The 57,671-nt window shown below is 47.3% G+C and carries 58 protein-coding genes and 1 pseudogene (2 of these 59 only partly in view); 10 read left to right on the forward strand and 49 right to left on the reverse strand.

All coding sequences use genetic code 11. The features are described from left to right. The 5 genes from MKY82_RS23705 to MKY82_RS23725 all read right to left on the reverse strand — a co-directional run. Positions 1 to 1,398, reverse strand: partial view of a glycoside hydrolase family 3 N-terminal domain-containing protein gene (locus MKY82_RS23705; RefSeq protein ID WP_339294508.1) — the 5' portion only. Its footprint begins 894 nt before the window's first position; 1,398 of the gene's 2,292 nt are visible here — the first part of the coding sequence; the start codon lies at positions 1,396 to 1,398; its stop codon lies off the left edge, out of view. Between the two features lie 299 nt (positions 1,399 to 1,697). Beyond that, positions 1,698 to 4,814: a glycoside hydrolase gene (locus tag MKY82_RS23710; RefSeq protein ID WP_339294509.1), complete on the reverse strand. Its 3,117-nt coding sequence runs from the start codon at positions 4,812 to 4,814 to the stop codon at positions 1,698 to 1,700. A 3-nt stretch (positions 4,815 to 4,817) separates the two neighbouring features. Continuing rightward, entirely contained in the window at positions 4,818 to 6,191 is a 1,374-nt protein-coding gene (locus MKY82_RS23715; protein WP_339218692.1) for an alpha-L-fucosidase, read from the reverse strand. A gap of 362 nt (positions 6,192 to 6,553) precedes the next feature. Further along, positions 6,554 to 8,071 (reverse strand): DUF3502 domain-containing protein, encoded by a 1,518-nt coding sequence (locus MKY82_RS23720; RefSeq protein ID WP_194543793.1) that lies wholly within the window; start codon positions 8,069 to 8,071, stop codon positions 6,554 to 6,556. Positions 8,072 to 8,196: 125 nt separating this feature from the next. After that, positions 8,197 to 10,482: a helix-turn-helix domain-containing protein gene (locus tag MKY82_RS23725; protein WP_339294510.1), complete on the reverse strand. Its 2,286-nt coding sequence runs from the start codon at positions 10,480 to 10,482 to the stop codon at positions 8,197 to 8,199. 460 nt (positions 10,483 to 10,942) lie between these two features. On the opposite strand from MKY82_RS23725, the gene MKY82_RS23730 reads away from it, so the two are divergent. From MKY82_RS23730 to MKY82_RS23745, 4 genes are all read left to right on the forward strand, one after another. Beyond that, entirely contained in the window at positions 10,943 to 11,869 is a 927-nt protein-coding gene (locus MKY82_RS23730; protein ID WP_194543795.1) for an ABC transporter permease subunit, read from the forward strand. Positions 11,870 to 11,907: 38 nt separating this feature from the next. Further along, the gene (locus MKY82_RS23735; protein WP_009590031.1) at positions 11,908 to 12,786 is read left to right on the forward strand and encodes a carbohydrate ABC transporter permease; all 879 of its coding nucleotides are present in this window, start codon (positions 11,908 to 11,910) and stop codon (positions 12,784 to 12,786) included. Positions 12,787 to 13,201: 415 nt separating this feature from the next. After that, complete coding sequence (locus MKY82_RS23740) at positions 13,202 to 13,735, forward strand: RNA polymerase sigma factor (protein WP_194543796.1); 534 nt, start codon at positions 13,202 to 13,204, stop codon at positions 13,733 to 13,735. Next, positions 13,716 to 14,756, forward strand: a complete 1,041-nt coding sequence (locus tag MKY82_RS23745; RefSeq protein WP_339294511.1) for a hypothetical protein — start codon at positions 13,716 to 13,718, stop codon at positions 14,754 to 14,756. The genes MKY82_RS23740 and MKY82_RS23745 overlap by 20 nt, the downstream gene beginning before the upstream one ends. Before the next feature lie 482 nt (positions 14,757 to 15,238). Here the strand turns inward: MKY82_RS23745 and MKY82_RS23750 are convergent, their stop codons facing one another. Together MKY82_RS23750 and MKY82_RS23755 are read right to left on the reverse strand one after the other, a co-directional pair. Further along, a complete protein-coding gene (locus tag MKY82_RS23750) occupies positions 15,239 to 16,288 on the reverse strand; it encodes a hypothetical protein (RefSeq protein WP_220684407.1) in 1,050 nt (349 codons plus the stop codon). Between the two features lie 214 nt (positions 16,289 to 16,502). Beyond that, positions 16,503 to 17,078 carry a hypothetical protein gene (locus MKY82_RS23755; protein ID WP_220684406.1) on the reverse strand — a complete coding sequence of 192 codons (576 nt, stop codon included), beginning with the start codon at positions 17,076 to 17,078 and terminating at the stop codon, positions 16,503 to 16,505. Positions 17,079 to 17,319: 241 nt separating this feature from the next. Between MKY82_RS23755 and MKY82_RS23760 the strand changes: the two genes are divergently transcribed. Continuing rightward, a complete protein-coding gene (locus MKY82_RS23760) occupies positions 17,320 to 19,650 on the forward strand; it encodes a helix-turn-helix domain-containing protein (protein ID WP_339294512.1) in 2,331 nt (776 codons plus the stop codon). Positions 19,651 to 19,699: 49 nt separating this feature from the next. On the opposite strand, the gene MKY82_RS23765 is transcribed toward MKY82_RS23760, so the two are convergent. The 8 genes from MKY82_RS23765 to MKY82_RS23800 form a co-directional block, all read right to left on the reverse strand. Continuing rightward, positions 19,700 to 20,725 carry a glycosidase gene (locus MKY82_RS23765; RefSeq protein ID WP_339294513.1) on the reverse strand — a complete coding sequence of 342 codons (1,026 nt, stop codon included), beginning with the start codon at positions 20,723 to 20,725 and terminating at the stop codon, positions 19,700 to 19,702. A gap of 171 nt (positions 20,726 to 20,896) precedes the next feature. Then, on the reverse strand, positions 20,897 to 22,513 hold the full coding sequence (locus MKY82_RS23770) for an extracellular solute-binding protein (protein WP_194543802.1): 1,617 nt from the start codon (positions 22,511 to 22,513) through the stop codon (positions 20,897 to 20,899). A gap of 52 nt (positions 22,514 to 22,565) precedes the next feature. After that, complete coding sequence (locus MKY82_RS23775) at positions 22,566 to 23,477, reverse strand: carbohydrate ABC transporter permease (RefSeq protein WP_194543803.1); 912 nt, start codon at positions 23,475 to 23,477, stop codon at positions 22,566 to 22,568. Between the two features lie 16 nt (positions 23,478 to 23,493). Beyond that, positions 23,494 to 24,483, reverse strand: coding sequence for an ABC transporter permease subunit (locus MKY82_RS23780; protein WP_339294514.1), 990 nt, complete (start codon positions 24,481 to 24,483; stop codon positions 23,494 to 23,496). Between the two features lie 536 nt (positions 24,484 to 25,019). Further along, the gene (locus tag MKY82_RS23785; RefSeq protein WP_071219829.1) at positions 25,020 to 25,328 is read right to left on the reverse strand and encodes a hypothetical protein; all 309 of its coding nucleotides are present in this window, start codon (positions 25,326 to 25,328) and stop codon (positions 25,020 to 25,022) included. Between the two features lie 75 nt (positions 25,329 to 25,403). Then, positions 25,404 to 26,354 (reverse strand): LacI family DNA-binding transcriptional regulator, encoded by a 951-nt coding sequence (locus MKY82_RS23790; protein ID WP_339294515.1) that lies wholly within the window; start codon positions 26,352 to 26,354, stop codon positions 25,404 to 25,406. A gap of 354 nt (positions 26,355 to 26,708) precedes the next feature. Further along, positions 26,709 to 28,469 carry a dihydroxyacetone kinase subunit DhaK gene (gene dhaK, locus MKY82_RS23795; protein WP_339294516.1) on the reverse strand — a complete coding sequence of 587 codons (1,761 nt, stop codon included), beginning with the start codon at positions 28,467 to 28,469 and terminating at the stop codon, positions 26,709 to 26,711. A gap of 1 nt (position 28,470) precedes the next feature. Further along, positions 28,471 to 29,607 carry a glycerol dehydrogenase gene (locus tag MKY82_RS23800; protein ID WP_071221806.1) on the reverse strand — a complete coding sequence of 379 codons (1,137 nt, stop codon included), beginning with the start codon at positions 29,605 to 29,607 and terminating at the stop codon, positions 28,471 to 28,473. Positions 29,608 to 29,811: 204 nt separating this feature from the next. Between MKY82_RS23800 and MKY82_RS23805 the strand changes: the two genes are divergently transcribed. Beyond that, entirely contained in the window at positions 29,812 to 30,858 is a 1,047-nt protein-coding gene (locus MKY82_RS23805) for a PocR ligand-binding domain-containing protein (protein WP_194543808.1), read from the forward strand. A gap of 86 nt (positions 30,859 to 30,944) precedes the next feature. On the opposite strand, the gene MKY82_RS23810 is transcribed toward MKY82_RS23805, so the two are convergent. The 10 genes and pseudogenes from MKY82_RS23810 to MKY82_RS23855 form a co-directional block, all read right to left on the reverse strand. Then, on the reverse strand, positions 30,945 to 31,523 hold the full coding sequence (locus MKY82_RS23810) for a GNAT family N-acetyltransferase (RefSeq protein ID WP_071221808.1): 579 nt from the start codon (positions 31,521 to 31,523) through the stop codon (positions 30,945 to 30,947). Position 31,524: 1 nt separating this feature from the next. Further along, entirely contained in the window at positions 31,525 to 32,079 is a 555-nt protein-coding gene (locus tag MKY82_RS23815; protein WP_259445687.1) for a nucleoside-triphosphatase, read from the reverse strand. Further along, positions 32,077 to 32,538 (reverse strand): annotated as a pseudogene (locus MKY82_RS23820) (NUDIX hydrolase); the annotation flags it as partial. The gene MKY82_RS23815 and the pseudogene MKY82_RS23820, both read right to left, overlap by 3 nt. Before the next feature lie 140 nt (positions 32,539 to 32,678). Continuing rightward, positions 32,679 to 33,437 (reverse strand): ABC transporter ATP-binding protein, encoded by a 759-nt coding sequence (locus MKY82_RS23825; RefSeq protein WP_339294517.1) that lies wholly within the window; start codon positions 33,435 to 33,437, stop codon positions 32,679 to 32,681. A 4-nt stretch (positions 33,438 to 33,441) separates the two neighbouring features. Then, positions 33,442 to 35,760, reverse strand: coding sequence for an ABC transporter permease (locus MKY82_RS23830; protein WP_339294518.1), 2,319 nt, complete (start codon positions 35,758 to 35,760; stop codon positions 33,442 to 33,444). Beyond that, positions 35,735 to 35,911, reverse strand: coding sequence for a hypothetical protein (locus tag MKY82_RS23835; RefSeq protein ID WP_220684397.1), 177 nt, complete (start codon positions 35,909 to 35,911; stop codon positions 35,735 to 35,737). Before MKY82_RS23835 ends, MKY82_RS23830 begins: the two co-directional genes overlap by 26 nt. Then, a complete protein-coding gene (locus tag MKY82_RS23840) occupies positions 35,904 to 36,551 on the reverse strand; it encodes a TetR/AcrR family transcriptional regulator (RefSeq protein WP_220684396.1) in 648 nt (215 codons plus the stop codon). Before MKY82_RS23840 ends, MKY82_RS23835 begins: the two co-directional genes overlap by 8 nt. Positions 36,552 to 36,655: 104 nt before the next feature. Then, positions 36,656 to 37,210, reverse strand: coding sequence for a GNAT family N-acetyltransferase (locus MKY82_RS23845; protein WP_194543815.1), 555 nt, complete (start codon positions 37,208 to 37,210; stop codon positions 36,656 to 36,658). Then, positions 37,207 to 38,316 (reverse strand): HAMP domain-containing sensor histidine kinase, encoded by a 1,110-nt coding sequence (locus MKY82_RS23850; protein WP_194543816.1) that lies wholly within the window; start codon positions 38,314 to 38,316, stop codon positions 37,207 to 37,209. The genes MKY82_RS23845 and MKY82_RS23850 overlap by 4 nt, the downstream gene beginning before the upstream one ends. Then, positions 38,307 to 39,026 carry a response regulator transcription factor gene (locus MKY82_RS23855; protein WP_339294519.1) on the reverse strand — a complete coding sequence of 240 codons (720 nt, stop codon included), beginning with the start codon at positions 39,024 to 39,026 and terminating at the stop codon, positions 38,307 to 38,309. Before MKY82_RS23855 ends, MKY82_RS23850 begins: the two co-directional genes overlap by 10 nt. Before the next feature lie 178 nt (positions 39,027 to 39,204). Here MKY82_RS23855 and MKY82_RS23860 point away from each other — a divergent pair, with 178 nt between their 5' ends. From MKY82_RS23860 to MKY82_RS23870, 3 genes are read left to right on the forward strand one after another with little or no spacing between them, the layout of a single operon-like run. Further along, positions 39,205 to 39,936, forward strand: coding sequence for an ABC transporter ATP-binding protein (locus tag MKY82_RS23860; RefSeq protein ID WP_339294520.1), 732 nt, complete (start codon positions 39,205 to 39,207; stop codon positions 39,934 to 39,936). Further along, positions 39,929 to 40,627 carry an ABC transporter permease gene (locus MKY82_RS23865; RefSeq protein WP_339294521.1) on the forward strand — a complete coding sequence of 233 codons (699 nt, stop codon included), beginning with the start codon at positions 39,929 to 39,931 and terminating at the stop codon, positions 40,625 to 40,627. The genes MKY82_RS23860 and MKY82_RS23865 overlap by 8 nt, the downstream gene beginning before the upstream one ends. Before the next feature lie 33 nt (positions 40,628 to 40,660). Continuing rightward, positions 40,661 to 41,527 (forward strand): DUF4097 family beta strand repeat-containing protein, encoded by an 867-nt coding sequence (locus tag MKY82_RS23870; RefSeq protein ID WP_339294522.1) that lies wholly within the window; start codon positions 40,661 to 40,663, stop codon positions 41,525 to 41,527. Positions 41,528 to 41,668: 141 nt separating this feature from the next. Here MKY82_RS23870 and MKY82_RS23875 read toward each other — a convergent pair whose 3' ends face one another. The 6 genes from MKY82_RS23875 to MKY82_RS23900 all read right to left on the reverse strand — a co-directional run bounded on the left by MKY82_RS23875 (position 41,669) and on the right by MKY82_RS23900 (position 45,460). Beyond that, on the reverse strand, positions 41,669 to 42,421 hold the full coding sequence (locus MKY82_RS23875; protein WP_339294523.1) for a hypothetical protein: 753 nt from the start codon (positions 42,419 to 42,421) through the stop codon (positions 41,669 to 41,671). Between the two features lie 100 nt (positions 42,422 to 42,521). Beyond that, on the reverse strand, positions 42,522 to 42,752 hold the full coding sequence (locus MKY82_RS23880; protein WP_194543822.1) for a hypothetical protein: 231 nt from the start codon (positions 42,750 to 42,752) through the stop codon (positions 42,522 to 42,524). Continuing rightward, a complete protein-coding gene (locus tag MKY82_RS23885) occupies positions 42,745 to 43,284 on the reverse strand; it encodes a DinB family protein (protein ID WP_339294524.1) in 540 nt (179 codons plus the stop codon). The genes MKY82_RS23880 and MKY82_RS23885 overlap by 8 nt, the downstream gene beginning before the upstream one ends. Before the next feature lie 44 nt (positions 43,285 to 43,328). Further along, on the reverse strand, positions 43,329 to 44,021 hold the full coding sequence (locus MKY82_RS23890) for a DinB family protein (protein WP_339294525.1): 693 nt from the start codon (positions 44,019 to 44,021) through the stop codon (positions 43,329 to 43,331). Between the two features lie 16 nt (positions 44,022 to 44,037). Further along, entirely contained in the window at positions 44,038 to 44,586 is a 549-nt protein-coding gene (locus tag MKY82_RS23895; protein WP_339294526.1) for an HAD-IIIA family hydrolase, read from the reverse strand. Between the two features lie 247 nt (positions 44,587 to 44,833). Further along, entirely contained in the window at positions 44,834 to 45,460 is a 627-nt protein-coding gene (locus MKY82_RS23900) for a C39 family peptidase (protein ID WP_339218734.1), read from the reverse strand. A gap of 74 nt (positions 45,461 to 45,534) precedes the next feature. Here MKY82_RS23900 and MKY82_RS23905 point away from each other — a divergent pair, with 74 nt between their 5' ends. Further along, positions 45,535 to 45,597 carry a hypothetical protein gene (locus MKY82_RS23905; protein ID WP_339224565.1) on the forward strand — a complete coding sequence of 21 codons (63 nt, stop codon included), beginning with the start codon at positions 45,535 to 45,537 and terminating at the stop codon, positions 45,595 to 45,597. A 41-nt stretch (positions 45,598 to 45,638) separates the two neighbouring features. Here MKY82_RS23905 and MKY82_RS23910 read toward each other — a convergent pair whose 3' ends face one another. From MKY82_RS23910 to MKY82_RS23995, 18 genes are all read right to left on the reverse strand, one after another. After that, on the reverse strand, positions 45,639 to 46,163 hold the full coding sequence (locus MKY82_RS23910) for a GNAT family N-acetyltransferase (protein WP_339218736.1): 525 nt from the start codon (positions 46,161 to 46,163) through the stop codon (positions 45,639 to 45,641). A 96-nt stretch (positions 46,164 to 46,259) separates the two neighbouring features. Next, positions 46,260 to 46,907, reverse strand: coding sequence for a FusB/FusC family EF-G-binding protein (locus MKY82_RS23915; protein ID WP_194543827.1), 648 nt, complete (start codon positions 46,905 to 46,907; stop codon positions 46,260 to 46,262). A gap of 277 nt (positions 46,908 to 47,184) precedes the next feature. After that, positions 47,185 to 47,643 (reverse strand): GyrI-like domain-containing protein, encoded by a 459-nt coding sequence (locus MKY82_RS23920; protein WP_220684385.1) that lies wholly within the window; start codon positions 47,641 to 47,643, stop codon positions 47,185 to 47,187. Positions 47,644 to 47,751: 108 nt separating this feature from the next. Continuing rightward, complete coding sequence (locus MKY82_RS23925) at positions 47,752 to 48,159, reverse strand: NUDIX domain-containing protein (protein ID WP_339218740.1); 408 nt, start codon at positions 48,157 to 48,159, stop codon at positions 47,752 to 47,754. A 43-nt stretch (positions 48,160 to 48,202) separates the two neighbouring features. Beyond that, positions 48,203 to 48,673, reverse strand: a complete 471-nt coding sequence (locus MKY82_RS23930) for a GNAT family N-acetyltransferase (protein WP_339294527.1) — start codon at positions 48,671 to 48,673, stop codon at positions 48,203 to 48,205. A 62-nt stretch (positions 48,674 to 48,735) separates the two neighbouring features. Then, complete coding sequence (locus MKY82_RS23935; RefSeq protein ID WP_339294528.1) at positions 48,736 to 49,194, reverse strand: hypothetical protein; 459 nt, start codon at positions 49,192 to 49,194, stop codon at positions 48,736 to 48,738. A 54-nt stretch (positions 49,195 to 49,248) separates the two neighbouring features. Beyond that, positions 49,249 to 49,737: a GNAT family N-acetyltransferase gene (locus MKY82_RS23940; protein WP_339294529.1), complete on the reverse strand. Its 489-nt coding sequence runs from the start codon at positions 49,735 to 49,737 to the stop codon at positions 49,249 to 49,251. A 51-nt stretch (positions 49,738 to 49,788) separates the two neighbouring features. Next, complete coding sequence (locus tag MKY82_RS23945) at positions 49,789 to 50,334, reverse strand: GrpB family protein (RefSeq protein ID WP_194543833.1); 546 nt, start codon at positions 50,332 to 50,334, stop codon at positions 49,789 to 49,791. 172 nt (positions 50,335 to 50,506) lie between these two features. Beyond that, positions 50,507 to 51,217: an alpha/beta hydrolase gene (locus tag MKY82_RS23950; protein WP_339294530.1), complete on the reverse strand. Its 711-nt coding sequence runs from the start codon at positions 51,215 to 51,217 to the stop codon at positions 50,507 to 50,509. 68 nt (positions 51,218 to 51,285) lie between these two features. Continuing rightward, positions 51,286 to 52,101 (reverse strand): GNAT family N-acetyltransferase, encoded by an 816-nt coding sequence (locus MKY82_RS23955; RefSeq protein ID WP_339294531.1) that lies wholly within the window; start codon positions 52,099 to 52,101, stop codon positions 51,286 to 51,288. Between the two features lie 42 nt (positions 52,102 to 52,143). Beyond that, positions 52,144 to 52,548: a GNAT family N-acetyltransferase gene (locus MKY82_RS23960; RefSeq protein WP_339294532.1), complete on the reverse strand. Its 405-nt coding sequence runs from the start codon at positions 52,546 to 52,548 to the stop codon at positions 52,144 to 52,146. A gap of 60 nt (positions 52,549 to 52,608) precedes the next feature. Then, positions 52,609 to 53,502, reverse strand: a complete 894-nt coding sequence (locus MKY82_RS23965) for a carbon-nitrogen hydrolase family protein (RefSeq protein WP_339294533.1) — start codon at positions 53,500 to 53,502, stop codon at positions 52,609 to 52,611. A 16-nt stretch (positions 53,503 to 53,518) separates the two neighbouring features. After that, positions 53,519 to 54,040 (reverse strand): GNAT family N-acetyltransferase, encoded by a 522-nt coding sequence (locus MKY82_RS23970; RefSeq protein WP_339294534.1) that lies wholly within the window; start codon positions 54,038 to 54,040, stop codon positions 53,519 to 53,521. Positions 54,041 to 54,124: 84 nt separating this feature from the next. Continuing rightward, positions 54,125 to 54,727, reverse strand: a complete 603-nt coding sequence (locus tag MKY82_RS23975) for a hypothetical protein (RefSeq protein WP_339296712.1) — start codon at positions 54,725 to 54,727, stop codon at positions 54,125 to 54,127. A gap of 258 nt (positions 54,728 to 54,985) precedes the next feature. Next, the gene (locus MKY82_RS23980) at positions 54,986 to 56,170 is read right to left on the reverse strand and encodes a DHHA1 domain-containing protein (protein WP_339294535.1); all 1,185 of its coding nucleotides are present in this window, start codon (positions 56,168 to 56,170) and stop codon (positions 54,986 to 54,988) included. 281 nt (positions 56,171 to 56,451) lie between these two features. Continuing rightward, complete coding sequence (locus tag MKY82_RS23985; RefSeq protein ID WP_194543838.1) at positions 56,452 to 56,922, reverse strand: hypothetical protein; 471 nt, start codon at positions 56,920 to 56,922, stop codon at positions 56,452 to 56,454. A gap of 53 nt (positions 56,923 to 56,975) precedes the next feature. After that, entirely contained in the window at positions 56,976 to 57,428 is a 453-nt protein-coding gene (locus MKY82_RS23990) for a DUF4275 family protein (RefSeq protein WP_233355030.1), read from the reverse strand. A gap of 16 nt (positions 57,429 to 57,444) precedes the next feature. Then, positions 57,445 to 57,671, reverse strand: the 3' end of a protein-coding gene (locus tag MKY82_RS23995; RefSeq protein WP_194543839.1) for an HAD-IA family hydrolase. The gene runs 403 nt beyond the window's last position; the window shows 227 of its 630 coding nt (coding positions 404–630); its start codon lies beyond the right edge, outside the window; its stop codon occupies positions 57,445 to 57,447.

The raw sequence follows: 57,671 nt of genomic DNA on the forward strand, positions 1-57,671 counted from the left end.
ACGGCAGCCCGGGGCATATAGAACGCGGCTGTCTCCCAGCCGTCGGCGGATGCCGTCCAGCACCGTTACGATCTGCCCCGGCTGCTGGGGGGAGGTGTAATCGCCAAGCTGATGGTACGGCGCATGGGCGTTGGGGCCAATGACGGCAATGGTTCCGCTGCTCGAATCCAGAGGCAGCAGGCCCCCCTTGTTCTTCAGGAGCACGATGCCTTCAGCCGCTGCATGGTAGGCTAGTGCGGTATGCTCGTTGCAGCCTATGACCTGCTCTGCCCAGGCTGGATCTACATAAGGCCGATCAAAGAGCCCCAGACGAAACTTCAGCTCCAACACGCGTCCGGCTGCCATATTCAGATCGTCTTCAGTGATCAGCCCTTGCTCCAGCGCTTGGTGAAGATGTGCCCGGAACATGGTCCCTGACATCTCCATGTCGACACCGGCCTTCAGCGCCTGGGCCGCCGCCTCCACGCCCGATCCGGCCGTATTGTGACCGCATGCTAACATATGGATCGCGCCGCAATCGGTAATGACGAAGCCGTCAAAGCCCCACGCCTCGCGAAGTACATCTTGCAGCAGGTACCGGCTGGACGTGCAGGGGACTCCGTCGATTTCATTATAGGCCGTCATGACCGACAAGGCACCCGCTTCAACGGCTTTGCGGAACGGCAGCAGATCGACTTCGTGAAGCTCCCGTTGGCCTATGTGGACGGGGGCCCCGTTGCGTCCCCCTTCGGAAGCGCCGTAGCCTGCGAAATGCTTCAGCGTAGCCAGCAGGCTGATATGTGAATCCAGGCGCTCGCCTTGCAGTCCCTGCACGGCGGCAACCGCGAATTCGGCCACCAAATGGGGGTCCTCGCCGAAGGTTTCTTCGGTACGCCCCCACCGGGGATCCCGTACCACGTCCAGCACCGGCGAATAGGTGGCCGCTCCCCCCTGAGCTCTTGTCTCGGCGGCAACGGCGCGGCTTATGCTGCGGAACAGCTCCGTGTTCCAGGTGCTTCCGATCGTGAGCGGTACGGGGAACACCGTCGCCCCGATTGCCATATGTCCGTGGGAGCATTCTTCCCCGAACAAAATCGGAATCCCAAGCCGCGAGTGCTCCATCGCATAACGCTGAATCGCATTAACCGCTTCCGCACCTTCCCGCGGGGACAGTCCGTTCGTCAGCGTCACTCCGGTCCAGGGATCGGCCCGCAGCGTACCATACAAGGAACCGATTCCTCCCTCCGCAAGCTGCGACTTGAACTCCTCGGTTAGTTTGATCGTACCGTCGTCGTTCCTTATGTAAGCTTTCCAGCCGAACGGCTGAATCAGCTGTCCGATTTTCTCTTCGACCGTCATCCGCTCCAGCAAGTCCTCGACCCGCCGCGAAACCGGCCATGCAGCGTCCTTATAGTCCATGGCGCACACCCTTTCTTTTCCTGTTTAATTCGTTCTTACTGATTACATGCAAACGTTCGATGAATGTTCCCGCATCCTATTAGGGTTCGGATTTAAGGCGATTTCCTATCGTCTTCAACGCCAATATCGCCAAAGCAGCAGCCCTTCCAAAATTTCCGATTGAAGAAAAAGGCTCTCCGACACGATCCGATCGGCCGGAGAACCTCCCTCTATCTGTATCATGCAGAGGCTTCTCCGCGCGGGACGATCCAGGTCAACAGCAAGAACCCTCGTCCAACCTTTTCATGAGCGAACACGCTTCAACTTGGTTGACTCTGCCGGATGCTAACCTCCTCCGGCCGGTAAACCGTCTGCACTTGTCCCCCGGCATCGGTCGTAAACATCACGGTCCGCTCCCGTTCCAACTCGAAAGCGTAGACCATTCCGGTTGCCGGGTCCTTTACCTCGACCCCTGCGCTTGCCCCCTGCTCAGAGACGAAGACGTACAAACTTCCTTGTCCGAACGCCAGCTTGCGGCCGTAGATGCCCGGAAGCTCGCCTCCCTTCAGCCATTCCAGCTCAGCCGAAACGGCTGCGGAGAGGATAGCTTCCGCATACAGCGCCTGGATCGGCTCCCAGCGCTCGTTCATCTCGACCGGGAGCGGGCACCAGATGAACCGTCCCGATTCCAAGCTCACCGTGACGGGTGCTAGCGTCCCATCCAACCGGCCCGCCGGACGATCTACCGCCAGCGCGTTAATCTTCCGCTCGCCGAACGAAACGGCGAAATGCTCTCCCGCCAGCTCCAGCGTTTCTTCTCGAAGAACGTTGGCATGGACGGTTTCACCGATCTCCTGCTGCAGGCGATGCGGCGCCTGCCCCCAATATGCATCGGTGCGAAGCGGACCTGTCCACAAGACCGTGCTCCCTTCCCTTGCCAAGTCGAGGAGCTGGGCAAACGCGGCATCGTCGAAATTATGCGCGCTCGGCACGATGATCAGCTTGGCCGGATAGCGCTTCAGGTCCTCCAGCTGATATTCGCCGATGCCCCGCGGATGGACGTTCATGCCGAATGTCAATGCGCGCATGGCCCTCGTCGTCGCTTCGTAAGCCAGCTTGCGGCTGGAAAAATCATTCGAATACGGGTAAACGACGGCGATATCCTCCAGCTGACGTTCATCGTCGAACAGGCCGGCTGCTTCCTTCATGAAGCGCCCGAAGTCATAGGACACATCGGCTTCGGGCTTCTGCGTTCCGTCCGCTCGAAGCGCCCCGATGTTGGATTCGTTGGCATTATCCATGAAGTAGTTAATATTCCATATCCACTGTACGGCACCCGCGCCCCCGGTCGAAAACGAATACGCGTACTTCCGCTCCAGGATGCTGCGAAGCTCTTCCTCCGTCCGCTTGGCGATGCCGTCCGGACGCTGCACGTGCATGATGCCGGTCTCCTGAATCAGATTCGGCTTGTCCGGCGTTTTCGTAAATATGCCGTCCCAAGCCAGGTGATCGTTCTGCCACCAGGAGTGGACCGTCGTGTAATCGACGGCGGGACCGTAGAACGAAGGCGACGGGCGCTGGGAGCAGATGCCCTCATCCTGCCCGACCGTCACCAGCTGGCGGGGATCGGAGCGGCGAATGGTGCCGATGAGCTCGGACGCCCACCGATTATGCATGTCCATGGTGAACAACGTGAAGTCGATCCACGGTCCCCACTTCTTCGGCTGCAGCACGCTGTTGAACAGCTTGTCGTCCGGACTCGGCGCAGGCGCCGACTCGAATGAAGGCAGCTCGCCCGGCGTCATGTTCCAGCACTCCTGAAGCAGCGCAAGATCATCCCCGTGGCGCTGCCGCAGCCACTCGGACCAGACCTTGCGCTCGAACCGATCTCCGATCGATACAGGCCCCTCGAAGATTCGCTTCGGATCGAACAGCGAAGGCTCGTTGATCAGGTCCCAATGCACGTTGGTCGTGCCCCTGTGACGTCCGACGATGGAGGCGATAAAGCGCTTTTGCGCCTCCACCGATCTCGGATCCAAATAGGGGTTCACGCCTTCCCAGGCTTCGGGCGCAAACGAGAAGAACGTAAACGTCACTTCCAGCTCATGCCGCTTGGCTGTCAGGATAAAGGCATCGATCGCCCGCATGACGTCCTCGGCCGCATGGCCATCGGCAAACATGATCATCCGGTATCCCGTCCATATGCCCGTCCGGATCAGGTTGATTCCTGCCCGCTTCATCTCCGCCATATCCGCATCCCAACGCTGCACGTTCGGCAGATGAAGGAATTTGCGCGCGACGTCGGAGGTCATGTACGTCATGCCAACGATCGGAACCGTCCGCCCGCCGCGGCGGAAGTAATCACGCCCGCATTCCAGCCGTTCTCCTGCCTGCAGTAGCGGACGATCGACGCCCCATACCGCCTGAGTCAGGGTGCGGCGCTCCCCGGACTCGGACTCGGCTTCGCAAACGATCCGGTACAAGCCCGCTTCCAGCCGTACGGGTACGAACAAACGAAGCTGCTGAAGATCCCGCTGCTGCATGCCGGCTTCCGACTTCTCGTTTCCGGTCCAGACGGTCTCGCCGTTGTCTTCCTTGATAACACTCACTGCAAAATGCCAGGTCTGCGCCGGGGCGGACGTCCGGGACAGCGTCTGGAGCTGGATCGTCAACCGCATCTGCTCGCCCGGCTCGTAGGAGGCATAGTTCGGCTTCAACCAAAGCTCCGTCACGCCTGTTCCCGCGTATTCGGCCAGATCCTTCAGAACGTCCATCCCTTTAGACTCCCAGAACGATGCCCTCAGCTGCTGGTTGATCAGAATCCAGCGCCCCCCGGCATAATCGCCCTTATGCTGCTCCAGCATGACGACCGGTGCGGACCGCTCGCGTCGATCACGGTCCACGCCGATCAGGAGCGGTGAGATGACGGCGTCCATCGGACCGCATGCCCCCATCTCGGCCGGAATGTCGCTCGCTTTGGTCGGGTGCAGCGTCAAGCCCCAGGTCGGCTCCATGCCGAACAGCTCCTCGCGCCCCTGCAGGATCGGAAATTCGGCGGAGGCCTTCAGCTCCCGGACGCGCGATACGTCAACCGCCAGCGCATCATGGATATCCATTCGCTGATGATAAGCCAGCTGCTCGCGTTCGGCATGCCAGCTTCCGTTCAGCTCTCGAACCGGCCTGCGGAAAGGCACGCCCCCGGCATGAACCAGACCGCCGCCTGCCTTCAGGTGGCCTTCGATGGCTGCCCAAGCCGCTTTCGGGAAGTACGACCCGTGCAGATGAATCAGTGTGTCCCAGCCGCCTTCCGTCAGCCGCTCAGCCACATCCGCGGCACCGGCGACCACCGCCCATTCCCGCAATCGCTCCAGTGCCTCTGCGGACGGACGTTCGCCTTCGTAAGGAAAATGCTCGTCGTAAAATACCAGCGTTCTCATCGCTTACTCCTTTCTCGTCCGCGGCTTGCCGTCGACGTATACGGATGTTCCGCGCGTTCGAGCCCAGTCGGCAATCCGGGAAGGGTCGCCGGTCCAGAGGCGGTTCACTCCCCATTCATTGGTCTGCGGCCGCTCCTCGCATTCGATGCGGATGACCGGGAACAGCTCGGTCGGACGTTCCCGCGGCAGCCCTTCGATCCACAGCACGTCGCCCTCCTGTCGGAACGACAGCTCCTGTCCCGTTGTCAGCAGCGTCACCCGTAATACCGGCGTCACCAGATCCGCCAGCCTCAGCACCGGCCTCCCATCCCAGAAGCGGATGATGAGATACAGCTTGTTGTCTTTCATTGTCTGCCGCCCATAGGTGATGAACTCGGTGAGGTTCCCTCCGTCGGAGCCGTAGATGGCCTCGCCGTGAACGTCCAGCCACTCCCCGATCTTCAGCGCCCGCTCTACGAAGGCCGGCGGAAGCTGTCCGTCGGGCTGCGGTCCGACGTTAAGCAGCAGATTGCCGCCCACGGTACCCCCTTTTTCCGCGCACTCGCACAGCATGTCGAGCAGAACGTCGGCCGGACGCCAACGTTCGCCATTCGTGTATCCCCACAGCCTCCACGTGGTAACCTGGCTGGATTCCCACAGCCGCTTCTGATCCGGGACGATGACATGCTCCGGCGAGCCGAAGTCGCCCAGCACCTCAGAATCGCCCGAACCGCCGCCGCCGTCCGCATGCAGCTTCTCCTCCTCGGACAGTCCAAGACGGTTGTTGACCAGGATGTCCGGCTGAATCGACTTCATCCGCTCCACCAGCTTGATGCTGTCCAGGTCCTCCGCGGTTCGCGGCCAGACCCCGTCAAAAAAGAAATGATCGATGCGCCCGTATTTCGTCACCAGCTCTTCCACCTGATCATGCAAATACTGCTTCATTGTCTCCCAGCCCTCGGGATCCTTCTCCGGTCCGTCGAAGTAAGCCGGGATCCGCCAATCGATCCAGGAATAATATAAGCCGACCCGAAGTCCCTGGGCCCGGAACGCATCGGTAAATTCGCGCACCAGATCCCGGCCGGGCGCCTGCTTCGCGCTGGAATAATCCGTCGTGGCCGTATCCCACAGGCAATACCCGTCATGATGCCGCGTCGTTAAGCAGGCATATCTCATCCCCGCCTTGCGCGCGGTGTATGCCCATAGCTCGGCGTCAAAAAACACCGGATTCCACTCGCAGGCCTTCCGCGCGTATTCGGCCTGGTCCAAATGCTCCCGGAACAGTACCTGCTCGCCGCGCCCGTATTGGGCATATGGCCCGAAATGAATAAACATGCCATACCGGCTTTCCGTAAACCACTGCCAGCCTTCCCGGATGGCTTGAGCTTGCTTGATCATGAACAACGTCCTCCTTATTCTGCACGGCTCTTGCCGTGAGGTCAGCCTTGATGGATATTACGCTTCTGGCTCTTTGAGCAGTCTCAAGGCTTCTTATGACCTATACTCTAGCCCGAGAATCCCTGTCTTGAACACTTTACTTTTGAGAGAAAACTTTGATTTTGGCCAATATCGGAGAATTGAAGTCCTAAACGGTAACATTGATCACTTTCGAATCCGCTAGGAATCTCCATGGAATTCCTTCGGTACTCTTAACAGAACGCTCCATGGCGGTGCACAAAAAAAAGCAATCCCTCCCCGGTTATTAAACCGGGTAAAGGATTGCCCTATTCCATTATTTCTTAGTGTTCGTGTGCCTGAACTTACGACTGACCGGCTCTCCATTCATCGAATTGCCGTTTGTATTCATCAACGACCTCATCGATTCCAGCGGACTTCATGGCGGCCAGCATTTTATCGTAGGCGTCCTCGTATTTCACGACCCCGTGCATGACCGGATATACGCTGGTCTTCAGCTCGGCGATGCAGTTGGCGTACTGCGAAGCAACGTTGGTCGGATCGAAGGTGAAGCCGATCGTGATGCTGTTCACGGCGTCGTCCGATACCGTTGTGCGGCGCTCCAGACGCGCTGGGTCCGTATTCGTTGGATAACGGTTCATCTCGACGTGGCCAAGCAGCCAGTACGGAAGCTCATAAGCCGGGGAACCGTTCTCGTTCTTTGCCAGATAGTCCTTGGTATTCTTGCCGGTATCCTTCCAATGCACATCCTTCACGCCGCTTTGAACGAGATCCATGTTCTCTTGGCTGCTGTATACCCAGTTCAAAAATTGAATGCCGGCCTCCGGGTGCGGAGACGTGGCCGAGATCCCGTTGGAATTGCGGATCGCGTAGGATCTGAATTTCGGCTGGTCGGCCAAATAATAAATATCCAGCTTCGCATCCGGGAACGTTTGAAGAATGGCATCGCTCAAGCCGACGTCGCCCGGACGGTACAGATAACGTCCTGCCAGCTCCTCTTGGTTGATAACCTCTGTCGGCGTCGTAAGCAGATCGCTCATGATCAACCCTCGCTTATAAGCCTCGTTCATGAACAAAACGTCTTTTTTGAACTCCTCGGTTTCGAACCAAGACTTCACGTTCCCCTGCTGGTCGATATAAATCATGTTGTCGGCCACGGTAAACGGATAGGTGTCGTAGGTTGTATGCAGGAAGTAGGCTGGCTCCTCCAGCATCTTGATATATACGTTCTTGTTGTCCTGCGGCCAGTTCTTCTGCAGCGTCTCGGCTGCATCGAGCAGCTCTTCCGGCGATGTCGGCGGCTTCAGGCCGTTTTTCTCTAGCAGATCGGTGCGGATCGTGAACATGCCATCGTTATAAGCGGTATCCGCCCAGAAGTTCGGCACGTACGTGGTCTTGCCGTTGATTTTCGACGACTCCCAGATCCAGTCCGGCATGGAAGCTTTCAGCTCGGTGCCATACTGGTCCAGCAGATCGTCGATCGGAATGATACCGCCGCTGCCCGCAAGCACCGTCGGTCCTTTGGTATCGTGCATGATGGCAATCAGCTCGAATTCCTCGCCCGTCGACATCATGAGGTTGGTCTTCTGATCCCATACGTCCCACGCGATGTACGTCGGTTCGTACGTAAGGTTCAGTCCGTCGGCCTCCAGCTTCTCGTTGATCGCTTTGACCGCCGCATCCAAATCCTGCGGTGCGGAGCCCGGAAGCAGATACCGGACCGGCAGCTTGTCCCCGCCGTCATTCTCGCCGCTCGCCGATCCGTTCTCGCCGCCGGCATCGCCCCCGCCGGAGCAGCCTGCGATCACGGATACCATGAATATCGCAGCCAACCATAGTGCTAGCGCTTTCCTTTTTTTCATGCATGTGTCCCCCTGTCTTCATTTGGTTTAGTCATGCGGTACGATTCCTATCTTAAGGAGACATTAGGGATGACGTATACTTCAAAATGATGGTTTTCGCCATTTTAAAACACTGAGATTGCCCGTCACTGCGCCTTTTTCGTCTCGATCGCATGCTGGCTGCGGAACTGGGCCGGCGAGATCTGGTAGTGCTTTTTAAACAACGTGTAGAAATAGGTCGTATTCAGAATGCCCACCTGCTCGCTGATCGATTGGACCGACTCCTCGGTGCTTGCGAGAAGCTCCCGCGCCTTCTCCAGACGAACGGCATTCAGGTAATCGTTGAACGACAGCTCGCAGTGCGCCTTGAACAGCTTGCCGACATAGCTGCGGGACAGCTTCACCTCGCCCGCCACCTGCTCGAGCGACATATCCGGCCTTGCATAATGCTTGCGTACGTACATCTGGATAAAATCCACCACCTCCGCATGCCGGACCGCTCCCGATTCTTCGGACAGGCTGCAGAGCCTGAGGGCAAGATCCTTCAGGGCATCCGCGGTTTCCTGCAGTGTCTGAAAGCGGGTAATCCGCCGCGTAAAGTCGAGAAAGAGATCCGCGCTTTCCCGATTTTTTACCGTATGGACATTGAGCTGCTTGTACAGGCCGCCAATGAATTGATTAATGAAAAACATGACTTCATGGTAGTTGTAATCGCGAATTTCCTTGATCCACTGATCGATTTCCTTCTCCAATTTATCCCGCTGCTGCAGCTTGATGGCCTCGATGATGCGCTTCTCCCGCTTGTCCGGATACTGAGCCTCGGAATGCTCCGACTCCGCGGTGTTGACCGGATCGCCATGGAACATCCTGCCCTTTCCCGCGAAAAAGCGCTGCTGGAAGCAGGACTGCGCGCAATCGAACGATTCGCGCAGCTCCTCGTAGGTCTGTGCGGCCGTTCCGATGCCGACGGTGACGGACACGCGGAGCGTGCTTAGCATCTCGCCCTGCAGCTCCTCCAGCATGCCCACGACATGGAGGGGAAGCCGGCTCTGTTTCATGGGGAGAATGATCGCAATGGTCCCGTCCCCTACCGTTGCCACGCTCGCTCCCTCCGGCTCCAGCATCTGCTGGGCCGCCTGAGCGACGGCCGCGGAGGAATAGGACTGCAGGTCCTCGTCCTCTCCCCCGGGCGAGCCGTCTAAGCTGTCGAGCAGAAGGACGACCGCCAGGAAATAGGGCCCCTTGCCTTCGCGGGCCAAACGGCGGAATGCCGTCTCGTCGCCGCCTTTCAGCAGCTGCAGCACATGCGCCTGCCGAGCGACGGAAGCCTCGGACTCCATCGACTTCATTTTCTCCGTCATTTCGGCGTAAGTGGTATCCAATATGGCAAATTCGTTGATTTGCCGCCGGTTTTCCTTCATTTTCGGTATGGTGCTCATTTTCTCCAGCAGGTGACGAATCGGGTTGTACGCATGATGCGTCAGCCAGATCGACAAGAACATGCTGACGACGAAACAAGCCAAAGCGAGAACCAGCGCCGACGTTCGGAGGGCCTGCATGTTGAACAGCAGATTTTGATATTGGCTTACGCTGATATACGTCCAATTCATATCCTTGGATTTGACGTAGGTAACGAGGCTCTTGCGGCCGTCGATGGAGCGAGTGAAGTAACCGCTTTCCGCGTCCGATTCCAGAATGGACTGGACATAGGACTCCTGCGATACATTCTCCATGAACCGGGAACGATCCGAATGGGTGATGATGGTTCCCTTGTCGTCAATGACGTGCAGCGAATCCACCGCTTCGTTGCGGTAGCCTCCGATCAGATCCTGGATGGTGTCGGTGCTCATGTTGATTACGATTGCGCCTTTGGAGCTTAGCGGCGAATAATAGCTCGGAAGGAGAACGAAAGTAAGGACGTCTTCGCTCCGGTTGGCCGAAGCGGAAGTGGCGGTAGATATCTTGCGAGGGAACAGGTGAAAATAAGATGTATTCTTGCTGTTGATCTCCTCCAACAGCGCCTTCTCCTGCTCCTTGGTAATCCCCTTCGTATTCAGATACGTATTATTCGAGCCGTTATAGATCCCGATCGAATGGATGAACGGATAGGTGGACTGTACTCGGTTAAGAGTGCCGAATACCCCATACTGTTTCACCGGATCGGCCTCTTTGTCCAAAAGGGCGTTCACGATCTCCTTGTCGCTGAGCAGCAGGTTGCCCACGTTATATACCTGGTCGCGGATGACGCTGGATACGGCGCTGTTCTGCTTCAGCATCGATTCGGATATTTTCCCTACCTCCTTCGCGGTGCTCCAGGAGAACATCATGTACAGGACGACGGTTACGAGGGCAATCATGGCTGCCGTAAGCAAAATAAAGCTGAGAAACATATTTCGGTACACCGCATAACGGAATAATCGCTGCCGGATCATATTCTCCCTCCCTGCCATTGGATCTGTATAGTTAAGTGAAATCTTCATAATTCATGAAAATTACTAACATAATATGTAATCTATATGTTAATTTAATGATGTTTCCCTAACGATCCGATCACTCGGAACGCTTTCATATTTCACTCTCATCTTACATTTGCTCAGGGCATTCATCAATATGAAAACGCATTCTTTATTTTCCTCCCCAAACTTTCCTTCATAGGCTCCATCAGCTAAACCCCTTATAAAACAAGGCTCTTCCGGTCATTATTCAATCCTGTCGACACTGTGCGAAATACTCAAATTCGAAGTTTTTGCCGTTTTTTAAAGCAGACGCTCCCCCCTTCAATCCGCTCAAACTCCATTTTCATAGTTTACTGCACGCGGCAACTCTCTTTACACTCGAATCAGAACTGCCAGGCTTGCAGCCCCCATCATTTACGAAAGGACGTGCCTACTCATGAAAAAAAGCCGCTTCGGCTTCCTGCGCGAAATCCGCTCGAACGGATCCGCCTACCTGCTCGTTGTACCGGCTGCCATCTATACGCTGGTCTTCGGTTATTTCACGCTTCCGTACATGCTCATTGCGTTTCAGAAATTCAACTTTAAGACGGGACTCTTCAATTCCGCCTGGGTCGGCTTTGACAATTTCAAGTTCTTCTTCTCTTCGCCTCGGGCTTGGGAGGTCACCTTCAACACCTTGAAGCTCAATTTTCTATTTATCATCGTCGGCACGCTCGCAGCCATGGCGCTGGCCATATTGTTCAACGAGCTCCGCAGCCGCTGGTTCTCGAGGGTGACCCAATCCACGATTTTGTTCCCGCATTTCTTGTCCTGGGTTATCGTGAGTTACATCATCTACAGCTTGCTGTCGACCGACTACGGTATCCTGAACCGGATCCTGGCGTTCTTCCATGTCGACCCCGTCAACTGGTACGCCTCCCCGCAATACTGGACGTGGATTCTAACGACCGCGGCCGTCTGGAAGGATCTCGGGATGAATCTCGTCATCTATTTGGCGGCCATTACCGGGATTGATGACAGTTATTACGAAGCCGGGCGGATCGACGGCGCTACCCGGTGGCAGCTCATCCGCCATATCACCATTCCGCTCATGCTGCCGACCATATCCATCCTGACACTGCTGGCCTTGGGCAAAATCATGTACGGCAGCTTCGACATGATCTATGCCATCGTGAAGGACAACGGGCTGCTGTATCCGACCGTCGACGTCATCGATACGTATGTGTTCCGTTCCCTCCGCACCATCGGGAATCCGGCACAAGCCATGGCCGTCGGACTGTATCAATCCGTGGTCGGCTTTATCCTCGTATGGGGCAGCAACAAAATCGTGAAGAAGGTGAATCCGGACCATGCCTTGTTCTAAAGCAAGCCCGGAATCATTCGGAAGGGAGCGAAACCTAGATGACGTCCAGACCTAAATTTTTCGACGCCGTGAATGCCGCGCTGATCGGCATCATCTCCATTCTCTGCATCCTGCCGATGCTGCTTGTGCTCATGGTGTCCTTTACCGACGAAGCCAGCATTAAACAATTCGGCTACCAGCTGTTTCCGAGCGAGCTTTCGCTGGATGCCTACAAGCTGCTCCTGTTCGGCAGCACGCCGCTGTACCGGAGTTACATGATCTCGATCATCGTGACGGTCGTCGGCACGATCCTTGCGGTCACCATCACGTCCATGGCCGGATATACGCTTGCCGCCAAGCATATCCGTTACCGCAACGGGCTCGGATTGTTCTTTTTCATTACAATGGTGTTTAACACAGGCCTGGTGCCATGGTATCTGATCAACCTGAATCTCGGCATGAACAACACCATCTGGGCCCTGATCATTCCGTCCCTGGTGTTCAACCCGTTCAACCTGTTTCTTGTGCGCAACTACATGTCCCAAATTCCGCCTTCCCTGACGGAGGCGGCCAAGATCGACGGCGCGAGCGACTTCTATATCGCGTTCCGGATCTACTTCCCGCTGTGCATGCCCGTTCTGGCCACGATAACGCTCTTCTACGGCATTGCCTACTGGAACAACTGGTTCAACGCTATCATGCTGGTTGACAACGAGAAGTTGTATCCCCTGCAATATCTGCTGTTTAAGCTGAACTCCGAAATCAGCATGATCCAGCAGATGCAGAGCAGCGGAGCCATCCTCGGCAGCCAGACGCTCCCTCAGGAATCGGTGAAGATGGCCACCGCCATTCTGACGATCGGGCCGGTGGTGCTGTTCTATCCGTTCCTACAGCGGTATTTTATAAAAGGGCTGTTGATTGGCTCCTTGAAGGAGTAAAGGTAGGCATCGATAAACGCTGCCCTTCACTCCCTGTCTTAATTTGAAACCCAAGAGGCTAACCACTACGGCGGTTAGCCTCTTTATGTTGGGGGGTGATATCAGGATGTTTTTTTGAGTCATGCTCCTGTCTAGACGGATTTCTTCCTGTGGAACAATGGACGATGCCGACCTAGGTATTGATGTGGCTGTGATATAAAACCAGGTTAACACCACATCTTCAGCTCATCACTGATGTTAAATGCCAATAATAGGAGTTGCTCCCAAACTCCCGCATTAAACAGCTAGATAATCATGGATTATAGGCACCTTGGTGTATACGAGAGATTTATTAGCGTGTGATGCGAACCGTTCGATTTAGATAATCGTCTATAAAATATAGAAGAAGAAGTTAACAACAAGGAAGTGACAAAAGTTGGACGACAGGCAACTGTTTGAAAAGTATAAGGAGACGGTATATCTGTTTTGCCGCTATATGGTGCAGAGCCGGGCGGATGCCGAGGATCTCTGCCAAGATGTTTTTTTCAAAGCAATGGTTGCTGACCGAGCGAAGGTGCAGAACATGAAAGCATGGCTACTTCGAATTGCAGCTAACGAGTGCAATACTTTTCTGAAAAGAAGACAAAACGGTTGGAGCAAGGAGCTTCGTTCCTATATGCTGGGCATGCCGCTGCGTTCCCCGTCAGTCGAGGAAACCTGTGAGCATAGGGAAATGGTGCAAACCGTGCATCTTCAGCTGGATAAACTCCCCAAGAAAATCAAGCTCGTAATTGTGCTGCATTATTCCGCAGAGCTGTCGTTGCCCGAAACAGCCGAGGTGCTCAATGTGCCTCTGGGTACGGTGAAATCCCGGATGAATCGAGGTCTGAAGAAAATGAGAAAATTGCTGAAAGAAGATCCATCGGGTAGTTGGAAAGGAGGAAACACTCATGCCGGAGCACAGGAATGAATTTATGAAGAAACTGTCTGGCTACCCGGAGCAAAAACCGGATTTCGAAGCCATGTTTCATACTTTGGAGGAGCGTAAAAGGAAGTGGAGAAGAGAAACGGGAGGTCAAGCCGTTCATATGGAGATGCCAACCTCTAAAACTCGTTTCAAGTCGGCCGTGCTGCTGGCAAGTGTGCTGGGCATCACTGTACTTGGCGTAACAGCCCAGCAGACAGGTATGTTAAGCACGTTGCAGAAGAACCTTTTTCAAAATACAACCGCAGGTCAGACGTTGAATGTGCACACAGAACAGAGTGATGTCAAAATAACGCTGGATCGTGTCCTTAGCAGCCCTTCAACGCTGAATGACAACCTGACAGATTTGGAGTTCCGCCTTTCTTTGGAGATTCCTGAAAGATCCGGCTACGATTATGCATTCTTTGATACCGGTACCCTTACCAATCTGGATACAGGAGAGAAAGAAGAGTACATTGCCAACCAGATCAAATTTACTCAGCGTGAGGGTAGGCTCGCCTCCTATTTCGTATCCCAGGGCAAAGAGCAAGCTGGCATCTCAGGGCATTATGAGCTCGTGCTTCAGGACCTGTATATGCGGAAAACCGTCAAAATGTCCCTCAAAGGAAAGATAGATGGAATGAACGGAACGACTTTTGATCTGACGGGAGATCGTTTTTCTTCTTTAACAATTAACTCCTCGGCACGTGTAGGCAATGATTGGGTCGTACGTTATTCCATTCCTAAGAATATGGAGCCAGAGAATGAATTCCTCAATGAATGGAGAAATTCGACCGAGCAGGAAAACTATCAGATGGTGCTAGTGACAGGGAATAAAACAATTGAGCCCACGAGCAGAGGAGCCGCGCCGGGGCAGCGTTCAGATGCCTTTAATATATCAGACCTCAGCGACAAGGAAATTGCGGAAGCAAAGCTGTATTTCACTTTTCCGGAAACAGTAAGGATGGTTAAAGGTGACTGGAAGCTGACGTTTACTGTCGATAAAGATCAGACCCCTTCGCAATAGAGAACGTTTTCACTTCAGGTCGATCCTTCCACCGTGAAGGGGGTGATGTTGAATTTAGCCCTTTCAGGACTACGTGATGAGCCGGTTACGCTTGAGCTTGATAAAGCCCGAGTGGCCTTATAGTACAAAAGACGTTCCTCATGCGAGGAGCGTCTTTGCTGTTTTCATATGCCTCAATATTATAATAATGGACATAGCGGACAAACCCGGGAGCCCGCACTGTTTATTGCGCATATATGTGCTGATGCCCAACGTCATATGAAAGTCAGACGTAATAGTTTTCAATTCAGTAGTACTTCCTTTTGCGGCAGACAAAGCCTTTTGCCCTAATCGCCGGACCGGGATGTTCCACAACAGTAAAAAACAAACAATCATTTCTTGATCCTTGATTTGTAAAAAATCATAGAACAAGGAGCCCCACATAAGCAGGAGCTCCTTGTTCAAATTTTGAATTGCATCCTTTTTCAGATGCCAAGCTCATTTCATAACTCAATCGTAAAGCCGGAGAAGACACCTTTAGAGTTAAAGTAACCTGTTATAGTCGGAGATCCTTTTTTTGTAAAGATGATGGAATCGTGAAAAGCTGATGGGTCCCCGCTATCTTTCTCACGCGCGGCACTATACCCCGATAAATCCAAATTCATAATCTCCTTAGCTTGTTTTACGGCCGCTTTCTTTAACTCATCCAGACTATATGAATTTACTTTCTCGCGAATGGCCTGCGTTTCTTCGCCAGGGTTTTCATTGCTTACATTTCCAAGCTCATTGATCAAGGACAAATATCCCAAGTCGATGCTGAGCAGCCGATTCGTCGTTTCTTCAATCTCTAGCTCAATCTTGCCTTTGTTGGTAGCGTATTCCAAATCGTATATCTTCTTCTTGTTCGGCTTGAGACTGAAGTGTATTCTCGGACTGCCCTTAGCCTTGGCTCCGACGCGGGAAAGCGCCTGGTTTGCCGCCTTTTGAGTTGCAGCAGGCAGCGATTTCAACGATCCGCCACCGCTTACGACTTTTCCGTTCACAAGGGTAATACGCTCATTATTGCAGAACGCGGTGATATCAGTAGATCCAGCTCCCTCTTGCAAATAATTAACATCCAGCTTCGTAAATCCGGGGGCCGTTTTTTTATAGAGTTGTTTCCAGGCGGTATTCAACTTAGATTTTATCGTACCGTTCATTTGTACATATTTTAGATCAAGGTTGACTCTAACCACTTTTCCATCAGGCTTCACATATACCGAACCGGCTAATTTGCCGTTTTTCTGCCAAGAGAGGCTGACAACCTCTCCGTTATAATCAGTAGTTTCCGCCTTGTTAAATGAAACCGATCCATTGACATACTCTTTAAGCTTCGTTTGCGCGGCCATGACCAGCTTCTGGTCCACATTGTTTATATTGATCGTTTGCTTCGCTTGTCCGGTTTGAGGCCCCGACGCTGCCTGTACCATCTCTGCTGTCTCCATGGCTCCCGACCCGGCAATGATAGCGGCCAGCGCAGCGGTGCTTAAAACTTTATAAAAGTTGTGTTTCATTTTGTCTTACATCCTTCCAATCATGTATTCGTCTGTTTCAGATCGGTCGGCCCCAGTCAAAATCGATTGAGGCCGTTACAGATTTATCCGTCAGTATATTCGGTCATTGCTTAATATGTTTGTTTCCGAAGGTTACATCAAGGTTTCCCGTAGTTGTCGCTCCGACGCTGGTCAGAACCTCGACTGCCGCTTTTTGTTTTGCGGCCGGCACCTCTTACTCCTTCAGTTTTCCGTTCATAAGATCAATAGACTCGTTTTTACTATTGGTAGCCGTTATGTTGGAATAATTCAATCCAGTGTAATAATAATCTGAATTGGTATAATGAACGTTTACACGCTCAATATCGCTTGAATCTGTGTTAAAGGCCTGCTTCCAGGCGGAGTCCAGATTTGCCTTGGTGGTCTCGTTAAGCTCTTTATAAGAGGTGCTAAGATAGAGATTTACCACTGTACCGTCGCGCTTTACCGTTACATTTTCGTTAACGGATGCCTCAGATTCCATTTTTATCTCGCTGATGACGAAACAGACAACTTCCTCATCGCCGAGTTTCGTGGTCTCCGCCTTAGTGAATGTAACGGGTCCCTTGACAAACTCTTTGAGCTTCGCTTGGGCGGCATCGATCAGCTTCTGATCCACATGGTTCAAACCGTCTGTTTGCCCGGTTTGCCCAGCCTGCTCGACCGTGACATCCTTTGCTGCCTGAGCAGTCTGAACCGCTCCAACGGCTCCCACACCGGCAATAACTGCGGCCAAGGCAGCCGTGCTTATAACCTTGTTAATTTTGTTCATAGTTATCTTCCTCCAAAAAAATGTATTAGTGTCTAATCCCGAAATATAGGCGACACAGTAATATTGACTAATAACAAGGGGAGAGGGTTCCCTTAGCGGCAGCGAAGATACAACCGATCAAACGGTGTCGAGGAAGCATTCGATTCATTATAATGATATAATGTTTCAGATAACCCTATCGTTTTTGATCAAGTCGGATGTACGCATGACATGAAAAGAATGCAATGGAGGATGCACCCAAATGACCATTCACAAGCTCAAATCATTCATCGTATCCACCTTCACTTTCCGAATAAATTGGAATCACTTTAAGTCGAAGCTGCTCCTAAGATACGTTCTGTCTTATATTCTGATCTTCCTGATTCCCCTGACGGGAGTAACGATATTTGTTTATGATAGCGCTGTCAGCGGGCTTCGTACCGAGATTGAACAATCCAACATCAATCAATTGAACCAGGTGAAAATGACCATCGACTCCCGTATCGCGGAGCTTCGGGAGCTTTCCGGCCGAATCGCTTACGACAGACGCTTAACCCCTTATATGGTCCGTGATGATTATTACAGAGTGGAAGCCATACAAGCTTTGGCCAACTATAAGGCAAACAGCAGCATCATTGAAGACATCTTCATATACTATCATAACGACCCGGTTATCTATTCTTACCGCGGCCTAACGAATGTTAACGTTACGTTCGATTCCTTTTATCGTTATGAGAACTGGAGTCTGAAGGATATCATCGTTGCTCTGAACGAAACGAATCAGATGGTAATACGGCCTGCCGAGAATGTTACGATCAACGGCTCCAGGCAGGAGGCAATGCTGTCCGTAATCGTACCTATTAAGCCCAATGCCCCGTATCCGTACGGAAGCGTCGTATATATGGTGAAAGAGTCCAATCTTACCGGGGTCATGGATTCCATTCTTAGCGATTTCACTGGGAGCAGCTACATTTTCAATCAACATGACGAAGTGCTTACAGCGAGCAATCATGGCGTAACCCTGTCTCAAGAGAACCTCGGGTCATTGGCTGCGCTTGATGCCGGCATACACAATCTTTCCCTGAATAATGACAAGTACTCCGTCGTATCCGTCAAATCCGGGGAGAATGGCTGGAACTACATGACCATCATGCCAAGCTACCAGTTCTTCAGCCGGGTCGCTCATGTACAGACGCTCATTCTGCTGGTGTTTGGCATCGCCGTAATTACCGGAGTGCTCGCCGCTTTTGTACTGGCTAGACGCCAATATCACCCGATTAAGGACTTGATGGAATTCGCCAAGCTCAGAGTCAACGATACCCCAGAGCCCAAAACGCGCAGTGAATGGGATTGGATTCGTCAGACCCTTCACGATTACAGTGCCCGAATCGATATGCAGGAGCCCTTCGTGCGCAATCAATGCATGCTGCTTCTACTAAAACACGGCAAGCCGGATGATCCCGAAATCGAGCGAATGATCGCCGGGGCGGGACTGGAGCTTCCTCAAGATCAAGTCATGTATTTCTGTGTAATTCTGTCCTGGGAAGAAACCGATGAGACCGAGGATGTCCAAAATGATCGTCAACAGATGCAAGCTTTGCTCAGCCATGTTGAACTAACAGAGCTTCATGCGAATATCCACGGCGTCGAATTCTCAGCCGATAATCAGTTCGCGCTGATCGTATCGCTTCCTGACCCAGGTCAAGATTCGCTGAAGATCCGGATGGAGCAGATCATTCGTGCGCTTCAGGGATTGATCGCCGAGAACACTCGGCTCGATCCGAGCATGGGCATAGGTACGCCTTACCGGGATTTGGGGCAGCTGAACCAATCCTTCATCGAAGCCGCAACCGCTCTTGAGCATCGAATGGTTGGCAGCAGCCGGATCACCTATTTCGCCCAGCTGGCAGAGCAGAATCATCCTGTTGCCAAAGGCGTGTGGCTTCCAAGAAAGTCGCTGCTCAAGCTGGAGCAAAGCTTAAAGCAAGGCAACGAGTCGGTGGCCGTGCAGATGATCGCCGAGATGATGGAGACCATTCGGGGCGAACCGCTGCAGATTCACCTGCTGCGCTGCATTTGCTTCGATCTGCTGAACGCGCTGCTTCGGTCCGCCTCCGAGGTCGGAATGAACGAAGCATTCAGCAGCATCTCGGACTATACGTCGTTTGAGACGCTGGAGGAATTTGAGGACAAGCTGTTGTCGCTGACGACCGAGATTTGCGAGAAGGTTGAGCGTAACCATGAGCAAGCAGCGCCTAAACTGATCGATGATATCGTACATTATGTAAATCAGCAGTTTGCCGACTACACGCTCAGCCTGGAGCATGTGGCCCTTAAATTTTCCGTCTCTACCTCTTACTTAAGCCGCAGCTTTAAAGAAAAGACCGGGATCAACTTCTCGCAGTATATTTGGAAGAGGCGTATGGAAGAAGTCATTCGGTTGCTTGTGACGACAAGCGCTCCTCTGAAGGAAATCATCGAACAGGTGGGCTATCTGGATGCACCCAATTTCATCCGCAAATTCAAGAAAGAAACCGGACTGACACCCGGTCAGTACCGCAAACAACATTGCTCGAGCAGTCTGGATATATAAAAAAGAGGGCCCTTTTACGAGACATTGTCTCGAAAGGGCCCGGATGCTTCTATTTCACTGGCTGCGGTTCGTTCAGGATATGCTCTACCAGCTCATCGACCGGCACGGTAGCCAGTGCAATGGCAGTGTCGGTCACACCATAATAGATATAGAGCAGGCCGTCTTTGACCACGTTTCCTGTCGGGAACACCACATTCGGAATTTGATAACCGAATTTCTCATAATAGGCCTCCGGTTCCATAATGAAATTCTTCGTTCTTGCTATGACCTTCTCAGGGTTGTTCAGGTCAAGAAGCATCGCCCCGACTCGGTAAACGACCTGATCATCAACGCCGTGGTAAAGGACCAGCCAGCCTTTATCGGTTCGCACAGGCGGGGTTGCTCCGCCGATTTTCCTGGATTCCCAGGCCGGGTTCTCAGCCTTGGCCAGAAGCTTCGGCTCTTCCCAATGAACCAGATCCTCGGAGTACGTAATCCATATCGCCGCGCTGTCCGTTCCGTGAGCTGCACCCACGTATTCCTCCGGACGGCGCAGCAATACATACCTTCCGTTAATCTTCTCAGGGAACAAAATGTTGTCACGGTCATTGATGTCGAGCGGTGTCGTATCGGCAACGAATTCCCAGTCGATCAGATTGTCCGACTTCACAATCGAAGAGCGGGTGAGCCAGTGGCCTTCCTCCTCCCCCCAGCCGTCCGGATATTTCGGAATTGAACGCTCCGGTATGCCCGCTCCTGTCGGATAGTAACTCATGGCGCACGGCCTAAGGGCATAGTTTAAATAGTACGTGCCGTCTATTTTGACAATCCGCGGGTCCTGGACGCTTCCATATGGGAAGCCCAGCATGTCTGGCGTCACGATCGGCTCGTCTGTCACGTGCGTAAAATTCACTCCGTCCTCACTCTCCAGCAGTCCCAAAACATTCTTGCAAGGCGTTAGGGAGCCTGCGGTACGTTCGATCATGTAAAACTTGCCGTTGTCTATAATAACCGCAGGATTGAATACAGTAACTTTACGCCATTCGTATTTTCCCGGAACGACGATCGGATTGTTTGGATGTCTCGTTATTTTCATAGGCTAGGCCTCCACACTTGTATGGTATTCAGAATCTATCAAGGCCCTCTTGAATTCATAGGTGGGCCTGAAAGAGAAATCGACTTCTCCCAGGCCACCTTTTCTTTGAAAACCTCTGTCATCTCGTATATCTTATCTTGATGGCTAATTTCTGCTAGACGCAATCTGCGTTTAGTTCGACTTCCAACGGTCATATGCACCTTGGTAGATTTCAACGACCCGGTCGGCACCCATTTTCTTCATCGTGTTCAGGTAGTTATCCCAATTGGACAATGGTTCTGCTCCCGTAACGAATTTCGCCTCCATCTGTTGTACATACGTGCTCAGATCCGAGTTCAGGCTGTTGATCTCGGTTTGCTCTTCAACGGTCAGGAACAAGGCAGGGAACGGCGGTCTTGCTCCGCGGTCAAGCAGCTTTTCCTTCGTTTCCTTTTCAACCCACTGATCAAAGTCGGTCTTCAATCCTTTATTAATATCGTCCGTATTGATGGTAGGAGCCGGAATGCCGTAGTTTGGCGTCAAAGTCGCACGGTAATCCTCCATCTCCATGCCGTCCGGCACAGGCAAATAGCGCTTCACCCGGTTGGCTTCATCCGTGTACTCCCACAGCTTGCCTTCTGGTCCTTTGTTGAAAAAGAGCGATCCTTCATAAGAATAAAGGTAGTCCACCCAACGCATCGAGGCTTCAGGGGCAGGATTGGTCACCGTGATGGCAAAAGCCCCTGTCGTGATCCCTCTGTTCTTGGCGATAGCCGGCTTGTCTACCAGATCGCTTTTTACCGGAGCGAACATCGGATCCTTGGTGGACGGTTCTCCCCCTTTGGTCATGTAGGCATGCCAGTCGGAGAACAGGGCCACCTGATTGTTCTGTGCCTTGGCCTTTTTCTGTTCTGCGGTTTGCGAATAGCTTTCGTGGTCAAGCAGATCCTCTTTCCATAGACGATTCATATAAACCAGATACTCTCGGAAGCCCTCTTCTATCGGGGTATAATGAACAACATCCTCATCGTCCACATAAATTTCGTCTTCATAGATGCCGAAAGCGCCAAGCAGCCAAGTACGAATATCCCGAGCATTAGTTGTAGCTGTCGAAACGGAAGAGATCGGGATTTCATCGGCGACTCCATTGCCGTTCGGATCCTCTTCTTTTACACGCTTCAGGAAGGCATAGAGCTCCTCGGTCGTCTCCGGAAGCTTGTCGATATTCAGGGCCTCCAAAAAATCACCGTTGTACCACAGCGGGTTGCGATACCAATGCTGGCTTAAATCGATCGCTGGCAAGGAGTAGATATGTCCATCCGGAGCTGTAATGGATTTACGGATCTCCGGAATTTCGTCCATCAGCGCCTTGAAGTTCGGAGCATATTCCTCGATGAGCTCCTCAAGCGGAATCAGAATTCCCTGCTCGCCATAGTTCATCTGTTCAGCCGCCGTCAGGCCTGCAGCGTAGAAGACATCCGGGTAATCGCCGCTGGCAAATACGAGGTTCTTCTTCGTATCAAAACTATCCTTCGGAGCGTTCAAGTATCGGAATGAAATGCCCGTCTTTTCCTCCATCTGCTGCAGCACGATCATATCCTTCCAGTTCTGAACGCCGACATCAGGTGCCATCATGGTCAGCGTAATCGGTTCATTCATAATCGGGAAGCCTTCCTTATTTACGGCGGCTGCTTCTGTTGACTTTGTTCCGGCAGATTTCGTATCGCTGCCCGAACCGCATCCGGCGAGCAGAGACAGGGCTGTTATCCCCGTCAGCACCAGCTTCCAAGTTTTGCTTGTCATCTTCATCCATGTTTCCTCCCTTTGCATACTCAAGCTTTTATTTTATAAAACGCTTTCATCATCCTTTTACAGAACCAATCATGACCCCTTGGACAAAGTATCGTTGTAAAAAAGGATAGAGCGCGACAATCGGCAGCGTCGATACGACGATAACCCCGTATTTGATCAGCGATGCGGTTTCGGCTTTGGAACTCATTGCCCTGGCGGCATCCCCGCTGATTGCGGCGCCGGTCGTCTCCGCCGTCATTTCCTGAAGAACCAGAATCTGCCGCAGCACCATCTGCAGGGGATACTTGCTCTCATCGTTGAGATAGATCAGAGCCGGAAAATAGCTGTTCCAGTGACTGACCCCGTAAAACAAAGCCATAACAGCAATAATCGGCGCTGACAACGGCAGAATAATGCGGACGAACAGCTTCAGGTTGGTACAGCCGTCCATATAGGCCGCTTCCTGCAGTTCCTTCGGGATCGTCGTCTGGAAGAACGTCCGGGCAACGATGATATTCCATACCGATGCAGCTACGGGAAGAATGAGCGCCCCCATCGTGTTGATCAGCCCCAAATTCCGGACTACGAGATACGTTGGCACAAGCCCTCCGGTAAAGAACATCGTGAACAGGATAAATCCCAAGAACAGTTGACGACCGACCAAATCCGACCTGCTGAGCGCATAGGCTGCAGGCAGTGTCACGGCCAGGTTCAACAGCGTTCCTATCCCAGTATAGACGATCGTGTTCAGATATCCGTTCCAAATCTTCGGGTTTTCGAAGACCAGCTGGTATCCGGCCCAGGTAATTTCCTTGGGAAACAGCCACATCGCACCCGAATTCACCTGCTGCGGGCTGCTGATCGATGCGCTGAGAATATAAATGAGCGGATAAAGAACAACAATCAGAGCGATGGATAAATAGATATAGACGCTGCCCAGAAAAATTTTGTCCCACTTCGATTCCTTCATTGCGGTAACCAATGTACTTTCCCCCTTTCTACCATAGGCTGTTCTCGCTGGTGCGTCTGGCAATCCGGTTGACGGTTACCAGTAAAATGACGTTGATCACGGAGTTGAACAGGCCAACAGCTGTCGAGAAGCTGTACTGCGCGTCTACCAGACCGGTCCGGTAAACATAAGTTGAAATGACATCCGAAGACTCCATATTCAGGGAGTTCTGCAGCAGCAGTATTTTTTCGAAGCCAATCGTAAGAATGTTGCCCATGTTCAGAATCAGCAAAATGGTGATCGTTGGGAGTATGGCCGGCAGGTTGATGTGCAACAATCGTTTGAAACGACTGGCTCCGTCCACAATCGCGGCTTCATGCTGCTGGGGATCGACACCGGACAGCGCTGCCAGATAGATAATGGTCCCCCATCCGGTGCTTTGCCAGACTCCGGACAGAACGTATACGGTCTTGAACCAGGCCGGATCCGACAAAAAGTTCGGCGCATCGAAACCCATCCATTTGATGAATTGGACCAGTATGCCGGTGGACGGCGATAAGAAGGTAATAATCATACCGGCCATGACCACAACGGATATAAAATGAGGCGCATACGTAACGGTCTGAACCATTTTCTTGAAGGGACCCGTACGGATTTCGTTGAAAGCAAGCGCCAGGATGATCGGCAGCGGAAACCCGATGATCAGCTCGTAGAAGCTGAGGCTGAACGTATTCCAGAGCAGATCCCAGAAATAGTAGGAATTGAAGAAACGCTCGAAATGATCGAAGCCCACCCATGGGCTGTCCATGATTCCTTTGCTAGGGATAAAGTTCTTAAAGGCAATCTGGATACCGTACATCGGCGCATAGTGAAATACAAGGAAATACAGTGTGACCGGCACCAAGAACAGATAAAGCTCCCAGTTCACCCTGATTCTTTTACCGAGAGACGTTGGGTTTACACCTGGATTAGGCGGCTTCGTTTCGCGATGGATGAAACGTCTTCCGGATATCACAGCAAGTAGTCTTTTCCCCCTCATGCTTCCCCTCCTTTCTTACATATCGATTCATGTCAGGTTATCTGGCTCACTCACGTACATCACGTTTCAGTGGTTAACAGGTAACGCTTACATTCCAAAGTGTAGAGAAGACGGCATGACATCGTAAATGTGTAAGATGTGCATTGTCATCCGTCTGTCCGGCGACATCCCGCTGCTATCATCATTTTTCATCCGGATCACCGCAATCCATGTTTAAGTATGCTGCTGAGAATATGTAACATATGAACCTGTTATCAGGTTTCATATGTTACATATTGTGCTCCTTCAAGCTGTCCAAGCCAAGAGGAGAATCGTCATGAACCTGTTCTGCCAGACTAGTAGACAAGAGGAAAAAGTCATCCGCCAATACGACACGCCGAGAACGATTTCGAAAAAATGAAACAACCGTTCCCCGGTGGAATACCGAGAAACGGTTGCTGCTCAAAGGTCTCTTTTCGTTCTGTCTACTTGACAGGGGTATGACCAAGAATGCGGCCTTTAGGTTTAATATCTTGTCATATGGCAATTTTCATTCCTTACCCTTCTACGATATCTGCCCGTAAATCAGCTGCAATTCCGATCATGAGGGGTACGATTTCTTGATGGGAGACGGCTATGTACAACTCCCCCATATAGTGTCTAAATGGAATAAGGGCTTCTCCATGTTTCCACATAAAGAAATCTCCTTCGACGGACATGGTGCTCTCCTCCCCTTTCACAGTCAGCACCGTCTGATAAGTGAAATCCGCCTTGGATGAAAAATAAGCTTGGCATTCCTCCAATGAAATCTCTTGATCACTAGTAGTTGCATTCATGGATCTTGTAATCCGAAAACGTTGATTCATAAATATCCTCCAAAAATAAAATGATGGGCTGGATCATTGAAAAATACCATGCAGGGAGCGATGGTAAGTCAATACCTATATCGATTGCCGTACAATGATGTGATAAGGAATCTCTACCTTATCCTTTGATTTCTTAATTGTAAGATCAAAGGCTTGTTCACCGACTTTCACCAATTGATGATCAACCGTAGATAGGCGTAACCCAATTCCAACAGGCTGATTCTCCTGGCCAATGATCGCCAGATCCTCTGGCACCTCCAGTTGTATGCTCCTTGCATACTGATAAATACCTGTCGCCACCTCATCGCCGTTCGCATAAACAGCGGTTGGTCTAAGATCCATATTAAGTAGTTGTTGTGCCGCTCTTAACCCGTCATCCATGCTGTAGCAATCCCTGATATGGTATGCTGGCGGCAGATCGCCAAATATATACTGATACGCCTTTATCGTCAGCTGTGTACTATTGCTCTCTTCTCCTCTTGCTGTCGTAAAAGCGACTCGTGAATGCCCTTTATCCTTTAACAATTGAAACGTGTCTACGTAAGATGCATATCGATCCATGTAGGCACAGCCAATCTCAGGATGATCCGTAAACTCGCATGCGACGATCGTCCCATACTTGGTATATGGCACAATGGCATCCCAAGTGTTTGAGCGAGAGGTAATGATGATGCCATCCAGTTGTTTATTTTTCAGCATATTTAAGCAGCTGAGCTCTTTATCCGGATCGTACTTTGTAGGCAGAACCATCACGGAATAATCATGCTCGACCGATCGATTAAGCACGCCATGAAGCAGTTGATCAAAGGCTTGATTGTTGTTGTGCGGCATGATCACACCGATACTTCTTGTTTCCTTACGAATTAAATCGACAGCTGAGCGATTTGGCGTATAGTCCATTTCATCAATCACACGCTGCACAGCTGCCCGCTTCGATTCAGATACATAAGGATGTTGATTCAGCACCCTTGATACTGTTGATACGGATACTCCTGCCCGCTTTGCAATATCATTAATATTTGCCATTGTCACCTTCTCCTATATCTCACACTTCATACTCTAGTCTTACACCAAATCAGCGCGTAAAACAACAATAAGCTTCCCACAAGTGTAATCACAGTAATGAGGAGCTTATTTATTTCGACTCTGCAGCTGAAAGCAACCTACTATTAATTTCATTTATATTTCTCGTATACAATTGCCGTTATGGATAGTATGCTAACGATCCATTTCTTAGGCTATAATCTCTTGACCATTTATGCTATCCACTATCGAAATAAGTTAATAAAGAAAAGTCCCCGTAGATTTAGGGGACTTCCGTTTCACAATTACATATGAGTAGTACTGTAGTACCTGACAGGAACATAACCACATTCCAGATTACTTCATCGCTTTGGCAAGCTCGGTGAAAATAACCCCGAGCGCATGCGCCCCCGCATCCGGGTATCCGATGCTGCGTTCGCCGACCGTGCCTGCTCTTCCCATTCTGGCAACGATGTCTGCCGTCTTCTTAGCGCCGAGAACCGCCGCTTCGGCCGCCTTGATCGCTGCCGGCTTCATCGCCACGCCTTGCTCCGCACTCTGCGTCCAGGCATCCGCGAACGGCACGAGCGCATCGATCAATGTCTTGTCGCCGACAACGGCTCCTCTTCCGAACGATCGTTCGCCCGTATCCTGAATTCCCTTGACAACGGCCTGCATCATATCGGCAACCTCTTGAACGGACAATTCCTGCTTCTGACCGGCAGATTTACTCGCCGCCCGGAATGCGGATCCCCAGATCGGTCCGGAAGCCCCGCCGCAATGCTCCATGATGATCATCGAGCAGGCGTCGAGGAAATCGCCGATATCGCGAAGATGGTGGGTCAGAATATCGTCCCACTCCGCTTTTAGCTGCTTGAAGCCCTTGGCAACGCTCATACCGAAATCGCCGTCTCCGGCATGGGCGTCGAGCTCGCAGAACGGTACTTCGTTCTCGATAATGACCTCACTCATTTGATCGATCAGATATACGATATTTTGCAAGGTCAGCCGGTTGTTCTTTACCATCGCTGCGGCAGGATCCGTATTGTTTTTATACGATACCGCGTTCTCTGACTTCTGTGCGTGAACAACCTCGGTATAAATCACAGGTTCAAAAGGTCCCTTGACCGACAGTGCCGGCGTATCGCATGGCGCAGACAGCCACTTCTTGAGCGTTTCGTCCAGCTTCATGATTGTCACCGATGCGCCCGCCATATCGATGCTGGTCATATAGTTGCCGACGAATACTTTGAATACCCGCTTGCTCCGGGACGCCAATTCGCGCATGACGGAATTGTTCAGCAAATACAGCTCTTGCAGCGGCGTGCCGCCAAATCCGTTGATTAATACGGCTACTTCATGCTCTGCAGCATCATTCATCTGCAAGTTGTCCAGCAATGACGTGACCATCCGCTGCGCCAGCTCATCTGCAGAAGCCGATTTCTCCCTGCGGATTCCCGGTTCGCCGTGAATGCCGACGCCATACTCCATCTCGTCATCCTCGATATGAAACGTGGGAGTTCCCTTGGCGGGCACGGTGCAGGAGGTATACGCGAAGCCAATGCTGCGAACATGGTTAATCGCATGCTGCGCCGCTTCTTTCACTTCCGGCAGGGACAGCCCGGCTTCTGCAGCCGCTCCGGCTACCTTATGAACGAGCACCGTTCCGGCAACCCCTCTTCGCCCTACCGTATAAAGACTGTCTTCAACGGCAATGTCATCATCGACCTTCACATAATCCACTTGGATGCCGTCCTCGCTCGCGAGGTGGGCCGCATTTTTGAAGTTCATGATGTCGCCGCTGTAATTTTTGATAATAAGCAGCGTTCCCTTATTGCTCGCGGAGCTGCGGATCGCCTGATACACCTGGATTTGGGATGGGGAAGCAAACACATCGCCGCACACGGCCGCATCCAGCATGCCTTTTCCAACGAATCCGGCATGCGCCGGTTCGTGGCCGCTTCCGCCGCCGCTGATCAGCGTAACTTTATCTTGGTCGATCTCCTTTTTGGAAATCACCTTGAATTTAGGGTTGAACGCCAGCTCAGGATGCGCGAGCACAAGCCCATTGCACATTTCCCGAACCAAGGTTTCCGGTTTGTTCATGATTTTCTTCATCTTATATCTCCTTACTCCATTTGTATTGACGGCCCAATTGGTCAGCGGCCATAATCGCCGATGCTACCGCTTCCTCCGAAATCGGGAATGGCATCGAGTGGATGGATTCTTCGGCAATACATGCCTTTTTGGCCACTTCAAGCAGTTCCTCGTAGGTCACATGCTCGACGCCGATATCTTCCAGACATACAGGAAGACCGATCGACAGACAGAAGTCCAGCACTTCCTTCATTTCGTTCCTATCGGCATTCTCAAGCACCAATTGAGCAATCGTACTGAAGGCTACCTTCTCGCCGTGATAATAATGATGCGTTCCTTCCAGAGCCGTCAAGCCATTGTGAATCGCGTGAATCGCTGCCAAACCTCCGCTCTCGAAGCCTAGTCCCGATAACAGAATATTCGTCTCGATGATATTCTCAAGCGCAGGCGTCACGATGTTTTGATCGCAGGCCAGTTTCGCTCTGTACCCGTTCTCAAGCAGCGTTTCATAGCATAGCTTGGCAAGTCCCAGCGCGGTAATCGTCCCTTTGGCTTCACCGCATACGCCCTCGCGAACGCCGCATGGCAAACCGGCATTAACATTGGAATACGATTGCGCCGTTGCTCTTGCTTCGAAATAGGTAGAGAGCGCATCCCCCATGCCAGCGACAAGGAATCTAGTCGGCGCTTTGGCAATAACCGTCGTATCAATCATGACAACGCTAGGACTTTGTTTGAAATAAGCATAATCATCGAATTCGCCTTCCGGGGTATAGAGGACCGCTGAATGGCTTGTCGGCGCATCGGTTGCCGCAATCGTCGGAACAATGATCAGGGCCTCACCTTCGGCCACGCATTTTGCCGTATCAATCGCTTTGCCTCCGCCGAGGCCAATCGTGCAAGCACATTGATGCTCCTTCGCCAATGCTTGCAATCTGGCAACCTCCTGCCGGGAACATTCCCCACGGAAGCCGCTTTCAACTAGCGTTATATTAAATTTCTGTTTTGTTGACTCCAATTTGTCTTTCACCCGTGCAACATCATCGGGATGGGCAATCAGCAGGGCGGAATCTCCGAATGTCTTTACAAAATAACCCAAATTCAACAGTTCGTTCTCACCCTGCACATATTTTGTCGGGCTGATAAACGCTCTTCTCATGATCATTCCTCCTACGTAAACTATATTAATTATTATAGGTTGTACTTATTCGGGAAGCATGAAACAATGAGGTCGGAATAAAGCGTTTTCTTATCGTGTTTTTTTGTCATCCCCATGGAAAATTGTATTATCTTGTTCTTCAGTGGAACCATTCGCTATAATATTCAATAGAGTTTCTATAACTTTTCATAGGAGAATGTTGTCATGTCCAAATCCCGATATGATTTAGAAGAAATCATTGATTTGGAGAAATGGGAGAAGCTGCAGGATTCCTTATCGCTTGTGACCAAAATGGCGATCCTTACGGTTGATTACAAGGGCGTTCCCGTCACCAAGCACAGCCACTGTCAGCCTTTCTGCCAAGGCGTTCGCCAGGATTCCCATCTCTCTTCATATTGTCAAAAATGCGACGCGCGAGCCGGCATTGAAGCGGTTCGCCAAAACAAACCATATATCTATTTATGCCATTTCAACATTATCGATATCGCCATCCCGATCATTATCGATAACCAATATCTTGGTGCGATTATGGCCGGACAGCTCAAGCTCCGAGAACCTGATGCTCCGATGCTGGAGCAGATCGTATCTCGGCCGCCCAATGTGGAGTCAAACCGGAAGTTCAAGGAACTCGAAGGGGATTACGATGCACTGCCCGTCTTATCCTATGATGAGGTGACGAAGTGCGTGGATCTGCTGCTGCAATTAAGCACCTATATCGTGGAGGAAGCGATTCAGAAGCATACCACGATTGATTTGTACAAAAAAGTGCTCTCGTCCCAGATGGATGCGCCAGCTTCCGTGGAAGCTTTTAAGGAGTCGGATCGTGCGGTCCGCAGCATCCAATCCATGCAGCAGGAGCTGTCAGGTGCGCTGATCGATACCAAATTGAAGAATGGCGCTGGGCGGTTCGTCTCGTCGAATGCCGTACTTCAGCCCGCATTTGACTATATTTTTGCGCATAAGCATGAGAACTTCAGCCTGAAGGAGATGGCCAAGCTTTGCCATATCAGTCCCAGCTATTTCAGCCGCATCTTTACGAAGGAAACAGGTGAGAATTTCTCCGTCTTCATTGCCAGGCTTAAGATTGAATGGGCCAAGCAGCTGCTGGAATCCACCGATTCGCCGATCCATCAAGTGAGCGATGATTTAGGATTTTGCGATACGGGCTATTTCATTAAAACGTTCAAAAAGTTCGAGCACCTCACCCCGGCCGTGTACCGGAACTTGTATGCCGGGCTATCAGCTAAGTGACCGTTCTGCCTACCGATCATTCCAAGTAACCCCCTTCGCTCATAAACGAAGGGGGTTCCTACGATGGCCGTTATTCAATCAGCCGGTTAACGGGAGTTGCTCTGATTCCGGTAGTCATCCACAACAATAGAGTATAATTTCAGATCTTCATGGTTCCCTTTTACGAATATCGTCTGTCTTAATAAACCTTCATAGGACATGCCGGCCTTTTCCATCACTCTGGCTGATCCTAGGTTTGACGGCAGACAACTTGCCTCGATTCTAACCAGCTTCATTCTTTCAAATCCAAAAGAGATGATGGTCCTGATCACTTCGGTCATGTAACCACGATTCCAATAATCCTTGGACAGAGCATACCCCAATTCCGCTTTAGCATGTCGGACATCCCAAGCCATAAACCCTGAGGTTCCAATGACCTTTCCGGTTTCTTTGTCCACGATTCCCCAAGGGGCCACAGCATGCTGGCTGTATTTATGCAGGACCCTCATTAAATAGAGACGGGTATCTTCCATCGTTTGATGCGTCGGCCATGCCGTATATCTCGATACCTCCTCATCAGAGCCGTAATGAAATATATCCTGTTCGTCTTCGCTCCTCAGTTTTCTTAATATCGTTCTGTCTGTTTCTAACGTAGGGAGATCCGAAAAGACATCTTCGATCTGCATATCATTCACCCTCCACAGCTTTCATCATATCCTTTAACAAAGTTTCGGATATCGTGTCACGATTGGATGCGTTCATACTTAGAATCCTGACTTCCTTCCGATATTTGATGATGTCTATTTCAGGATGGCTCTCCAGAGGAATGGTCCCCAGAACAATCCGGGAACCTGAAATAATCGCTTGTACTATTTTTTGAAAAGACGAAGATAACATCTGCATAAAACCAATTTCGTCGATAACGATGATTTTCTTGGAGGACAAGGCGTCCTCTAATATTTTCACGGCAAAATCCTCGAATGCCTCTACATCCATTCCGTATCTTCCAATACGAGTGCTGCTAGGGTTTTCTACATGTGCAATCTCGATGCTTTCCCCACAAACGGATACGCATTTAAAACCGATTCGACCACTCGAATTCGTGATTTCCTCCGTATAGAATCCACCGCAAAGATCCGGACCGATGGCATTGATAAGTTGTTTGATCATCGTCGTTTTACCGATCCGAGGTTCCCCTGTCAGTAAAAATGCGTGCTTGGCCTCCAGGCGTTCCCCGTCCATCCTATATAACAACTTATAACGAGGCGGGTTCAAATCCCATGTCTCATACGGGACTAAGCGGTCTGCATTCATTGCATCAAGCGTGCGTGATTTGACATGGGGTCTCTTTATGTATTCATCCATATTCGTATCGTGCAGATCTATAAATTTGGCCTCCAGAATTTCTTCCGGTTGAATGGTTATTTCTCCGCTAACATATTCCGCATGAAAAACGACAGACATAACATGAAGCCTCTCGTTGTAATAGACGCCGGATATGCCTAAAGGACGTATAACGACTCCTGTTTCCTCCAGAAACTCTCGGCATACCGCCGAATCTAACGACTCGCCAGCATCAACGAAACCTCCGGGCATTTCCCACGTATCCGAACGAACATGAGTACGAACCATTAAAACATGTCCATCCTCATTCTTAACAAGTGCTGAAACCTCAACGAAATGTTTGGACTGATCATGCATCTTATAATACCATCCGTTTCTTGATTAATGTTTCGCTCAAATGACTGCTCAAGCGTAAATTATAGTGCGAATCAAGTGATTCCATAATTATACATTCGCTAACCAAGGGCGATAGTCCTGCGGCTTAAATGGATATCGATTTATATTCCGATTTCCTGCATTTTCAGCATAACTTTCTTGACCCTGCCATCCATATCCGTTCCCACAAGCTTTGGAAGCTTGAGTTCGCCGACCACTTTCCCATCGCGCATAAACATAATGCGCTCCGTCCGCGCCGCAACATGTGCATCGTGAGTGACAAGCATCACCGCCGTACCGTCTGCATTGATCTCCGAGAATAGGTCCATGATTTCCTGAGCGGATATGGAGTTGAGCGCTCCCGTTGGCTCGTCGCCGAAGATAATTCGCGGGTTGTTCATCAGTGCCCGGCATATTCCCGCACGCTGAAGTTGACCACCCGAAACCTGGGTGATGTTCCGTTTTTCAAGCTCTGCGATGCCTACCCTTTTCATAAGCTCCCTCGCCTTCATCGAAATGGTCGCGGCGTTTTTACGGTTATCCCGCATGGAAGGAAGAATGATATTGTCGAGGATATTCAAATTTTTCAGCATCGTCGGCTGTTGGAATACAAAACCCATTTGGGTTCTGCGTAAATCTGCAAGCTCATTCTCCCCAAGCGTCGATAAATCCTTGCCCTCAAAAACGACTTTTCCGCCATTCACGCCATCCGTCCCGCTCAGTGCAAACATTAGCGTGGATTTGCCCGAGCCTGATGGTCCCATAACAGCTACGAACTCGCCCTCGTGTATACTGGCGGACACCCCGTCCAGAACATTGCGCTGTTCGCCACCCTCGCCGAAAGACTTGACGATATCCTCACCGATAATCATCTTTTTCATCTGCCTACTCCTTTATATTTTCGGATATTTTGATACGTCCTGCGCCCGAAGTGCCGATCATGGTTGCGATAAGTACCGCGGTTATCATCATAAGCGGGCTGTACAGATACGCCGAAAGCGGATTGACCACAAAATGAAACGCTGACGCTCCAAACGAAGAGATAACCGCACCCGCAAGCCTTTCTCCGAGCGTGTTCGCCAGAAGCGTTCCAAGAACAATGCCGACCATCAGAACAAATACCGAACGCGAAGCATATTGCACCTTTATGTCCGAGTTCGTGAAACCGAGGGCTTTCATAACGGCAATGGAATATCTGTCCTTCGCAACAAGCATTTTTATAAACATCAGGGTAATCAGTACCGATATCATCAGCGCAACAGCAATTGCAGCGTCCGAGGCCTTCTTAACAGCATTTATCGTTGAGCCGAATGTCTGCGTAATAAATTCATCAATATCTGAAATCTTCGCAAAATCAAACCTGTCCGCGTAGTCTGAAATCTTAGCGCCGATAAGAGATATATCCGAAAGTTCAACGCAGATGATGCTCCACATCATATCCGCCGAATTGTCGGTGAATACCGCCTTTGCGGTTTTGCCGCCGTTGGTAATGTCGGAATATATCCCGCTCACCGTCAGTTCCTTCTCCTGTCCCTCTATTACCAGTGTAATGACATCGCCGACCTTCTTGCTTAGTTCATCGGCATTTATAGCCGACAGTGCAATTTCATCCTCTGCAGCGGGTGCTCTGCCAATGGAATAAGCAATCGGGAATATGGAATGGTCGCCGAGTTCGATTTTTATGTTTTCCTCAGAACCGTCTTCTGTTCTGATGTTAAAGACTTTTGTTGTAAGGACGGCAACCTTGGATATGGCGGGGTCGCTGCTCATCTCATTTCGTAGTTCAGCCGTTTTTTCTGAAATGTTATCGGTCTGCTGTATGTCAGCACGTAGATCATAGTTTCCGATCCCCATATATTGCGTGAAACTTGTAGAGGAGATGGTGTTGTACAAATTCTGTGGAACCATCATGATAAATGCTGAAATCACCAGTACCGTTAGGCTTGTAGCATAAAGCTTTTTCCTTGCGAGAACGTCTTTGATGCCGAGGAACACATTCGTATTCAACAGCCTGTTTCCACTTAGATTAAAACGGCTGGCGCCTGAGCTTTTGTCCTGCGAAGTCCCAAAGCGTATAGCTTCTGCAGCGGATATGTTCCGAAAACGTTTCAACACTGTGTTTACATAGGCGATGATGGCAAGGAATACAAGCAGTATGCCGGTAATTCCGAACAACAAAGCATAAGCGGAATTTTCACTTTCTCCCATAAACAGCCGTATATTTTCAAGAAGCATGCCTTTGAACATAAACGACAGTGCAAAACCGAGCATACAACCCGCCGCCGCAATCGCTGCGTATTTCGCGAGATACATCTTCTTTATGTCGGAAACACGCAGCCCAATTGCCTTCATCACGCCAATCTCGCGGTAGTCGTCTTCGATTTTCGCCAGGAGCGTAAATCGTATGCACATCAATGCGATGGCCACGACAAGCGCGCTCACAAGAAGTATAACCGCGATCATCAATCCATCGGAAAGTGCGTTCATCATTTTGAAAAGCTTGTATGTAACGGTTGGTCCGTTTGCTTCAAGGCCTGCGGAGGCGTAAGCCGTTTCAAATGAACCGAGCTCGGATAGATCCTTTAATCTAAACTCAATCAGATACTCCGTGCTGCCAAGGCTCTTAATTTCCGCATAATCATGTTTATGTACAAGAAATCTTTTGGAGGAGGAGAGCGTAGAGTTCATCTGTGAATCCCGGAGGAATCCTGCAACGATAAACTCCTTCCCGCTAATAACCGCCAGATCACCGAACTTGGTTGTTCCATCCCTCATATAGCTTACCGGAACATACAACTCGCCGATGGCAGGTTTGATGATGTTTCCGTCGAGATCAAGCAGATAATCGAATTTTTGGCTCTGCATGCTAAATCCGTTATCCTGGACACTATTCGCAAGCGAATGCTCGCCTAATCGTATCCGCGCACCATCCATATTGAGAAATTCCATCACTTGAACGTCATCCACATTGTGATGCTGCTCCGCAAAAGCTGAAAGCCGCGCAGAATCTATTTCACCGGAATGCATCTGCATAAAATGCGGGGTTTTGGCTTGTATCATCAATGTGTTCAGCGCACCCGTGAGATTGACGACGAGGATCGCCGCAAGCGAAACAAGCATAGCCGCCGCAGCGACAAATATCATGGTCGTTAGCGTAATGGCCTTGCTTTTTAAAAGATCATTGCGGATTATTCTGGAGTACATAAAACACCTCTGCTTTCACGCATTTTAACCGCCTTAACTTATACAGAATGACCGAAGTCACACATAACAGCATCCCGGCGATAATCATGAGAAATGCCATCCCTCTGCCGAGGCCCGCCGATGATATTCCCCACACTATCCGTTTATTCATGGCTGCTTTCGTCTCCTCCACCAAACATCTGCATGACGTCCATAAGACTCCCGCTTGCCGCACCGAGCAGCCTTTCTACGTTGCAAACAAAGGCCAGCATTCGTGTGCCGCGCTCTTCATTCGTCAAGGTAATCATATCGTCATCAAAAACGGTATTCGCATAGATCACAACCATTTCCATGCATTCATACGGAAACGGCGTGCTGAACATCCCCTGCTCAATGCCTTCGCGGATGATTCCCGTCAGGATCGGCGGAACTCGGTTGATGATGACCTTTTGTATTTTTTGGTGCATAAGCGCGTTCTGCGGCTTGTGAATATGCTCCATAATCTCCTTGCTGCTTCCGCCGCTTAAGTTCAGAGCCATAACAACGCGAATCACGCGCTCGACTACGGGTATCGTCTTGTCTGCGGCAATGACCTGCGCTGCATCTAGAAGACCGTCACTATACCGATCAATCAGCGCATCCATAATATCCTCCTTCGACTTGAAGTGATGATACAAGGTTCCCCGCGCAATGCCAACCTTTCCAAGAATATCGTTTGTACTTGTGCCGTCAAAGCCCTTCTGAGCAAACAGCTCATCCGCTGCATCAAGGATCTCGTTCCTGCGTTCCTCCGCTTTTTTTACAACTCTCATGGTTACACCCCCTCACTACAGACCGACTGCCTGTCGGTAATAGAATAACAGATTTCCTGTTATTGTCAAGATGTTTTTAAGTGAATCTAGGTGGGGGGGCCCCCTCACCTATTCTCTGAAACATATTCATCCCTTAAAAGGCCATAATACACAAGGTCTTCGTATTGATCCCATTTTCGAACATGCTGTCTTAATCGTCCTTCGTATTTCATTCCTAACTTTTCCATGACTTTACCCGATGCAGGGTTCTTACCCAGATAACGGGCAAATATGCGGTGTAATTTCATTTCGTCAAACGCATACCTAACGATACCTCTTGCCGCTTCCGTACAATATCCATTGTTCTTATACGGTCTCCCAATCCAATATGCAAGTTCACCATGATCAAACTTACGAGTACATCCAATACATATTGCGCCTATTACATATTGTTCTTCTTTATGTACAATGGCCAGTTCCAGTGATCGGTCTTCATGAAAGTTATGAGCATGTGTTTCAATCCATTGTTCTGCCATCCCATCCTCATACGGATGCGGGATATACAATGTTGTTTCCGCAATATAGGGATCCCCTGCTAATTGTTGAACGACTTTGGCATCTTCTATACCGAAAGGCCGTAATATCAATCTTTCCAATGGAATGGTCGGCAGTTTCTTCATATAGGTCTCCCTCCTTGTTTTGGCAATCGAATCGTGAACGTAGTGCCTTGTGAAGGCTCACTTTCTACATTGATTGCACCGTCATGGGCCTGAACCAGCTTGTAGACAATCGCCATTCCGAGTCCCGTGCCATCTGATGAAGATTCCGTGGTGGTGCCCCGGTAATATTGCTGGAATAGATGTTCCAACATATGAGCCGGCATACCTACGCCGTTGTCCATGATGCGGATCGCAGCATGCTCTCCTTCGTCCGTAATCTGTACATAAATATCCGTATGTTCAGGATTGTGGAGGATGGAGTTCATCATCATATTTTGCAGGATGCGCTGCATGAATTTCGAATCAAAATCAACCTGGATGGCAGGCGAATCCGCTTGAAAATGCAAATGATAGCTGCTCGCTTGCGGGTTGTTGCTAATATCGGCAACCACCCGTTTTGTAAATTCGACGATATCTTGATTCGTCTTCTGTAACGGCAAAGCGCCGTCGGCGCGATTGAGCTGTGTGACGAGGCTTAAATCTTGAATCAACTCTTCCATATGCTTTCCCTTGTCGTCCATTTCCCGGATGAAAGAAATCGCCTCTTCCTTCGACCATTCGTACTGGTCATTCAATAAGAGGGCCGAGTAGCCTTTGATATAGGTTAAAGGTGTTTTCAAATCATGAGAGATCCCCGCAATCCATTCCTGCTTGGCTTCTTCGATTTGGGTTCGCTCGACTTCGTTCGCTTGCAAAATACTGCCCAAGGAATGAAGATGCTCAAGCACCTCCTGATACAGGCGGAACCGCATGCGAAGCTTCCCTTTTCGGGTATATATTTTGGACAAATTGGCTGGCTGCTTGTAATTGTCCTGCGAGAGTCGATGAATCCACGCCATGATGAAGCCGATCGGGCCGCCAAAATACCATCCAAACAAGACGATGCACAGCAACGTGCTGATACCAAAGACCCATCCTACAACGAGCCCTTCCTCATCCATACTGACATGGATATCGAGTAAGGGGAGAAAGCCTTCAATCATAATAACGACGAGCAAGCCCGTCCCAAGCATCCATAAGATAAGCCCTAATGCTAAATGGATCGTAAATCGAGTCTTTATTCGCATGACAGTGCCTCATTCGGGGGAATGAATTTATAACCGATTCCGCGCAAATTCACGATGATTTTTGGTTTTCGGGTATCATCGCCGAGTTTTTTTCGCAGCTTGGAGATATGGATCGTGACCGTTTTTTCTTCCCCGTACACATCATTTCCCCATACCAATTCGTAGAGCTGCGCCGTCGTGAAGATATGATTCGGATGTTTACAAAAGAAATGCAGCAGCTCCAGCTCCTTCGCCGTGCATTCTACAGATTGACCCTGCACGGTTAACGTTGCCGATTCAGGATGAAAAGAGAAGTACCCGTAATCGTACGCCGTGTTTTGTTGATGTGCATTCTCCGTAAGCCTTTGCCGGCGAAGGATCGCCTTGATTCGGGCAATGACCTCCATCGGATTAAACGGCTTGGTAATATAATCGTCTCCGCCGATCCCTAAACCTGTTAATTTGTCGAAGTCGGTGGAACGCGCGCTAATAAAAATAATCGGTGCATTCGTATGTCTACGGATCTCCGTACAGAGCTCAAAACCGCTTAGATCCGGGAGCATAATATCGAGCAATATCATATCATATGCCTTTTCTTTGATGCGCTGCAGCGCGCCTTTGCCCGATGATACGGTATCGATATTCGTGAAGTTCTCTTTCCGAAGCGTGATCTCCAATAACTTCAAAATACCGATTTCATCATCAACAGCTAGTATGGTTGCAGATCCCATTGCGATTTTCTCCTCACTTTAAACTTATCCTGCGAATTCATTTTCTATCTTACTCTATTTAAAAGGTTACGAGATTACTCTATGTAAAATGTTACGAGTTTTTTCCACAGTGTTTACTTTATTTTTACTTTCATTCCCTAAGCTTAGTGTAGCACATCATTAAGGGAGGAAATCACAAGTGAACGCCGCCATTAAAATCAATGAAGTAAGCAAGGCATTCAAGGGCACAGAAACCATTACCAACGTCAATATGAGTATCAGCAGAGGAGAAATTTACGGGTTTTTAGGTCCGAATGGGGCCGGTAAAACAACCATTATGAAAATGATCTTAAATCTGGTAAAACCGTCTTCCGGTAATATCCAAGTATTCGATCAGCTGGTTCTGCCAACATCGGTTGAATACTTAAAAAGAATTGGCAGCATCATTGAATATCCCGTGTTTTACGACAGGCTGACAGCAGAGGCTAATTTGGCGCTTCATTGTAGATACATGGACTATCGCGATAAGACTGCGATCAAGGAAGCGCTTGAGATCGTAGGTCTTCAGGGTGTGGGGAAGAAAAAAATCCATGAATTCTCTTTAGGAATGAAGCAGCGGTTAGGGATTGCGCGCGCGATTGTTACGAAACCCGACATTCTCATTCTGGATGAACCCATCAATGGGCTTGACCCAATCGGGATTAAGGAAATGCGGGAGCTTTTCTTGCATTTAAAGGAAAGATACGGAACGACTATTTTAATTTCGAGTCATATCGTATCCGAAATCGAATCGGTCGCCGATACGATTGGCATTATTCATCAGGGGAAACTATTAAAGGAAGTCAAGATGGAGGACATCCGAAGACAATATGCCGGATCGTTAGAAGAGTACTTCATCCATCTCATTCATGGAGGCAAACGATATGCTTAAACTCATACAGCTTGAATGGCAAAAAAGTAACATAACCCGTTATTTTAGAGGATTAGCCGTTTGTATTGTGGTAATTTTCGCCGCCGTTACATTGATGGCGCTGGGCTCTCAGAGTGAGAACGAACCCATGAATTATGCGGATTTCATGTCTTTATCGGATATTTTGATTAGAATTACGTATATCATTTTCTCAAGTGTGATTATGTCACGTTTGGTTATTGAAGAATACAAGAGCAGCATGATCCAAGTGTTATTCACCTACCCCCTGCAGCGAAAAAAAATCATGAAAGCCAAGCTATCGATTGTGTTTGGATTTTGTTTGTTCAGCATCATCCTCACTACGTATATGATCAATCTATCAACGTACTTCTTGAACCCGATAATAGGGTTGTTTGACGCGCCGATTCGTATCGATGACATGGTGGATGCTATTCCATCAACGTTGATCAACGCATTCATGATCGCCGGAATCAGCCTGATTCCTTTAACTATTGGTATGAGAAAAAAATCAACGGCTACCACGATAACCTCGGCTGTCATCATCGCCTTCTTGATTAACGCTACCGTGTCCGACGGGGGAAGTTCGACCAGTCTGTTTCAGTTTATCGCCATCCCGATTGCTCTCTGCCTGCTTGGCCTGATCCTTGGCTATCTTTCTTTTTATAAAGTGGATCGAAGCGACGTGGCCTAAAAACTTTACCGTACATAAATGGAGGGCTTGAGCATGAGAAAAATTATAACCACTTCGCTTGTTTTGCTTACCGTTGGCGGGTTAGCTATGGGTTGCCAAGGTGTAGGGAAATCAGATTATCACCATGAAGCATCCTTTGAGGCAAAACTCATTGAAGAATTTGAAATCAACAATGAATCCTGGGACATTGAATTCAAGCGTTCGGATTCCTCGAACATCACTATCGCTTGCGATGGCAAGCGTCAGGACAACAAGAGCGACCCTGTAACGATTGACCAGGAAGGGAATAAAATTGTTGTTACCCAGAAAGACCAGGGTGGTGCTATCGCTGGATTCACTTTTGGCAAAAAAGGAAAGATCTATATCTCAATTCCCGACCAAGAAGTCGATACGATTACATTGAATAATGATGCGGGTGACATCAAGATGAAGAATGTATCGGCTCTAAACATCGTCTTCAACAACCATTCGGGCTCTGAAACCATCGAAGGGCTTTCAGCTGACAAGGGGGAATTTACATCCAAAGACGGAGAGCTCAAATTGAAAGACAGCTCGCTAAACGAATTAACCGTAACTTCTGGCAGCGGTGACAGCTATATTACAGGCGTGACCAGTCCCTTGATGAATATCGCTTCAACAGCTGGGGAAGTATCCGTCAAAGAGATCGAAGAAGCAAAGAGGCTGCGCGTAGAAACCGGGTCCGGAGATATCGCCGTATCTTATAAAACGCCTCCTGCTACCTTAAAGCTTAACGCAGCCAGCGATTCATCGGATATAAGCATTGGTCTAGATGGCTTCAAAGAAACACAGAGCACGGAACAATCAGTGGCAGGCACGATTGGGGATGCAGCCCATGCATTGGAGCTTGTCAGCCGTTCCGGAACGATCGCTGTAAAATAAAGGAATGCGAAAAAAACGAAACGGACTATTGCCGGCAAGCCCGAGCACGAGAGATATCTCCTAAGAGCCGCACGGCAATAGCTGTTCATTCCTTTTGGTTGCCACACGTTCTTCCTAGACTAAAGTGATGAACGTCCGGCGCTAAGGATGCAAAGACTTTTTCGAGTAGACTTCCAATGCACGTATGACGACTTCTTCATGGATCCCGCTCATCGTTTGTATTCGTTCTGCCCATTCCTCGATATCCTTCAGCTGAAGCTCCACTTTTCTGCCTTCCTTGGAACTTAGGTAGCTTTCGTAATGATCGAATTCCCAATGGAGAACCTGCTGATCCGTAAAAATCCGCTTTTCCACAAGCGGATCGCTGAACAGGCGCTGCGTTTTTTGCCCGGCGATGATCAATGCCTCATCGGATACGGGCGTCAAGTCGAATCCTTGGCTGCTTTCCTTTCCGTTTGGTCTTCTGTAGGTTACCAAGAGTCGATTCGAGCGAGTGTTTAGTCTGATAAGGGAACCTGGAAAAAAATCTTCCAAAAACTCTTCCGTATACGCTTCATGATTTGGTTCTAACAAAATAGGCTCAATCCATTGATCTCCTAGATCGCAGAAATATTTGTTGCCTTCTTCATTAATTACGACCACAGCTACATGCAAATGTGCCGTTAGTACTCCATAACAGGGTCGTTTGTTCTGTCTGAATTCATCGATTAACCAAATCGCCAAATCAAAACAATTGCCCGACGTTCCATATAATGCGCGATGCTCTTTCATGACATCCGTTGTTCGTTGTTTGCATTCCGGGTCGATTAAGCTGTGCCAGGCTTTAGTTAAGGTCTCCATTGGAAAATCGTTGAACTTCCTCCATACCTGCATGATATCTTCTGTTGCTCGCATATTCTTTCCTCCTTTCACAACCTTCTATCATGTGTCACATTTCTGGCATCCTTGCTACTTTTTCGAAAACAAATATGCTTTTTCTTCAAACCAATTAGGTTTATTCATCAAAGCTTTTTAAGATGCTAACGCCAGATATAACGCATACTAAAAACAGTAACCCTAATCTTAACCAATCCATCAAAAGCCAGAAGTCTCCGCCACTCACAATGTCTGGGCTCAAGCCGTATTCATCCACAAAAATACCCATATTCCAAAATAACTTTAACGAAATAAGCAGCGATAGCAAACTCAAGGAAAATACGAGGATGGATCGTATTCTTTTATTCATGATCCATGCCTCTCCTTTGCTCAGCGTACCACTTTCTAAGCTGATTAATATGGGCTTGGTGGTAACGGTTATGGTCAGCCATATGCCATAATCCCCACCGTATGGTGGCTTGCTTTTCATTTTCGTGACCAAATGTGACAATGTTATCCAGATCAGCATCCGTTAATTGCGTGCATGTTTCTTTCAGCATATTCAATACAACTTCATATTTAGATATAAGCGTGTCCAGAGGCATCCCTGAAACCATTGGCAGCCTGTTATGTTCATCGATCATCGGGCCGTATTCGTCTGTTAATGACTGGGGAAGCGTCTCCCCTTTAATCCTATAAACCCAATTCAGGTCGACGTACATGATGTGTTTTATTAATTGTGCGGCACTATTGAATTTGTTATCAGGGCCTTTGTAGTCTATTTCCTCTTGCGACATGCCCTCTGATATGGATTTTAACCTTTGGCTGTTCTCTTTGACAGCGCCATATAACATTCCCACGATCGTCGACATATTCTCTTCGCCTTGCAAATCGTATAACATCCTAGCACAACCTCTCTTGTAAAAATAAATAGCATCAAGCATCACTATTTGGACTTTTGAATTTTTTGTTTCAGTCGTATCGATTTATTCAAGTGAAGAAAAATATGCCTTGTTGCCGGCATGAGCACTAATCCCGCAATCGTTTTGTTTCCCCAGTATTCAAGCAACCACGTTGCTTCTGCCTTAACCGCATGCTGCACTTTAAGTTGATGGATTCTTGCCGCTTCAACTTTTTGCTTAAAGTCGCCTGGCAATAAACGGGATATGACTTCACGAGTGTTCCGCCCAACTTCAATCCGATAAGCGAATAATGAATCAACATCAAGAGTCGCACTCAAGTTAGCGATTTCCGCTTCCGTCATTTCATTTCCGGAATGAACATCATCAATGTGGAGTTTCTTATTCCACTGGCCTGAGTGCAATACTTGGACATCGTTATTCACGAGTACGCTCATCGTCATGTCTTCAATACGCGTCATATGCCACATATGCCATATTATCGAATTCTTTGTATCAGGAGACGTAACTGGATATTGACGGAATGTTTCCTCTTGCAGATCTTTAACTAATTCATCCTCAAGGGTCGCACTGGGTGAATGGCTCATTCTTGAAGAATGTAACAAGCGATGCTGCTGCAAGAATAAGCCAACTGCACTCTGATGCTTAGCCGGATCCAAAATGATCCGGGTTAGCTTTTTGTGATTTTCATTCCACTGTTTTCTTTGACTCAAATCCATAGAGAACCATCCTTTTTTAGCCGCCCTCTAATATCCATCTCACGGCTTCGTTAAAGTCTGTCGCGATAAAATCGGGATACGCTTCTTTCCATTTGCCGAAGTACTCGTTGTTATTGAATTTTTCCAGTTCCTTGGCACCAGCTCCCGTCTTCACTAACACTTTCTTGCAACCGGCTTCTTTGGCAGCAACCATATCCGTCCATCGATCTCCTATGACAAAACACTTCCTTAAATCCAGATTATTTTCTTCTGCGGCTTTCAACAGCATTCCAGGGGACGGCTTTCTACACGGACAACCCGCTCCATGCTCATGAGCACAAAGATAGATTTTGTCAAAACCAAAGCCTAATAATTCCGCTTCGAATTCGTCCTTTGCTGCTTCGCCCCGAGTTATTCCAGGTTGATTCGTAAATGAACAAATCAGCATGCCTGCAGCTCTGAGTGAATCAATCGATTTCTGTACTTGCGGAAAAAGCTCAAATTCACCGGGCAAAACAACCCGATCGGTTCCTCCAAGCGTTCCGTCCCTGTCAATGAAAACCGCCTGTCTTGGGGGCTCTAGCAATTGGTCAGGCTCCTTTCTTCATTCATTTTTTTTGCGGGAATAGGATTATCTCCTACCATTGGCTTTCAAATCCTGTTTAACTACTACTTTAGGCTGGCATGTGTTATCTGCCTCGCCTTCATCACATCGAATTTGATAGGCAACCTAAGGGCGCATCCCGCAGCGTAGATACCTTGTTATAGGATGTCTGCGACTTCTTGATGTGCAATTCGCCAACCCTCGCTTCTGAACAAATTGACATCAGATTCTAAACACTTTTGCGTATAACAATATAACTTTTTTTACAAAAAGGGGCCCATGTATTCCATAGTGCCTCAAAGTCACGCTTTCGTATTTTTCGATTATAGCTAGAATCCTCGCAGTTTATGGTGTGTTCCAAAGAATCTGCCAAGTACATGTATTCTTGGTCAAATCCAATCACGGGTACAAAGTGTAAATACCTCTGTTTAGGAAAAACCCTTATAAACGCAATGACCGGGACCCCTTGGCTTACTTGCTTCTTTAACGTTTGCAGATTACCGCGGTAAAAAGACGCATCGTAACCACGCCTTTTAAAAAATATAAGGATACCCTTAGGAGTGACCGTTCCATCGGCTAGCTTTCTGGGATATTGTTTATAAAGCTCGTTACCGTTCGCCTCGATTCCTAAATGTCTCAGGACATATGCGCTTGAATAAGCCGCACATTCATAATGAGGCTGGATATCCATCCGATTTGAAGTTCTAATCAAATAGGATTCTGGAAGTACGCTTGTGTCGATCACATCTTTTCTTGGAATGGAAAAATAATATGACATTAGAATGGCTATAATTATGACGATGATTAGATTCAAAATAAAAATAATAATCACCCACCTACTCCCTACTAAACGCATATCTGCGTGTTACTTTGTGTTTATTCACTGACGCATCCTCATGACCTAACGGCCTAATAGCAGGTCTATATCTCATTTTTTATAGTTCAGGGAGGTTTATTATCGAGTTTTTCAGAGGTGATACCATCCGCGTCTAGTTCGGTGCCCTCGCTACTTCGCAATGGATCGCATTAGCCTATCACGTATTATTAATCCAATATCTTTTAATTACGTTTCCATCCTCCTCTATGTAGTCTGTATCCGGCCTCCCGCCGTTCTTAATAATGGTTCTTTCCGATCCCACATTACCGGCATCACATACAACTAATACATCGTTTATCCCCAGTTTCTTGGCCTCAATCAAGGACAATTCCAATAGTTTAGTCGCATAGCCTTTCCATCTTTCTGACGGGCGGATTCCATAGCCAATATGGCCGCCAGCATTATATAAATGTTCGGTTAATTGATGTCTAATATTAGCCGCACCTAATACTCTATGTTGTTTATCGATCAACCAAAAGGTTGAATCTGAGACCCAGCCTTCCTTTACACCAATGCCCTTCTCTTGATTAGAGAGTTCCTTCAGCATCCCCTGAAAATCACTTGGATCCTTACTTATAACCCAAGGAACCATATTCTCACCGGATTCTTTCCATTCTTGATAAAATGACAAATATTCTTCTTCAAGCTCTAGCTGAGGCTTAACTAATCTTACATCGTTCATAGGTTTCAACGTCCTTTCAATGACCATTGTGTCTTTAAACGGGAACATAGTACAAAATAGGCTGCCCTTAGAGGCAGCCTATTTCTAGTTCCTGTGTTACTTGCTGGCGGAGAGAATGAACTTCTCAAGTGCCCCTGTATCGGTAATGCTGTGATTACATGCTTGGCTATCCAGACATACGTATTGGCCAATGAACGAAAGATTATCCGGTGAAGCAACGGCCGGCTTGGTCTTGACCGAGAACAAGGCAAGCTCTTGATGCCGGTTGCAGAACAGACAGTAGCCTTTCTTGTTGGTCGGCGTAATTCTTCCCTCGATCCCGATGAATCTTCCTTCGAACGGATATACGATATATAACTTGTTTGTGGCAATATCCACCCAGCCCAAATACGTTACATATCGAAAGTCGATCGATTGCAGATCCGGAACTTTCAGTTTCTTATTTTTAGGAAATAACTTCTGAATCTGTTTCAGCGTAATCGTCGGATAAGGCTCCAGATAGGGTTCTAACGCGTTAAGATATCTCTGGAAATCCTCGGCCTTCTCAATGGTCGACATTTCTCCAAGCATCCGCTTCTGATCCTCTGTTAGAGACGGAAAAGCTTCCAAAGTGCTTGTTACGGCACGATACCTGACCGTTTCCAGGACTTTTCTATCCGCGATCGTTCGCAATGTTTTCAGAAGGAAATCCGATTGTTTTTTAATCACGTTAAACTGGTGGTTTCTAATAAATGGTGTACTCATAGCTTTCAGCCCCTTATTTTTATTAAAAATGAAGGTGCAAAGCCTGTTATTAGAAACGATAAAGTTAAGGTTGGGCGATCGAATTCATCTATCGCACCCCACGCAAAGTATCGCCCCAGATCAGGCTTTGCATGAGGACTTCCTAGCTAATGAGCAATTCAGCATTGCCATCGGTATAACCCCCAATCACATTTCATACGCAAAATTATAACAGCAAGTGCCAGTTGGCGCAATTTATTCCCTTGGAAGGGAACACTGTCTATATCAAACTTAAAATCTATTTAATGGTGTCATACAAGTCTGCTTCAATATGATTTACTTCCCCATGTCCCCATTCATCCGAAATCTCCAGATGCCAGGATCTCGGCAATCGTTCATGGTTATTTTCTAGTATCCAGCGATGGAGCTTTTCATATGTATTTCTAATTTCATCATTAGGCCCCTGGTGTCGTTGAACTGCGTATTTTTGTTTTGGAATGACTAATGAGACCATCCCTTCAGGAACTTGTTTCATGTCAAGTACCTCAACACAAACCCAATAACCATCTTCCCCTCCCGATACATCCTCAGCAATGAATGCACCAACAAGTCTAACCGGTTCTACAACGTCACGAATCTCTTGCAATCTATTTTTAAGTTCAACCGAAGCCTTGGGGATCTCTTTAACATACTGGTCACCGGGACATACTACTCTTATTCCGACTAATTTCATTTCATGAAGTTCGACTACCTTCACAGAGCTCACTCTCTTTCGTTGAAAATATATTTGATAATGGCTAGATGCATTAAAATGTTGTTAAATGCAGCATGTGCATTTCTTGAATTACCTTCACGCTTGTTCCTTCTAGAACTCAATATATACCGGCTCATCAGCTGGTCTTAAGCAAACTTCGATTCTCTCCCTAAAATTCATATAGGTCACCATATTCAATGCTTCATCCAGTGGGAAGAATCCTGATTCAAGACTTTCTGTTGTAGCTACGGGTGTACCTCCAATGTATTTCGCAAGAAATAATGTATTACAAATACTCGCCTTCACGTTTTGGAAAATCCCGCAAAACCTTATAATCTCAATATCCACTCCAGCCTCTTCTTTGGTTTCCCTGATTGCTGCTTGTGCCAAAGACTCTCCAATTTCAACGACTCCGCCCGGCATTTCCCAGCCCCTTTGCGGCCCCCGGATAAGTAATATTTCATTATTTTCATTCAGTACAACTGCAGCAGCAGAGACAATATGTTTAGGTAGATTCATCTTACTTCTCCTTTATATATAAATTCCCTCCGTATTAACTGCTTTACTCACATAACATATTTTCCATTGGCTCTTTGCAGTGCTGATATCCATTTTTCTTGTAAAAATCAACCCCTTCATCACTAGGCCATACGATAATAAATTCATATTTATTTTCTTTTGCCCATTCGTTAATCTTTGATATTAATTTACTTCCTATCCCCTTACCTCGATAATCAGGTTTTGTATATACATTCGTCATATATGCAAATGGATGTGTCATTCTCCCTGGTCTCGGTACCTTGTGAATAAGTTCTATGTATATGTTGGACACGACCATGCCGTCTTCTTCAGCAACCCAAATACTCCAAATATCACTTTGAAATGCCTTCCATAAAAAATCATAACACTCCTCGTAGAAGTCACTATAAGCTTCGTTTTTTAATGTTCCATCTAGATCGTCTTCCAGCGTAAAATCCCATCTCATCCGAATAAGTTGATCGATATCTTCCTCTTTCGCAATTCTAATTATCATGGAATCACCTCCGAATCCATTAACATCACTTCACCTTTCAAAATAATCGAATCGTATTCCATTCATTCCACTTGATTAATCGGCTGGGACGTTCCGTTGTTCATTATCCATTCTATAAGTCTCTTAAAAATCGCTTCATAGTCCCTTTTGGATTGATATAGCTTATGATCCGTAATGATTTTTCCATCTCCCGTTATACTGAGTGAATAATTACTTGAATCCCGATTAAAAATATCCATCATTACAATACTGCTGGTTGTTCCTTGATATGTGTTAATTTCACGAGAGTAAGTAATCGTATCTAGAATATCTATCATTTCGGCAATCTCATTTTGTTCATCGAATTGAATGAGGTACCTCTTGGTTTCTCCTTGAGCATGATAAGTAAAATATATTTTTTCAACATGATCCGTAGAGCTGATGATTTGCTGAATTCTGATTGGACTAGAGAAATAAACAACTACACATATCAAGATGATTGATATTAGGATTACAAAATGACGAAGGCGTAACTTTCTCAATAAAAATCCTCCATTCTATGCGATCCTGCATCACACCTCCACCCGCTGGGGTTACTACTTTGTACTGAACTCTTGCATGTACTTCTTTGAATCTTCCCTATATCTCTCTGTGTAATTATTCTTGGAATATTCACTGATTACGTTTCTCCAAAAAGATATGGCAGTTGTATTACTCTCCATTTGAGCTACTTTCCAATTTGCATTGAATAACCCAAATGCCTGTTTAGCTGCGGTGCGACCGATCCCGTTTCTTCTATATTTCTTCAAAATCATAAAATCATAAATTACATGCGTTGGGTCTGGATCTGTGTCTAGATTCTCAAACAGCACAACCAAGAACCCTAGAATTGCTCCTGACGATACTATGAAATATGGGTTCCATCTAGGGTCACCTTCCCAATAGAAATCAATGTTCACCCCGTATCTTCCATCATCATTTAAGTTCTGATTAGTGTATTGACTAAAATCATAAAAATAAAATTGATACATGTTCGATAATGTTTCTTTCTCTTGAACTGAAACAGGAATAAGTTCGATTTCCATAACGTCTCCTTTTGTATCATCCTACTCCTTTTTGAAGTTTCATTGATTCGCCTACAGATCCGGTTTATCTGGTTTCCAACCTATTTCTTGTGACCAAACATGTGCCTTTTGTATTAACTCCCATACAATCGGGCCTTTGCCTTCAACATATTTATGTCTTTCATGATGGTACAATCCCATTAACCGGTGCTTCTCTGCCGAATATCTTAAGCAATCCTCTTTATGTTCTCTCAAATAATCTCTAAATAATAATGTCAATTGTTCTGAGTAACTCCCCGTTTGTCTTACATGAATATGTGTTCTCCGATGTCCCGGAATTTCTCGAAAATACCTTTTAGTCTTATCAGGATTTTCTTTACGAAATACAAACGCTATAGACTCTAATTTATTCTTATATTGATTCACATCTTCAAAATTACTAATTGAGATTTGAATATCAATAATTGGTTTGGCATCTAGTCCAACAATCGACGTAGATCCAACGTGGTCAATTCGATCTGCTATATCCCCTAAAACTTCTCGTATGTTCCCTCCTATCTCCAAGAACAAGTTTCGCCACTCTGGATCATACTCAGCTATTCGCCATTGATCATCCATGTAATTTGTCTCCTTTGGTTTAAACACTTTAGGAAGTGGTTTGGTTTCTCGGCACATTCAGTTTTCATCTTGTTCTAAGGATCCACTCGCTCAGATCCTTCGAAATGTCTCCGGTAGACCGAGCAGCCTAATGACAGCGATGAGTGTGATTATAAGGGAGTTCTTTCCCCGATTATTCTACAAATTCTTTTATGATTTTATATAGCTTTGATCTTTCTGTGCTTCGAAAGTCATGTCCGCTATTCTTTAATTCAGCTATTTGCAGGTTAGAAAATTGTTCTTTATATTCTTCCAATTCCTCACTAGATATTATAGAGCCTTCTAGTAGCCCTCTCATAACAAGTATGGGCTTTTCTGAACTAAACTTTATTGATCTTTGTACCGATTCACGTTGAATTCCCCTAACCGCTTCCGGGCGAATATGAGACACACGATTAAAGGGTACTAAATAATTTTCAATATAGGCTTTAGGCCAATCCATGGGCATCGCTTTATGTTCAGACGGATAGTCCAAGATAATCAATTTGCCAATTTGGTCAGGATGTAATCTGGTATATTCCAAAGCGTAAGACACACCTCTTGAGAAGGCGTATAAATGAAAATGGTTTATCCCGGTGCTTTTCACTACGGATTCGATATCTGCAACATGGTCTTTCAAATCATAACCAGTCAGCGGGGTGCCACTTTGGCCTCTCCCTCGAAAAGATAATACAATACATCTTCTGGGTATTAGGTATTCAAGTAAATCTTGATACTCTTCTGCTGTTTCGGAGAGACCAGGACATATAAGAAGTGGAGTTAACGAAAAGTCTGAATCAGGATGAGAATCAAGGTAGTGAATGCTTACACCATTATTTATTGAGGTTTGAGAAATGAGCTTCATTCAATGACTCCTTCATTTCGATTTAGAATATTTCGTCTCCCTCATCTACTGGACCTTATACCAGTGCCCTAAGATAAACCATACCATGATATTTGGTAGTCAAAATCAGGGGTCATTCCTACTTTCTCTGCAAGTCGAATAGACCCTGTATTCTCCGGAGTACAGTCCCAGTATGGACGAATTCCTTTTTGAAGACATTCCTGTACAAATGCCTGAGCTACTGCAGCACCATAATTTCTTCTTTTATGCTCTTCAAGCGTTTCGATATCAATTGCATGCGTTTTATCTACAACAAATGCTGAAAAACATAAACTCACCACATTGTGATTATCCTCAACAAAATATCCGAATCCTTGCTCTAAGAAAGAGTCTATAGAATCCCAAAATCGTAATATCTTCTTTTCTAAAAACGAATGGTTATCCAATCGTCTTGACTTCAATAACTCACGAGTTATCCGTTGAATATTTACAACGCTATCTTGAAATCCAATGTGTGGTGGCTTCCCTCTTAATGTGAACACATGTTGAGTATCACTCGAAATGCGGCGCTCCTGAAAAATGTTTTGTATCGTTTTATCCCAAGGATCAGGATCCAGACCAATCTCGACCCAATTTATATCTTGCTCCTGTAGCTTGGGTTCTATATGATTTCTCATGTATTCTGCTAGTTCTGTTATAAATGTTGTACTCTGAGCATCTCCAACAATCTGAAAACCCTTTTGTCCTTCAATCCAAATTAATGCTGCTGTGGGTTCTGTTGGATGATCTACATAGACCCCGCCCGGGTTATTCCCGCTAACCACAGCCCTAACCTCGATATTTTTACACTTATCCGTAATATGTCTTATCTTATAAAACTCTGATTTATTAAGTTCTGTTATCACTTTTATATCCCCCATGCCTTACCAAATATCTGATTACTAGATTCAATTCTTCTTTCTTCTTATTACAAAAGCTTTATCTGCCCTTTCGAATCCGATCCTCTCATAAAATCCTACGGCTTTCGGTGCTGAGGTGAGCACATATTGAATTTCGTCTTCTCCTAATTTGTCCCTCAATATTCTGATTAGTTCCTTGCCAATTCCTAATCCTTGATATTCCGTATCCACCGCAATATCTGAAATATAGCAGCAATATGAATAATCTGTGATGGCCCTTAAAAATCCCACCAGTTTACTTCCTTCTCTTACCGTTATAATCTCATCTGCATGATCTATCATCCTCTGAACTCGATCAGAATCGCCTACCGGTCTCCTGATCCCTGATCGAATAAATACTTCTTCAACTTCACTGACAATACAGTCATCATTGATTCTATATTCCAGATCCACAGTTAACCCTCATTTAATTAATTTTCCAGCTATTAATATGTTTTGGTCTGATGATTCTGTTTATTCCCGTATAAAAGGCTCTTCTACTTTTTCAGTTAGTAAATCTTTATAAGCTTTCACTTTCCTAAACGTATTGCCCATCATTTCTTTATTACGATACTTACGAATTTCATCCAGATCAAATTCAGCAATAAATATGCCCTCTGACATATGATCCGCCAGCATAATGGTGTTATCGACCGATTTCCCATCAGAATCCCACATAATCGGACTATAAGCACAAGAGCATCCCGCATGTTCACCAGGAGGGTTCGCCATCGCAATGCCAACCATATTTTCATAAGCCCTAGTAGAAAGAGCCTGTAATCTTGGCTCCATGGTCCCGCAATCATTGGGAACCAGAATGATTTCTGCTCCTTTTAACATCAATACTCTTGCGCTTTCTGGGTATTCTCTGTCGTAACAAATCATGACCCCAATCTTCACCCCATCAAAATCACATACTTTAAATTCAGTACCAGGCTCCAGCATACGTTCAGTATCAAAATCGCATGTATGAACTTTGCTGTACTTTAATAAAATTTCACCGTTCCGATCAATTACAAATGCTGAATTTTGAGGACGCTTTACCCCTTTTGTAAAACCCGTGATGACAATACCAATAGATAATTCTTCCGCAAATGCTTGAAAAGATTTTAAGGCTGTATTATTTTCGTCTATTGCCGCCTCATACCAAGCTTTGAAATCAGGATGATTCTCTATCTCTTCTGCGGGAAGCTTGGTTTCAACAATGTCGGGAAAAGCATATGCAGTTATCCAACATTCAGGAAATAATACAATATCTGCTCCAAGGTCTTTGGCTTTTCTTACGTATCTTAGTCCAATTTCCGTGTTTAGTTTTTGATCAGGTTCACTGCAATTATATTGTACGGTTGCGACTGTAAAGGTTTTCATTATTCTGCACCTCACATTAACTCTTTAGATTCTTAACTAAATAAATCAATAGATCATCATCAACGATAACTGATTCTCCTGGTATTACTTGAACATTTTTATAGGTCATCCCCCTGCCATCCATCACATATCCACGAGATGTATACATTCTTTGGGCATTTCCGTAATCTCTGTACAGCCCTACTCCTAGCCCTATGTATGTAGAGGTCTTTGAGGCAAGCAACTCTAATTCATCAAATAATCTATTTGCTATATGCTTTCTTCTATGCTCAGGGAATACGTTCAAATCATTAATCTCAGGGATATTGTTATCAAGAAAATAAGGATACTGAGACTCATAGATTAAATGACAGCATCCTGCTAACGAATCATTGTAATAAGCAATCAGTGTTACTCGATTATTGGTATTGTTCTCACTTAGACACTTATGATAATAATCTCCTTGTCGATACCACCCATAACGCTCAGCAAATTCTTGATCCAGCAATTCAGCTTCTTCTAAAGTAGTTAGTCTCTTTATGTTTATGATGTCCTTCATGTTTGATCTCCTTATCTGGACCCTATTGGGCGAAACGCAGCATGATTTTCTTAGAAATACCGCCATCAACGTTAATACTTCAAATCATTCAACTCTGAAGACGATTTCAGTACCTGTCTCATTATTTTTAAAAGGTTTGCTAAATTCCTTGAACACGAACTCCATTCCTGAAATATCATCAGGTAAAGGCGGAGATATTACATAGTTATAGGATGCATGACCTGAAGAACCCCCGCCATTGGTCATTCGACAATCATATTGTTCTCCAACATACAATTCAAAATGGCTAAGGTTGTATGAACTTGAAGTTTGCTCAGTTGTCATGTCCCAATCCATGCTGAATGTTACTACACTTGCATTAGCGTATTGTCGTATTGAGTTCAGCGTATAAAAGAACATTCCTTTTACAACTGATTTTAAAACCGGAATATGTTTTCTGAACCCTGTTGGATCAACCATGGGTTTATAATGTTCTTCGCTCATAAACGTTCCAAAAATGGCTTTTAGATAATCCTCGTAAAGTTCAAACGTTGTCGCCCACTGTGAAATATACTCAAATGGCGGAAAACCTGGATTGTTGCCTGAAAGTTCCTTCCTTTGTTTCAACAATGCACAAATTTGCTCATCAATAGTAATCAAATGTTCATCATAATGCTCGGTTGGACGTTCAAATGGCATACGTTTCATCATTTTTCTCCTTGTTCGATATAAATGTTAGAAATCCAATGCAGAAATACTATGTTATCTGATGTCATTGGCTCCAGACTCCTTGAACTGGAACTCATAATTGCACCTTCCACTTACCGATCTGTGTATTAATGAAACGCCCCAGCTTAGATAATACTTATCTTAGACTGAGGCGTGATTCCGAGAGTGTTTGTTTTACACTCTTTGGTATAAAAACAAGCTGCTAAACCCGCTTAAATGCTTTTAAGTTATAGACCATTACACCTCTTCAAGCTTACTTAATGACTGTGCCGCAAAATGGTAAAACGCCATTGCATCCTCCCCGGTGGCAAAACCAGCCTGTGCCAGCTTGTCGCTGCCTCCGCCTTTACCTCGATAATCAGCCAGATACTGCTTAAAGAACGCGCCGCAGGCGAGACCACCCTTCCCTCCCTGAGCGAGGACGATTTTATAGTCTGCGTTGGACACGAAAAGCACGATAACGTCAGCTTCTTCGGTGAGCTTTGCCGCCAGGTTCTGCATATCCTTCAGCGGCTTGTCTGCAAAAACGTGTTTGATCAGGCTGCCCTGACGGTCTGCCAATAGCTTTCCTGTCAGGTAAACATCATTTTCAGCCTTGACGGCGTTCAATTCAGCCTGGAGCAACTTCTGTTCATGATCCCATTTTGCAATCCGGTCCAAAACCTCCTCCTTAGAGGTGTTGAACCTGGCTGATAGGCTGCTTAAAATCTCCATTCCCGCATTGAATTCATTCAATGCACGATAACCGCATTTAAAATAGATACGCAAATGCCCTTTCTGTTTCTCGGCTCTGAGCAGTTTGATCATTCCGATCTCACCCGTTGCGGAGACATGCGTACCCCCACAAGCGTTATATTCGATACCTTCAATTTCTACGATACGGATATCGTCGGTTACCTTCGGCTGCTTCACCAGCGGCAGGGCAGCAGCCTGCTCCCGGCTCACAAAATAATTCGTTACTTTTCGATTAAGGTAAACCTGATCGTTAACTTCCAGCTCCAGCATCATCAGTTGGGCCTGAGACAGGTCAGATCGGGCGATATCAATCGTAGCGTAATCCTGACCCAGGTGGAAACTGAGTGTTTCCGCCTGACATACCTCCAGACACATGGCAGACAGGAGATGCTGGCCGCTATGATGCTGCATATGGTCGAATCTTCTATCCCAATCCAAACGGCAGCTTACCTCTTCCTTCTCAGGCAAATGCTCGACTTTATGCAGGATTTCGCCTTCCTCCTGAACGACATCAAGAACAGGAATTTTATCGATCCACCCCAGGTCACAAGGCTGCCCTCCACCGTGCGGATAAAAAGCCGTCTCCTCCATGATCAAGTAGGTTCCGTCCTCCCGTTCCAGTTTCCGCGTGATTCGTGTCTCCCACTCCCGGATATATGCGGATTCGTAATACAACTTCTTTGTCATCTTCATTTCCTCACAATTCCCTAAAATTCGCTTAGTATCATGCTCACTACCTTAATAATAGAATAACAAAAATACATATAGAAGAAGATGGGGTCTCCACCAGATTCAATTTCTTTCATTACTTTTTACCGATTCCTTGATGCTGATCGTTGGGATCAACAAAAATCCCTCCTAGATTATGTACTTGATTGTTTTCTATAAATATCATAGCGCCCCCAACGGAATCATTCCTAGTGGGCCACAGATTTCATTATTATTAAAATGTTTCGATTCATCATAAGTCACTCCCCATTAAAACCAACCATAGTACGATGCCCTCCAATCATATTGAATTGATTTTTTTCGGTTACTTCATTAAAGAAACCTTTAATCTCGATATGGGGATCTTCTAAGTCAATATTATGGTTTCCTTCATACATTTCCTTCGGAGCAAATACGGTAAGAAGTAATTCTTCTCCCGGACCAATATTGAGCTTATTATTTCTAGCTTCGATCTTAAAATCATTCCCTTTAACACCGTTTTCAAGTTTTATGGGAAAACTTAAATATACATTATTTTGTACTATAATATGACTGGATTTGTTATGCAGTTTTAGTGTGAACATGGTTCCATTTGATTCTTCTTTTTGTTCTTGTAGTTCTATACTTATTTTGCCAATGTCGTCAGAAGTAACTTCATGGTTATTACTACAACCTAAGCTAAGTAGTAAGCATACGATGACGGAAATCATGATAAATGATTTTCTACCCACTTCCTGAATCCCTCCCAAATCTATATTCGCACGGTTCATATATCACGACGAAATTATTTCACTTTATAAAAATAGGGCCCACACATGTCTTCATGCGTATTGACATACGTCCAAGTAAAATTTTTATTAAATACATAGATATCTTGTTGGGAATCAAAATCCTCTGCGACTAATGCATTTGCATTACTGTATAGAAGTACACGGGGAGAGTTTTGGTACATAACATATACTTCATCTTTAATTTCAGCATTAAAAGCATTTCTTGCTTCATGTTGTTTCAGACAATCTTGTATTTCATAACTGAAAATATGCCATTTATATTGATCGTAAAAAGTGCTTTCTTTTATATCGTCACTAATGTTTAGTGCAAACGTCTTGTCCCAATTATTAATAATTTCAGTTGTTCCATCAAATAGATTTGAGATGATTACGCCTTTTTCAATTAAATTTTCTTTATATAAATATTCCTTTTGAATAAATTGAATAGACCAATAAATTTTTTGCAATTCTTCTTCCGGTAAGCTATCTAGAATTAATTGAATCTCTTTTCAAATCAAGTGTTCTCCTCCTCATTCCTATCATGAGTTCAACTTGTTCTATCCATTTATGCTCTTTATCTGCTAACAGGGTTTTCCATCCAAGTTCGATAACCGGTTTCAGGTTCTTTTCTTGATCATCAATATAAACAACCGTTTGGCCTGCTTCAAATTGTTTGCCGACATGTTGATATATCTGTATATCTGGTTTTC

Source organism: Paenibacillus sp. FSL W7-1279 (assembly GCF_037969845.1).
Taxonomy (GTDB): domain Bacteria; phylum Bacillota; class Bacilli; order Paenibacillales; family Paenibacillaceae; genus Paenibacillus_AQ.

Excerpts from the sequence above, each read along its gene's own strand:
- MKY82_RS23710 (WP_339294509.1), bottom strand. The coding sequence starts at position 4,814 with ATGAGAACGCTGGTATTTTACGACGAGCATTTTCCTTACGAAGGCGAA.
- MKY82_RS23715 (WP_339218692.1), bottom strand. The coding sequence starts at position 6,191 with ATGATCAAGCAAGCTCAAGCCATCCGGGAAGGCTGGCAGTGGTTTACG.
- MKY82_RS23720 (WP_194543793.1), bottom strand. The coding sequence starts at position 8,071 with ATGAAAAAAAGGAAAGCGCTAGCACTATGGTTGGCTGCGATATTCATG.
- MKY82_RS23725 (WP_339294510.1), bottom strand. The coding sequence starts at position 10,482 with ATGATCCGGCAGCGATTATTCCGTTATGCGGTGTACCGAAATATGTTT.
- MKY82_RS23730 (WP_194543795.1), top strand. The coding sequence starts at position 10,943 with ATGAAAAAAAGCCGCTTCGGCTTCCTGCGCGAAATCCGCTCGAACGGA.
- MKY82_RS23735 (WP_009590031.1), top strand. The coding sequence starts at position 11,908 with ATGACGTCCAGACCTAAATTTTTCGACGCCGTGAATGCCGCGCTGATC.
- MKY82_RS23745 (WP_339294511.1), top strand. The coding sequence starts at position 13,716 with ATGCCGGAGCACAGGAATGAATTTATGAAGAAACTGTCTGGCTACCCG.
- MKY82_RS23750 (WP_220684407.1), bottom strand. The coding sequence starts at position 16,288 with ATGAAACACAACTTTTATAAAGTTTTAAGCACCGCTGCGCTGGCCGCT.
- MKY82_RS23755 (WP_220684406.1), bottom strand. The coding sequence starts at position 17,078 with ATGAACAAAATTAACAAGGTTATAAGCACGGCTGCCTTGGCCGCAGTT.
- MKY82_RS23760 (WP_339294512.1), top strand. The coding sequence starts at position 17,320 with ATGACCATTCACAAGCTCAAATCATTCATCGTATCCACCTTCACTTTC.
- MKY82_RS23765 (WP_339294513.1), bottom strand. The coding sequence starts at position 20,725 with ATGAAAATAACGAGACATCCAAACAATCCGATCGTCGTTCCGGGAAAA.
- MKY82_RS23770 (WP_194543802.1), bottom strand. The coding sequence starts at position 22,513 with ATGAAGATGACAAGCAAAACTTGGAAGCTGGTGCTGACGGGGATAACA.
- MKY82_RS23780 (WP_339294514.1), bottom strand. The coding sequence starts at position 24,483 with ATGAGGGGGAAAAGACTACTTGCTGTGATATCCGGAAGACGTTTCATC.
- MKY82_RS23785 (WP_071219829.1), bottom strand. The coding sequence starts at position 25,328 with ATGAATCAACGTTTTCGGATTACAAGATCCATGAATGCAACTACTAGT.
- MKY82_RS23790 (WP_339294515.1), bottom strand. The coding sequence starts at position 26,354 with ATGGCAAATATTAATGATATTGCAAAGCGGGCAGGAGTATCCGTATCA.
- dhaK (WP_339294516.1), bottom strand. The coding sequence starts at position 28,469 with ATGAAGAAAATCATGAACAAACCGGAAACCTTGGTTCGGGAAATGTGC.
- MKY82_RS23800 (WP_071221806.1), bottom strand. The coding sequence starts at position 29,607 with ATGAGAAGAGCGTTTATCAGCCCGACAAAATATGTGCAGGGTGAGAAC.
- MKY82_RS23805 (WP_194543808.1), top strand. The coding sequence starts at position 29,812 with ATGTCCAAATCCCGATATGATTTAGAAGAAATCATTGATTTGGAGAAA.
- MKY82_RS23810 (WP_071221808.1), bottom strand. The coding sequence starts at position 31,523 with ATGCAGATCGAAGATGTCTTTTCGGATCTCCCTACGTTAGAAACAGAC.
- MKY82_RS23815 (WP_259445687.1), bottom strand. The coding sequence starts at position 32,079 with ATGGACGGGGAACGCCTGGAGGCCAAGCACGCATTTTTACTGACAGGG.
- MKY82_RS23825 (WP_339294517.1), bottom strand. The coding sequence starts at position 33,437 with ATGAAAAAGATGATTATCGGTGAGGATATCGTCAAGTCTTTCGGCGAG.
- MKY82_RS23830 (WP_339294518.1), bottom strand. The coding sequence starts at position 35,760 with ATGTACTCCAGAATAATCCGCAATGATCTTTTAAAAAGCAAGGCCATT.
- MKY82_RS23835 (WP_220684397.1), bottom strand. The coding sequence starts at position 35,911 with ATGAATAAACGGATAGTGTGGGGAATATCATCGGCGGGCCTCGGCAGA.
- MKY82_RS23840 (WP_220684396.1), bottom strand. The coding sequence starts at position 36,551 with ATGAGAGTTGTAAAAAAAGCGGAGGAACGCAGGAACGAGATCCTTGAT.
- MKY82_RS23845 (WP_194543815.1), bottom strand. The coding sequence starts at position 37,210 with ATGAAGAAACTGCCGACCATTCCATTGGAAAGATTGATATTACGGCCT.
- MKY82_RS23850 (WP_194543816.1), bottom strand. The coding sequence starts at position 38,316 with ATGCGAATAAAGACTCGATTTACGATCCATTTAGCATTAGGGCTTATC.
- MKY82_RS23855 (WP_339294519.1), bottom strand. The coding sequence starts at position 39,026 with ATGGGATCTGCAACCATACTAGCTGTTGATGATGAAATCGGTATTTTG.
- MKY82_RS23865 (WP_339294521.1), top strand. The coding sequence starts at position 39,929 with ATGCTTAAACTCATACAGCTTGAATGGCAAAAAAGTAACATAACCCGT.
- MKY82_RS23870 (WP_339294522.1), top strand. The coding sequence starts at position 40,661 with ATGAGAAAAATTATAACCACTTCGCTTGTTTTGCTTACCGTTGGCGGG.
- MKY82_RS23875 (WP_339294523.1), bottom strand. The coding sequence starts at position 42,421 with ATGCGAGCAACAGAAGATATCATGCAGGTATGGAGGAAGTTCAACGAT.
- MKY82_RS23880 (WP_194543822.1), bottom strand. The coding sequence starts at position 42,752 with ATGAATAAAAGAATACGATCCATCCTCGTATTTTCCTTGAGTTTGCTA.
- MKY82_RS23885 (WP_339294524.1), bottom strand. The coding sequence starts at position 43,284 with ATGTTATACGATTTGCAAGGCGAAGAGAATATGTCGACGATCGTGGGA.
- MKY82_RS23890 (WP_339294525.1), bottom strand. The coding sequence starts at position 44,021 with ATGGATTTGAGTCAAAGAAAACAGTGGAATGAAAATCACAAAAAGCTA.
- MKY82_RS23900 (WP_339218734.1), bottom strand. The coding sequence starts at position 45,460 with ATGCGTTTAGTAGGGAGTAGGTGGGTGATTATTATTTTTATTTTGAAT.
- MKY82_RS23910 (WP_339218736.1), bottom strand. The coding sequence starts at position 46,163 with ATGAACGATGTAAGATTAGTTAAGCCTCAGCTAGAGCTTGAAGAAGAA.
- MKY82_RS23915 (WP_194543827.1), bottom strand. The coding sequence starts at position 46,907 with ATGAGTACACCATTTATTAGAAACCACCAGTTTAACGTGATTAAAAAA.
- MKY82_RS23925 (WP_339218740.1), bottom strand. The coding sequence starts at position 48,159 with ATGAATCTACCTAAACATATTGTCTCTGCTGCTGCAGTTGTACTGAAT.
- MKY82_RS23930 (WP_339294527.1), bottom strand. The coding sequence starts at position 48,673 with ATGATAATTAGAATTGCGAAAGAGGAAGATATCGATCAACTTATTCGG.
- MKY82_RS23940 (WP_339294529.1), bottom strand. The coding sequence starts at position 49,737 with ATGGAAATCGAACTTATTCCTGTTTCAGTTCAAGAGAAAGAAACATTA.
- MKY82_RS23945 (WP_194543833.1), bottom strand. The coding sequence starts at position 50,334 with ATGGATGATCAATGGCGAATAGCTGAGTATGATCCAGAGTGGCGAAAC.
- MKY82_RS23950 (WP_339294530.1), bottom strand. The coding sequence starts at position 51,217 with ATGAAGCTCATTTCTCAAACCTCAATAAATAATGGTGTAAGCATTCAC.
- MKY82_RS23965 (WP_339294533.1), bottom strand. The coding sequence starts at position 53,502 with ATGAAAACCTTTACAGTCGCAACCGTACAATATAATTGCAGTGAACCT.
- MKY82_RS23970 (WP_339294534.1), bottom strand. The coding sequence starts at position 54,040 with ATGAAGGACATCATAAACATAAAGAGACTAACTACTTTAGAAGAAGCT.
- MKY82_RS23975 (WP_339296712.1), bottom strand. The coding sequence starts at position 54,727 with ATGAAACGTATGCCATTTGAACGTCCAACCGAGCATTATGATGAACAT.
- MKY82_RS23980 (WP_339294535.1), bottom strand. The coding sequence starts at position 56,170 with ATGACAAAGAAGTTGTATTACGAATCCGCATATATCCGGGAGTGGGAG.